This window comes from Sphingomonas kyeonggiensis, assembly GCF_030812785.1.
Taxonomy (GTDB): domain Bacteria; phylum Pseudomonadota; class Alphaproteobacteria; order Sphingomonadales; family Sphingomonadaceae; genus Sphingomonas; species Sphingomonas kyeonggiensis_B.
On sequence record NZ_JAUSTJ010000001.1, the window covers coordinates 1,106,543 to 1,162,372 of the forward strand.

At 68.6% G+C, this 55,830-nt stretch carries 52 protein-coding genes (2 of these 52 only partly in view); 16 read left to right on the forward strand and 36 right to left on the reverse strand.

All coding sequences use genetic code 11. The features are described from left to right. Positions 1–510: the end of an AI-2E family transporter gene (locus tag J2W22_RS05500; RefSeq protein WP_307117247.1), read on the forward strand. The gene continues 558 nt to the left of window position 1, outside the view; the window shows 510 of its 1,068 coding nt (coding positions 559–1,068); its start codon lies beyond the left edge, outside the window; its stop codon occupies positions 508–510. A gap of 137 nt (positions 511–647) precedes the next feature. Here J2W22_RS05500 and J2W22_RS05505 read toward each other — a convergent pair whose 3' ends face one another. The 4 genes from J2W22_RS05505 to hflK form a co-directional block, all read right to left on the reverse strand. Next, positions 648–2,315 carry a helicase HerA-like domain-containing protein gene (locus J2W22_RS05505; protein WP_307117248.1) on the reverse strand — a complete coding sequence of 556 codons (1,668 nt, stop codon included), beginning with the start codon at positions 2,313–2,315 and terminating at the stop codon, positions 648–650. Positions 2,316–2,562: 247 nt separating this feature from the next. Next, on the reverse strand, positions 2,563–4,059 hold the full coding sequence (locus J2W22_RS05510; RefSeq protein WP_373422941.1) for a Do family serine endopeptidase: 1,497 nt from the start codon (positions 4,057–4,059) through the stop codon (positions 2,563–2,565). A gap of 94 nt (positions 4,060–4,153) precedes the next feature. Continuing rightward, positions 4,154–5,005 carry a protease modulator HflC gene (hflC, locus tag J2W22_RS05515; RefSeq protein ID WP_307117249.1) on the reverse strand — a complete coding sequence of 284 codons (852 nt, stop codon included), beginning with the start codon at positions 5,003–5,005 and terminating at the stop codon, positions 4,154–4,156. Then, positions 5,002–6,120, reverse strand: a complete 1,119-nt coding sequence (hflK, locus tag J2W22_RS05520) for a protease modulator HflK (RefSeq protein WP_307117250.1) — start codon at positions 6,118–6,120, stop codon at positions 5,002–5,004. Before hflK ends, hflC begins: the two co-directional genes overlap by 4 nt. A 70-nt stretch (positions 6,121–6,190) precedes the next feature. Between hflK and J2W22_RS05525 the strand changes: the two genes are divergently transcribed. Both J2W22_RS05525 and J2W22_RS05530 read left to right on the forward strand, forming a co-directional pair. After that, positions 6,191–7,147 carry a P-loop NTPase gene (locus J2W22_RS05525; protein WP_307117251.1) on the forward strand — a complete coding sequence of 319 codons (957 nt, stop codon included), beginning with the start codon at positions 6,191–6,193 and terminating at the stop codon, positions 7,145–7,147. Between the two features lie 3 nt (positions 7,148–7,150). Beyond that, positions 7,151–7,579: a CoA-binding protein gene (locus J2W22_RS05530; protein WP_307117252.1), complete on the forward strand. Its 429-nt coding sequence runs from the start codon at positions 7,151–7,153 to the stop codon at positions 7,577–7,579. A gap of 146 nt (positions 7,580–7,725) precedes the next feature. Here the strand turns inward: J2W22_RS05530 and J2W22_RS05535 are convergent, their stop codons facing one another. After that, on the reverse strand, positions 7,726–9,312 hold the full coding sequence (locus J2W22_RS05535) for a winged helix-turn-helix domain-containing protein (RefSeq protein WP_307117253.1): 1,587 nt from the start codon (positions 9,310–9,312) through the stop codon (positions 7,726–7,728). Between the two features lie 143 nt (positions 9,313–9,455). On the opposite strand from J2W22_RS05535, the gene J2W22_RS05540 reads away from it, so the two are divergent. Continuing rightward, positions 9,456–9,740, forward strand: coding sequence for a UrcA family protein (locus tag J2W22_RS05540; protein WP_307117254.1), 285 nt, complete (start codon positions 9,456–9,458; stop codon positions 9,738–9,740). Positions 9,741–9,788: 48 nt separating this feature from the next. Here the strand turns inward: J2W22_RS05540 and J2W22_RS05545 are convergent, their stop codons facing one another. The 4 genes from J2W22_RS05545 to J2W22_RS05560 form a co-directional block, all read right to left on the reverse strand. Continuing rightward, positions 9,789–10,898: an aminotransferase class V-fold PLP-dependent enzyme gene (locus J2W22_RS05545; RefSeq protein WP_307117255.1), complete on the reverse strand. Its 1,110-nt coding sequence runs from the start codon at positions 10,896–10,898 to the stop codon at positions 9,789–9,791. Further along, the gene (locus J2W22_RS05550) at positions 10,895–11,659 is read right to left on the reverse strand and encodes a tryptophan 2,3-dioxygenase (RefSeq protein ID WP_307117256.1); all 765 of its coding nucleotides are present in this window, start codon (positions 11,657–11,659) and stop codon (positions 10,895–10,897) included. The genes J2W22_RS05545 and J2W22_RS05550 overlap by 4 nt, the downstream gene beginning before the upstream one ends. A 179-nt stretch (positions 11,660–11,838) precedes the next feature. Further along, the gene (gene dapD / locus J2W22_RS05555; protein WP_307117257.1) at positions 11,839–12,657 is read right to left on the reverse strand and encodes a 2,3,4,5-tetrahydropyridine-2,6-dicarboxylate N-succinyltransferase; all 819 of its coding nucleotides are present in this window, start codon (positions 12,655–12,657) and stop codon (positions 11,839–11,841) included. Next, positions 12,654–13,325, reverse strand: coding sequence for a pyrimidine 5'-nucleotidase (locus tag J2W22_RS05560; protein ID WP_307117258.1), 672 nt, complete (start codon positions 13,323–13,325; stop codon positions 12,654–12,656). Before J2W22_RS05560 ends, dapD begins: the two co-directional genes overlap by 4 nt. Before the next feature lie 113 nt (positions 13,326–13,438). Here J2W22_RS05560 and J2W22_RS05565 point away from each other — a divergent pair, with 113 nt between their 5' ends. Beyond that, a complete protein-coding gene (locus J2W22_RS05565) occupies positions 13,439–14,428 on the forward strand; it encodes an LLM class flavin-dependent oxidoreductase (RefSeq protein WP_307117259.1) in 990 nt (329 codons plus the stop codon). Between the two features lie 13 nt (positions 14,429–14,441). Here the strand turns inward: J2W22_RS05565 and J2W22_RS05570 are convergent, their stop codons facing one another. From J2W22_RS05570 to J2W22_RS05585, 4 genes are all read right to left on the reverse strand, one after another. Continuing rightward, positions 14,442–14,918: a hypothetical protein gene (locus J2W22_RS05570; RefSeq protein ID WP_307117260.1), complete on the reverse strand. Its 477-nt coding sequence runs from the start codon at positions 14,916–14,918 to the stop codon at positions 14,442–14,444. Positions 14,919–15,138: 220 nt separating this feature from the next. After that, complete coding sequence (locus tag J2W22_RS05575) at positions 15,139–16,509, reverse strand: sensor histidine kinase (RefSeq protein WP_373422961.1); 1,371 nt, start codon at positions 16,507–16,509, stop codon at positions 15,139–15,141. A gap of 79 nt (positions 16,510–16,588) precedes the next feature. Next, positions 16,589–17,257 (reverse strand): response regulator transcription factor, encoded by a 669-nt coding sequence (locus tag J2W22_RS05580; RefSeq protein WP_183999584.1) that lies wholly within the window; start codon positions 17,255–17,257, stop codon positions 16,589–16,591. Between the two features lie 20 nt (positions 17,258–17,277). Further along, positions 17,278–17,583, reverse strand: a complete 306-nt coding sequence (locus J2W22_RS05585) for a hypothetical protein (RefSeq protein WP_307117997.1) — start codon at positions 17,581–17,583, stop codon at positions 17,278–17,280. A gap of 209 nt (positions 17,584–17,792) precedes the next feature. Here J2W22_RS05585 and J2W22_RS05590 point away from each other — a divergent pair, with 209 nt between their 5' ends. Then, positions 17,793–19,571, forward strand: coding sequence for an ABC-F family ATP-binding cassette domain-containing protein (locus J2W22_RS05590; RefSeq protein ID WP_307117261.1), 1,779 nt, complete (start codon positions 17,793–17,795; stop codon positions 19,569–19,571). A gap of 124 nt (positions 19,572–19,695) precedes the next feature. Here the strand turns inward: J2W22_RS05590 and J2W22_RS05595 are convergent, their stop codons facing one another. The 4 genes from J2W22_RS05595 to J2W22_RS05610 all read right to left on the reverse strand — a co-directional run bounded on the left by J2W22_RS05595 (position 19,696) and on the right by J2W22_RS05610 (position 22,889). Beyond that, complete coding sequence (locus J2W22_RS05595) at positions 19,696–20,712, reverse strand: sensor histidine kinase (protein WP_307117262.1); 1,017 nt, start codon at positions 20,710–20,712, stop codon at positions 19,696–19,698. Positions 20,713–20,845: 133 nt separating this feature from the next. Further along, complete coding sequence (locus J2W22_RS05600; RefSeq protein ID WP_307117263.1) at positions 20,846–21,196, reverse strand: DUF3060 domain-containing protein; 351 nt, start codon at positions 21,194–21,196, stop codon at positions 20,846–20,848. Positions 21,197–21,262: 66 nt separating this feature from the next. Then, positions 21,263–22,075 (reverse strand): ATP-binding protein, encoded by an 813-nt coding sequence (locus J2W22_RS05605; protein WP_307117264.1) that lies wholly within the window; start codon positions 22,073–22,075, stop codon positions 21,263–21,265. A gap of 73 nt (positions 22,076–22,148) precedes the next feature. Beyond that, positions 22,149–22,889 (reverse strand): SDR family NAD(P)-dependent oxidoreductase, encoded by a 741-nt coding sequence (locus J2W22_RS05610; protein WP_307117265.1) that lies wholly within the window; start codon positions 22,887–22,889, stop codon positions 22,149–22,151. A gap of 87 nt (positions 22,890–22,976) precedes the next feature. Between J2W22_RS05610 and J2W22_RS05615 the strand changes: the two genes are divergently transcribed. Beyond that, positions 22,977–23,612, forward strand: coding sequence for a TetR/AcrR family transcriptional regulator (locus J2W22_RS05615; protein ID WP_307117266.1), 636 nt, complete (start codon positions 22,977–22,979; stop codon positions 23,610–23,612). Here the strand turns inward: J2W22_RS05615 and J2W22_RS05620 are convergent. The 4 genes from J2W22_RS05620 to J2W22_RS05635 are packed head-to-tail and all read right to left on the reverse strand — an operon-like array spanning position 23,609 to position 30,475. Continuing rightward, positions 23,609–25,690, reverse strand: a complete 2,082-nt coding sequence (locus J2W22_RS05620; protein WP_307117267.1) for a tetratricopeptide repeat protein — start codon at positions 25,688–25,690, stop codon at positions 23,609–23,611. The genes J2W22_RS05615 and J2W22_RS05620 overlap by 4 nt on opposite strands. Further along, the gene (prsR, locus tag J2W22_RS05625; protein WP_307117268.1) at positions 25,674–27,032 is read right to left on the reverse strand and encodes a PEP-CTERM-box response regulator transcription factor; all 1,359 of its coding nucleotides are present in this window, start codon (positions 27,030–27,032) and stop codon (positions 25,674–25,676) included. The genes J2W22_RS05620 and prsR overlap by 17 nt, the downstream gene beginning before the upstream one ends. Further along, on the reverse strand, positions 27,029–29,086 hold the full coding sequence (prsK, locus tag J2W22_RS05630) for an XrtA/PEP-CTERM system histidine kinase PrsK (RefSeq protein ID WP_307117269.1): 2,058 nt from the start codon (positions 29,084–29,086) through the stop codon (positions 27,029–27,031). The genes prsR and prsK overlap by 4 nt, the downstream gene beginning before the upstream one ends. Continuing rightward, positions 29,087–30,475, reverse strand: coding sequence for a TIGR03013 family XrtA/PEP-CTERM system glycosyltransferase (locus J2W22_RS05635; protein ID WP_307117270.1), 1,389 nt, complete (start codon positions 30,473–30,475; stop codon positions 29,087–29,089). It abuts the gene before it with no gap. Positions 30,476–30,637: 162 nt separating this feature from the next. Here J2W22_RS05635 and J2W22_RS05640 point away from each other — a divergent pair, with 162 nt between their 5' ends. After that, positions 30,638–31,699, forward strand: a complete 1,062-nt coding sequence (locus J2W22_RS05640; protein WP_307117271.1) for a mannose-1-phosphate guanylyltransferase/mannose-6-phosphate isomerase — start codon at positions 30,638–30,640, stop codon at positions 31,697–31,699. Between the two features lie 5 nt (positions 31,700–31,704). Here J2W22_RS05640 and J2W22_RS05645 read toward each other — a convergent pair whose 3' ends face one another. After that, positions 31,705–32,865: a sulfotransferase family protein gene (locus J2W22_RS05645; protein ID WP_307117272.1), complete on the reverse strand. Its 1,161-nt coding sequence runs from the start codon at positions 32,863–32,865 to the stop codon at positions 31,705–31,707. A 45-nt stretch (positions 32,866–32,910) separates the two neighbouring features. Between J2W22_RS05645 and J2W22_RS05650 the strand changes: the two genes are divergently transcribed. Together J2W22_RS05650 and J2W22_RS05655 are read left to right on the forward strand one after the other, a co-directional pair. Next, complete coding sequence (locus J2W22_RS05650) at positions 32,911–33,498, forward strand: aspartyl/asparaginyl beta-hydroxylase domain-containing protein (protein WP_307117273.1); 588 nt, start codon at positions 32,911–32,913, stop codon at positions 33,496–33,498. A gap of 35 nt (positions 33,499–33,533) precedes the next feature. Continuing rightward, positions 33,534–33,827, forward strand: a complete 294-nt coding sequence (locus J2W22_RS05655; RefSeq protein ID WP_307117998.1) for an HNH endonuclease — start codon at positions 33,534–33,536, stop codon at positions 33,825–33,827. A 90-nt stretch (positions 33,828–33,917) separates the two neighbouring features. Here the strand turns inward: J2W22_RS05655 and pepF are convergent, their stop codons facing one another. The 4 genes from pepF to groES form a co-directional block, all read right to left on the reverse strand. Continuing rightward, entirely contained in the window at positions 33,918–35,783 is a 1,866-nt protein-coding gene (pepF, locus tag J2W22_RS05660; protein ID WP_307117274.1) for an oligoendopeptidase F, read from the reverse strand. A gap of 115 nt (positions 35,784–35,898) precedes the next feature. Next, the gene (locus tag J2W22_RS05665; protein WP_307117275.1) at positions 35,899–37,335 is read right to left on the reverse strand and encodes a hypothetical protein; all 1,437 of its coding nucleotides are present in this window, start codon (positions 37,333–37,335) and stop codon (positions 35,899–35,901) included. Between the two features lie 103 nt (positions 37,336–37,438). Then, positions 37,439–39,076 carry a chaperonin GroEL gene (groL, locus tag J2W22_RS05670; RefSeq protein ID WP_307117276.1) on the reverse strand — a complete coding sequence of 546 codons (1,638 nt, stop codon included), beginning with the start codon at positions 39,074–39,076 and terminating at the stop codon, positions 37,439–37,441. A gap of 75 nt (positions 39,077–39,151) precedes the next feature. Further along, positions 39,152–39,439 carry a co-chaperone GroES gene (groES, locus tag J2W22_RS05675; protein ID WP_307117277.1) on the reverse strand — a complete coding sequence of 96 codons (288 nt, stop codon included), beginning with the start codon at positions 39,437–39,439 and terminating at the stop codon, positions 39,152–39,154. Between the two features lie 266 nt (positions 39,440–39,705). Between groES and J2W22_RS05680 the strand changes: the two genes are divergently transcribed. From J2W22_RS05680 to J2W22_RS05700, 5 genes are all read left to right on the forward strand, one after another. Further along, entirely contained in the window at positions 39,706–40,623 is a 918-nt protein-coding gene (locus tag J2W22_RS05680) for a hypothetical protein (protein WP_307117278.1), read from the forward strand. Between the two features lie 72 nt (positions 40,624–40,695). Then, positions 40,696–42,276 carry a ShlB/FhaC/HecB family hemolysin secretion/activation protein gene (locus J2W22_RS05685; protein WP_307117279.1) on the forward strand — a complete coding sequence of 527 codons (1,581 nt, stop codon included), beginning with the start codon at positions 40,696–40,698 and terminating at the stop codon, positions 42,274–42,276. Between the two features lie 107 nt (positions 42,277–42,383). Further along, complete coding sequence (gene sppA, locus J2W22_RS05690) at positions 42,384–44,276, forward strand: signal peptide peptidase SppA (protein ID WP_307117280.1); 1,893 nt, start codon at positions 42,384–42,386, stop codon at positions 44,274–44,276. After that, on the forward strand, positions 44,273–44,836 hold the full coding sequence (locus tag J2W22_RS05695; RefSeq protein ID WP_307117281.1) for a GNAT family N-acetyltransferase: 564 nt from the start codon (positions 44,273–44,275) through the stop codon (positions 44,834–44,836). The genes sppA and J2W22_RS05695 overlap by 4 nt, the downstream gene beginning before the upstream one ends. Before the next feature lie 58 nt (positions 44,837–44,894). Then, positions 44,895–45,281 (forward strand): STAS/SEC14 domain-containing protein, encoded by a 387-nt coding sequence (locus J2W22_RS05700; protein WP_307117282.1) that lies wholly within the window; start codon positions 44,895–44,897, stop codon positions 45,279–45,281. Positions 45,282–45,288: 7 nt separating this feature from the next. Here the strand turns inward: J2W22_RS05700 and J2W22_RS05705 are convergent, their stop codons facing one another. From J2W22_RS05705 to J2W22_RS05715, 3 genes are read right to left on the reverse strand one after another with little or no spacing between them, the layout of a single operon-like run. Then, a complete protein-coding gene (locus tag J2W22_RS05705; protein ID WP_307117283.1) occupies positions 45,289–45,843 on the reverse strand; it encodes a tetratricopeptide repeat protein in 555 nt (184 codons plus the stop codon). A gap of 46 nt (positions 45,844–45,889) precedes the next feature. After that, positions 45,890–46,267 carry a hypothetical protein gene (locus J2W22_RS05710; RefSeq protein ID WP_307117284.1) on the reverse strand — a complete coding sequence of 126 codons (378 nt, stop codon included), beginning with the start codon at positions 46,265–46,267 and terminating at the stop codon, positions 45,890–45,892. Then, positions 46,264–46,899, reverse strand: a complete 636-nt coding sequence (locus J2W22_RS05715) for a trimeric intracellular cation channel family protein (RefSeq protein ID WP_307117285.1) — start codon at positions 46,897–46,899, stop codon at positions 46,264–46,266. Before J2W22_RS05715 ends, J2W22_RS05710 begins: the two co-directional genes overlap by 4 nt. Positions 46,900–46,948: 49 nt before the next feature. Here J2W22_RS05715 and J2W22_RS05720 point away from each other — a divergent pair, with 49 nt between their 5' ends. Continuing rightward, positions 46,949–47,626 (forward strand): YoaK family protein, encoded by a 678-nt coding sequence (locus J2W22_RS05720; protein ID WP_307117286.1) that lies wholly within the window; start codon positions 46,949–46,951, stop codon positions 47,624–47,626. A gap of 182 nt (positions 47,627–47,808) precedes the next feature. Here the strand turns inward: J2W22_RS05720 and lpdA are convergent, their stop codons facing one another. The 7 genes from lpdA to mdh form a co-directional block, all read right to left on the reverse strand. Beyond that, positions 47,809–49,203 (reverse strand): dihydrolipoyl dehydrogenase, encoded by a 1,395-nt coding sequence (gene lpdA / locus J2W22_RS05725; protein WP_307117287.1) that lies wholly within the window; start codon positions 49,201–49,203, stop codon positions 47,809–47,811. A gap of 133 nt (positions 49,204–49,336) precedes the next feature. After that, positions 49,337–50,536 carry a 2-oxoglutarate dehydrogenase complex dihydrolipoyllysine-residue succinyltransferase gene (odhB, locus tag J2W22_RS05730; protein WP_307117288.1) on the reverse strand — a complete coding sequence of 400 codons (1,200 nt, stop codon included), beginning with the start codon at positions 50,534–50,536 and terminating at the stop codon, positions 49,337–49,339. A 25-nt stretch (positions 50,537–50,561) separates the two neighbouring features. Next, positions 50,562–53,498: a 2-oxoglutarate dehydrogenase E1 component gene (locus tag J2W22_RS05735; RefSeq protein WP_307117289.1), complete on the reverse strand. Its 2,937-nt coding sequence runs from the start codon at positions 53,496–53,498 to the stop codon at positions 50,562–50,564. Between the two features lie 65 nt (positions 53,499–53,563). Next, complete coding sequence (sucD, locus tag J2W22_RS05740; RefSeq protein ID WP_183999614.1) at positions 53,564–54,448, reverse strand: succinate--CoA ligase subunit alpha; 885 nt, start codon at positions 54,446–54,448, stop codon at positions 53,564–53,566. Between the two features lie 4 nt (positions 54,449–54,452). After that, positions 54,453–55,043: a hypothetical protein gene (locus J2W22_RS05745; RefSeq protein WP_307117290.1), complete on the reverse strand. Its 591-nt coding sequence runs from the start codon at positions 55,041–55,043 to the stop codon at positions 54,453–54,455. Beyond that, positions 55,040–55,546 (reverse strand): hypothetical protein, encoded by a 507-nt coding sequence (locus tag J2W22_RS05750; RefSeq protein WP_307117291.1) that lies wholly within the window; start codon positions 55,544–55,546, stop codon positions 55,040–55,042. The genes J2W22_RS05745 and J2W22_RS05750 overlap by 4 nt, the downstream gene beginning before the upstream one ends. Next, on the reverse strand, positions 55,543–55,830 hold the 3' portion of the coding sequence (mdh, locus tag J2W22_RS05755; RefSeq protein WP_307117292.1) for a malate dehydrogenase. Its footprint extends 675 nt past the window's final position; only the last 288 of its 963 coding nucleotides appear in the window; the start codon falls outside the window, past its right edge; its stop codon occupies positions 55,543–55,545. The genes J2W22_RS05750 and mdh overlap by 4 nt, the downstream gene beginning before the upstream one ends.

Consider the following 55,830-nt stretch of genomic DNA (forward strand, 5'->3'; position numbering starts at 1 on the left):
GGCCGGCGCGCGGTGCTCAAGCTGTTCGGCCCGGCGGGCGAGCGGGTGGGGACGCAGGCGATCCGATCGGTGCGTGGGACGATCGACGGTCTGGTGCTGGTCGGCCTGGGCGTCGGCGCGCTGATGGCGGTGGTCTACCTGGTCGCGGGCGTGCCGCATCCGCTGCTGCTCGGCGCGGCGACGGCGATCGCGGCGATGATCCCGTTCGGCGCGCCGCTGATCTTCGCGCTCGCCGCGGTGCTGCTGCTGCTCCAGGGATCGGTGGTGGGCGCCGTCGTGGTAGTGGCGATCGGCGCGGCGATCATCTTCGTCGCCGACCATTTCATCCGCCCGGCGATGATCGGCGGGGCGACCCAGCTGCCGTTCCTCTGGGTGCTGATCGGCATCCTGGGCGGGGTCGAGACGCTCGGCCTGCTCGGGCTGTTCATCGGGCCGGCGGTGATGGCGGTGCTGGTGATGCTGTGGCGGGAGTTTCTGGCGGTGACGGGGGCGGAGGTAGCGGCAAACTAAAAGCCCTCTCCCTTTGGGAGAGGGTTGGGTGAGGGCAGCTTCCAGCGAGCGTCGCGGTTTGAGGCGCGCCTACCCTCATCCTTCCCACCGCCTTCGGCGGCGGGCCCCTTCCTTCTCCCAATGGGAGAAGGAGATTCCTACCGCCCCTTGAACAACCCGCCGAGCACGCCGCGGACCAGTCCGCCGAGGATGCTCGCGCCGGCGCCGCTCTTCTTGCCGAACACCGCCTTGGAGACTTCGTTCGCCACGGCGCGGCCCGCCGCCGAGGAGGCGGAGCGGGTGGCCGAGGTGATCGCCCGGTTCCACGGGTTGTTCGCCGCCTCGCGTTCCGCTGCCTTCTGGGCCTGGGCATCGAGACGGGCCTGGCGATCGGCGTCGCGCTGGGCGGCGAGGCGCTGGCGCTCGGCTTCCTTGGCGAGGCGGGCATCCTCCTTGGCCTGGGCGGCGGCGGCCTTTTCGGCCTCGTCCTGCGCCTTGGCCTCGGCAGCGGCGGCGGATGCCTCGGCCGACTTGGCGGCGAGCAGCTCCTCGGCCGATTCGCGGTCGATCAGCGTGTCGTACTTCGAACCGATCGCATCGGTCTGGATCAGGATCTTGCGCTCGTCGGGCGTGACCGGGCCGACGCGCGACGCCGGCGGGCGGATCAGCGTGCGCTGCACCGGGCTCGGTGCACCATCGTCCTGCAGCACCGAGACCAAGGCCTCGCCGACCTTGAGCTCGGTGATCACCGTCTCGACATCAACATCGGGATTGGCGCGGAAGGTGGTCGCGGCCGCCTTCACTGCCTGCTGGTCGCGCGGGGTGAAGGCGCGCAGGGCATGCTGGACGCGGTTGCCGAGCTGGCCGGCGATCGTGTCGGGCACGTCGATCGGGTTCTGGGTGATGAAATAGACGCCGACGCCCTTGGAGCGGATCAGGCGCACGACCTGCTCGATCTTGTCGAGCAGCGCCTTGGGCGCATCGTCGAACAGCAGATGCGCCTCGTCGAAGAAGAAGGCGAGCTTGGGCTTGTCGGGATCGCCGACTTCGGGGAGCGATTCGAACAGGGCGGAGAGCAGCCAGAGCAGGAAGGTGGCGTAGAGCTTGGGCGACGCCATCAGCTTGTCGGCGGCGAGGATATTGACGACGCCGCGGCCCTTGTCGTCTAGCCCGAGGAAATCCTCCATCGACAGCGCCGGCTCGCCGAAGAAATTGGCGCCGCCCTGGCTGCGGAGCTGGAGCAGCGCGCGCTGGATCGCGCCGACCGACTGCTTCGAGACATTGCCATAGCTGGCGGTCAGCTCGTCGGCCCGCTCGGCGCAATGGGCGAGCATCGATTGCAGGTCGTCGAGGTCGAGGAGGAGGAGGCCGTCCTTGTCGGCGACGGTGAAGGCGATGGTCAGCACGCCTTCCTGCACTTCATTGAGGTCCATCAGCCGGGCGAGGAGCAGCGGGCCCATCTCCGAGATGGTGGTGCGGATCGGGTGGCCCTGCTCGCCGTACAGGTCCCAGAACTGCACGGGCGTGTCGGCATAGGCCCAGTCGGCGAGGCCGATCTCGGCGGCGCGGGCCTTGAAGATCTCGTGCGTCTTGGCGGTGGGGGAGCCGGCCATGGCGAGGCCGGACAGGTCGCCCTTCACGTCCGCCACGAAACAGGGGACGCCGGCACTCGACAGGCCCTCGATGATCCCCTGGATCGTCACCGTCTTGCCGGTGCCGGTGGCGCCGGCGATCAGCCCGTGGCGGTTGGCGCGCCGAAGGACCAGGGACTGCGGGTTGGCGCCGCCGGTGCCCGCGCCAATGAAGATGCCCGTTTCTCCCGCCATGTCCGATCTCCTGATTTGGGAGACCGGAATAGAGGAGAAACGGGCATTCGTCAGCCCGATTGGGCCGCCTTTTGAGGTTGGGAGCCAACCCTGACCCGGGGACCAACCCCGTCACCCCGGCCTTGTGCCGGGGTCCACCGGGAGGCGGGCGACAGGATAGAGGCTGTAGGCCAGCCGTCGAAGCACCGTGGACCCCGGCACAAGGCCGGGGTGACGCAGTATTTGACGGGCTCGCCCTGTACCGCCTTTAGTTGATGCCGACCGACACGAAGCGGCCGAGCGCGCGGCGCTGGACCCAGAGCAGGACGTTGGTCTTGCCCGCGGCCTTGGCGGCGCCGACCTGCTTGGCGACGTCCGCCGCGCTGGTGACGGGCTGGCGGTTCACCGTGGTGATCACGTCGCCGCGCGCCAGACCCTTGCCGGCCGCGTCGCTGGCCGGGCTGACCTGGAGCACGACCACACCGGTGGTGCCCGGGGTGACGCCGACGCTCTGGGCGATCTGCGGGGTGAGCGGAGTGACCTGCACGCCGAGCGAGGCCGCGGCCATCGTCTCGCTGTCGCCGCCCGGAGCCGGCGAATTCTCGTCGTTCGGATCGAACTGGGCGAGCTGCTCCTCGGGCGGTCGGGTGCCGACGACGAGGTTCAGGGTCATGCGCTTGCCGTCGCGGTAGAGCTCGAGCGGGATTCGGGTGCCCGGCTTCACGTTGGCGACGAGATAGGACAGCGTCTGGTCCGGCGTGACGTCGCGGCCGTCGACCTTGACGATCACGTCGCCCTGCTTGAGCCCGGCCTTCTCCGCCGGCTGGCCCGGCTCGATGCGGGCGACGACGGTGCCCTGGCCCTTGGGCACGCCCAGGCCGTCGGCGATGTCGTCGGTCAGGTCCTGCATGCCGATGCCGAGATAGCCGCGAGCGATCTTCTGGCCCTTCATCAGCGTGTCGATGACCGGCTTGGCCTCTTCGGCGGGGATCGCGAAGCCGATGCCGACATTGCCGCCGGTCGGCGACAGGATCTGCGAGTTGATGCCGATGACGTTGCCGTTCAGGTCGAACATCGGGCCGCCCGAATTGCCGCGGTTGATCGAGGCGTCGGTCTGGATGAAGCGGTCATAGGCGCCGCCCGAGCCGGTGACGCGGTGCACGGCCGAGACGATGCCGGCGGTGACCGAGCCGCCCAGGCCGAACGGGTTGCCAATCGCGACGACCCAGTCGCCGACGCGCGCCGCGGTCGAATCGCCGAACTTCACGAAGGGCAGGTTGGCGCCTTCGATCTTGAGCACGGCGAGGTCCGACTGCGCGTCGTTGCCGATCAGCTTGGCCTTGAACTCGCGCTTGTCGGGCAGGGTGACGGTGATCGATTCGACCGTGGCGCCGCGGGCGCCGGCCGAGATGACGTGGTTGTTGGTCACGACATAGCCGTCGGCCGAGATGATGAAGCCCGAGCCGAGCGATTCGGCCTGGCGGGTCACCGGCTGGTTGCCGCCGCCGAACGCCTCGAACGGGGTGCCGGCGAACGGATTGGCGTTCATCGTCACGCGCTGGGTGGTCGAGATGTTGACCACTGCCGGCTGCAGCCGGGCGACCATGTCGGCGAAGCTCATCGGCGCGCCGGCCTTGGGCGCGGTCGCCTGGATCGCGCCGGGCTCGTTCTGCGCGGTCTGCGCGCCGGCCGGCTGGTTGAGCGTCATCGTCGCGGCGGCGCCGCTCAGCAGGATGGCGGTAGTTAGGGCGTAGGCATAACGCACGTGAGTCGGTCCTCTCAGACGAAGGAAAAGCGTTCGAAACGGATTTTTGCGCCGAAATGCTGAACGGCGATTGAATATGAACGGATCGACAGCGTCATCGTTGCCCCATGAACTCCTTCAGATAGCTATTCTGCGGAGACAGGATGACCGAAGTCTCGCCCTTGGCGGGATCGTTGTTGAGGAACGTCGTCCGGTACGAACGCATCGCGCGCCAGAAATTGTAGAAGTCGGCATCCTTGTTGAACGCCTGGGCATAGATCTGGGCGGCCTGGGCATCGGCATTGGCGCGGATGATCTGCGCGTCCTTCAGGCCCTGCGCCTCGATCGTCTTGGCTTCCTGGTTGCGCGCGGTGCGCATCCGCTCGAGCGCGCTGTCGAGCGGCGAGCCCGAGGGGAGCTCGGTCTGCTTGATCCGCACGTCGACGATCGACACGCCATATTGCCCGGCGAGCTGCTGGAGCGAGTTCTGGATATTGTCCATCACCTGGCCGCGCTCCGGGCTGAGCAGGATCGCCGAGGGACGCTTGCCGAGCTCGTTGCGCAGCGCCGAGCGGAACAGCGGCTGGAGCTGGTCGCGCGCCCGGTCCTCGGTGCCGATCGAGACGACCATCTTGAGCGGATCGGTGACGCGGAAGCGCGCATAGGCGTCGATCTGCAGGCGGAGCTGGTCGGTCGACAGCACCGGCTCGTTGGGCAGGTCGACCGATAGCACGCGCTTGTCGACCCAGACGATCCGGTCGAAGAACGGAATCCGCACGATCGGGCCGGCATTGGTGCGGCCGAACTGCTCGCCCTCGTGCCACTGATTGACGGTACGATAGGGCTTTTCGAGCCGCAGGATCACCGCCTGCTTGGTCTCGGGCACGATCGCGACGGTGCTCATCACCACGATGAGCAGGATGATCACCGATACGGCGATGCCGATGGGGCTGCGCAGCCAGGTCATTTCTGGTCTCCCTGCTGGGCCTTGCCCGCATCGGGGCGAATCCCCGGCAGCGGCAGATAGGGGGTGACGCCGGGCGCCTCGACGATCGTCTTGTTGGTACGCGCGAGCACCTGTTCCATCGTCTCGTAATAGAGACGGCGGCGGGTGACTTCGGGCGCGGCCTTGTACTGTTCGTAGATCTTGTCGAACTCGGCGGCCTCGCCCTGCGCGACGGCGATCACCTGCTGGGCATAGCCATTGGCGTTGTTGCGGGCGCCCTGCGCGCCCTGCTGCGCGGCCTGGACCGCCTTGAAGGCGTCATCGACCTGCTCGGGCGCCGCGGCCTTGGTCAGCGCGACGCTCTGGATGCGGATGCCCGAATGATATTCGTCGAGGATCTTCTGCATTCCCGCCTGCACATCGGACGAGATGCGGCCCTGGCCCTCGCCGATCGCCTCGTTGAGCGTGGTCGTCGCGATCACCGCGCGCATCGCGCTCTCGGCGGTGTCCTTCACTGTCTCGGTCGGGTCCTTGATCTGGAAGGAATAGTCGGCGGCGTCCGCGATGTACCAGTTCACCGAATAGGAAAGATCGACGATGTTCTGATCGCCGGTGAGCATCAGATTGGCGCCGCTCTCGGGGAATTTCAGCGTCCGTACGCTGCCGACATCGACGACGTCGACGAGCTGGAACGGCGCCGGCAGCGTCGGCTGGATGCCCGAGCCGAGCGTGCCGCTGTAGCGGCCGAGCGTGGTCACCACGCCGCGCTCGCGCGGGCCGATCACGTGGAAGCTGGTGAAGATCACCCAGATGGCAAGCAGGCCGGCGATGACCAGCATCCACAGCCGGGCGCCGCCCGGGAAGGGCAGGCCGCCACCGCCGCCGACGCGCCGCAGCAGGTCGTCGAACGGACCGTTGCCGCCGCCATTACCACCGCCGCCTCCGCCACCGGGCCGGGGGCGCCGCCCCTCGGGCGGGAAAGACCAGGGGTTGCGGGGACCGGAGCCGCCGCCGGAGCCGCCCTTGCCATCGCCCGAGCCGCCGCCATTACCGCCGCTGCCCGAGCCCCAGGGGCTCTTGGGAGCCTCGTTATGCAAGTTGCCGGCGTTGTTCAGCCAGCCAAAGAGGTTTGCCATTCAGCCTTTATAAGGGCGCCTACGCGGATTTACAGTGGCGCGCGGCGATTGTGCGCCTATCTGGCACGCGATGACCGATACCGAAGCCCTGAGCGCCGCGCTCGCCCCCATCGCCGCCGGCCGCGCCACTGCCCGTCTCGAGGGATCGCGTGCCTCGATCGTGCTCGACGTGACCGGCCTGGCCGAGGGTACGCGCGAGGAGCTCGAGGCCGATATCCGCCGCGTGGCGGGAGCGCTGCCCGGGATCGAGGAAGTGCGCGTGCTGATGACCAGCGAGCGCCGCACCCGGCGGCTGATCGCGGTGGCGAGCGGCAAGGGTGGCGTGGGCAAGTCCACCGTCGCCGCGAATCTGGCGATCGCGCTCCAGCGCAGGGGCCGCAAGGTCGGGCTGGTCGACGCCGATATCTATGGCCCGTCCCAGCCGCGGCTGCTCGGGGTCGAAGGGGTGAAGCCCCAGGCGCGTGATAAAGTGTTGCTGCCGGTCCAGACCCGGTTCGGCGTGCCGATGCTGTCGATGGGCGGGCTGGTCGCCGAGGGGCAGGCGATCGCCTGGCGCGGGCCGATGGCGGGCGGTGCGCTCGGCCAGCTGGTCGATGCAGATTGGGGCGAGACCGACCTGCTCGTGCTCGACCTGCCGCCGGGCACCGGCGACGTGCAGCTGACGATGATCCAGAAGCACAAGCCGGCGGGCGCGGTGATCGTCTCGACCCCGCAGGATCTGGCGCTGATCGACGCGACGCGCGCGATCGACCTGTTCAACAAGGCCGGCATTCCGGTGATCGGCCTGATCGAGAACATGTCGGGCTATGCCTGCCCGCATTGCGGCGAAGTCTCCGACCCGTTCGGTGCGGGCGGCGCCGAGGCGGCGGCGGCGAAGCTCGGTATTCCGTTCCTCGGCCGCGTGCCGCTCGAGATGGCGATCCGCGTCGCGTCCGATGCCGGCGAGCCGCCCGCGGCAGGGAACGGGCCGGAGGGCGAAGTGTTTGCCGGACTGGCAGGACAGGTGGACGACTGGCTGAGGAGATAACCCATGCCGCTGACGCGTGACGAGGACATCAAGGCGCTGCTCGAAAGCGTGCGCACCATTGCGCTGGTCGGCGCATCCGACCGGCCGGACCGGCCGAGCTATGGCGTGATGGCCTTTCTCCAGCGGCAGGGATACCGGGTGATCCCGGTCAATCCGCAGATCACCGGCGAGCATGTGCACGGCGAGTTCGTGTTCCGCGAGCTTGCGCAGATCGGCGAGCAGATCGACCTGGTCGACATCTTCCGCCGTCCGATGGCGGCCGGGGAGGCGGTGGACGAGGCGATCGCCGCGGGCGCCAAGGCCGTGTGGATGCAGCTCGGCGTGATCAACGAGGAGGCTGCGGCGCGCGCCGAGGCGGCGGGGCTGAAGGTAGTGATGGACCGCTGCCCGGCGATCGAGATCCCGCGGCTGGGCGTGGCGGCGGTCGCTTAGGCCGACTTCCGTCAAATTCTCGTCACCCCGGCCTTGTGCCGGGGGCCACCAAGCCTTTAAGACTGCGATTGGGCTTCTTGTCTGGCCCTCGCCTCCCAGTGGACCCCGGCACAAGGCCGGGGTGACGGTTGGTAGGGCGGGGCGCTTTACCCCCGTCGATAATCCGGCACGGTCCCGCTCTCGCGCCAATAGCGTTCCAGTCCGATCTCCTGTGCCAGCTTCGCGAAGCGTGGATCCGCGCGCATTGCCGCCGTCGAGGGCAGGAACAGCATGTGCGTCCGCCGGGCGTTGCGCCGGGTATAGGTGCCTTGCTCGGTCGAGAAGCGCAGCTCGCCCGGATCGAAGCCGCGCGCGAAATAATAAGCGTCGGCCACCGCGAAGGCCTTGTCGACCTGGCCCAGCGCCGAGAGGAACTGCATGCCGTTCTCGGCAAAGCCCGCACCGCGACGCGCGCCTTCGAGCGATGCCGCCACGGCGGCGTCGATGTCGCGCGGCGCGCGGCTGAGCATGGCGCGGGCGACGATCAGCACCTGCTCGAAATTCCATTCGGGAATGCCGGTCGGGCGTGCCCCGCGATTCTCGCCGAGCGCGATCGCCTCGCGCACCCGGCCGGTGTACATCAGCAGGTAGAAGCGCGTGAACCACACGGCGAAATGGGTGGAGAACAGCGCGACCGCGTCGTCCATCGCCTTGTCGGCCTCGTCGAGCCTGCCCGCGGCCCACAGGGTCTGGACATGGGTATAGGCGAGCCCGGGGTTGGGCGGAACGCGCTTCCAGATCCCGTCGATCAGGCTTGCGGCTTCGGTGCAGCGGCCGACATTGATCATCAACCCGGCCAGCGAGCTGACCAGCATGTCGTTGCCGGGATGGCTGCTCAGGCTGGTGCGCAGCCCGCGCTCGGCGGCAAGCCAGTTGCCCAGTACCGGCCTGCCCAGCCCGTCCGCGGCGCGGGCATAGGCGTTGGCCGGGTCGAGCGCCAGCGCCCGGCGGCGCGCCTCGGCGGCACGGGCGCGCATGTCCGCTTCATATTGCTGGGGCCGGCCAACCGCCGCCGCCGAATAGGAAAGCGCGAGCAATCCCCAGCCATCGGCATAGTCGGGGCGCAGGGTCACCACCCGGCGGAGCAGCCCGATCGCCTGGTTGCCGCCTTCGACCGTACCCTGTGTCATCGCCATCTGTGCCTGGATCATCAGCGGCGCGATATCGGCAGGCGGCTTCTGCTCGCCCGCGGGCCCGGAGACCGCGCCGAAATGGCGCCAGGCGAGCAGCCCGCCGCCGACGCTCACTGCGGCCAGCCCCGATCCGGCCAGCATCGCGCGGCGATCGAGCCGCAGGCGATGCGCCTCGGCGCGGGCCTGGGCCAGCGGGCTGTCCGGCGCGGGGGCGGGCGTGCCGGTCTGGCCCTCGCGCAGCAGGCGATAGCCGACCTTGGTGATCGTCTCGATCCGGAAGGCGCCCTGGCCGATCCCCTCGGCCGCGCGGCGCAGGCGCGAGATGACGCGGTTGATCGCATCCTCGCCGACCACCCGGCCTTCCCAGCAGCTGCGGGTCAGGTCGTCGCGGCTGACGATCGCACCGTCCGCCCGGGCGAGCGCGACGAGCACCTGCATCACCCGCGGCTCGAGCACTTCCTCGCTGCCGTCGTCGCGGGCGAGCTGGCGCAGCGCCGGACGCACTTCGAGCGCGCCCAGCCGGAACGGCGCTTGATGCGCAAGATCGATGCGGCCCTCCACGCCTCTCCCATCCCCGGAAATCGCGCCCCGCGCCACCCTATCGGCGAATCATCGGCATTTCATCAGCTCTTCATCGGCTCCTCATCCTCCCGGTCGGGCGGCGTCCTGGCGATGCTGGAAGGGTCACAGGAAAGGAGTGCCCCATGTACAAGTGCATCATCGCCTTCGCCGCCGCCGGCCTGATCGCCACCCCGGCGCTGGCTGCACCCGAGTTCGAACACAGCGTGGTCGTCCGCCATGGCGATCTCGACCTGAAGAGCGCGGCCGGGCGTGCCGTGCTCGACCGCCGGATCGCCGCGGCGACCGAGCGGGTGTGCGGCTCCTATGCCGGCGCCGATGTGACCGAGGACCAGGAGATAAAGCGCTGCCGCGCGGTGGTGGCCCGCGACGTTGGGCGGCAGTTGCGCGTGCAGCTCGCGCGGCGCTGAGCTCCCTTACGGCCGGGCGCGGCGCGCATTGCGTGCCCGGCCGCTTTTTCAGCGCAGATACGAGAGCGCCTCGATCAGCCGCGTCACGTCACGGCTGTCCTGGTAGAGGCCGAAGCCGATGCGCAGCACATCGCCGCGGACATCGGTGATCACGTCCTCCGCCTCCAGCTCGGCCTTCCAGCGCTGGGCGTGAGGGGAGCGCAGCGCGAGGAAGCGCGCGGGGCTGCCCGGGTTGAGCAGCTCGGCTTCGATCGGCAGGCCGGCGAGCAGCTGCGCGCGCAGGCTGTCGACATGCGCCGCGATCGCCGCGGTAGTCAGGCCTTCCTGGCGCAGCATGTCGCGCACCGCGACGAAGCGGTAGATGCCCGAAGGATCGAAGGTCGCGCCGAGGAAGCGGCGTGCGTCGGGGGCGTAGCCGATGCTGCCCGGCGGCAGCGCCAGATCCTCGAACTCGGCATACCAGCCGGTGATCTCGGGACGGGCGCCGAAGCCGGGCGGGGCGTGGAGGAACGCGCAGCCTTCGCCGGCCATGGCGTATTTGTAGCCGCCCGCGAGGTAGAAGACGCGGTCCGCCACTGCCGACAGATCGACGTCCATCGCCATGAAGGCGTGATAGCCGTCGACCACCACCCAGGGACCTTCAGGCTTTGCGAGCGCGGCAAGCTCGGCGATGCTGTCGAACACATGGCCGGTGCCGAACTGGACCTGGCTGACGAAGATCAGGTCGTGCTCGCCCGACTTGGCGCGCTCGACGATCCGCTCCAGCGGCACGCGTTCCACGGTGGCGCTGCCCGCCTCTTCCCAGCGCATCGACTGGCGGCGGAAGCTGTGGAACTCGCCGTCGCTGGCGAGGATGCGCAGCGGGCGCTTCGGCAGGGCCGAGGCGATGCGGAGCAGCAACTCGTGCGTGTTGGGTGCGAAGACGATCGTGTCGGGATCGGGCAGCTTGAGCTCGGCGGCGACATGCGCCTGGGCGGCGGGCCAGATCTCGCCCATCACCCGCTCCCATTTCCGGTCGGCGAGGCGCACCCCGTCCTCCCAGGCGGCGATCTGGCCGACATAGGAGGCGTCGGGCCAGAGATGGTGCGAATGCGCCGCGAAGTGCAGCCGGTCGGGCGCCGCCGCCAGCGCGCGCTGGAACAGGTGCTTGTAGCTCACAGCTGCGTCCTGAGCGTCCACAGCTCGGGGAAGGCGCGCTTCGACAGGGTCGAGGCGAGATAGGGCACGCCCGGCGTGCCACCGGTGCCGGGCTTCATCCCGATCACCCGGCTGACGGTGAGGACATGCTTGTGCCGCCAGGTTGCCAGCGCATCGTCGATGTCGACCAGCTTCTCGGCGAGCTGGTACAGCTCCCAATAGCGATCGGTGTCGCGATAGACCTGCGCCCAGGCGTCCTCGACCGCCTGGCTCGGCGCATAGGGCTGGGCCCAGTCACGGTTCAGCATTTCGGGGGGCAGGTCGAAGCCGGCGCGGGCGAGCGCGGCATTGGCTTCGTCCCACAGGCTGGGGATCGCCGAGAATTCGGTGGTGAGCGGCCCCGGCACGCCGCCGCCGCGCACGCCCAGCAGCGTCTCCACCGCGCGGAACTGGTCCGACTGGAAGCCCGAGCTGGAACCGAGCACGTCGCGGAAGCGGGTATAGTCGCTCGGCGTCATCGTGGTCAGCACTTCCCAGCTCAGCGTCATCACCGCCTGGATGCGGCTGACCCGGGCCAGCGATTTGTACGCCTCCACCGGCTTGTCGGCGCGGACCAGATCGAGCGCGAGGCGGATCTCGGCGATCGCCTGCTTGAGCCACAGCTCCTTGGTCTGGTGGATGATGATGAACAGCAGCTCGTCATGCCGGTCCGACAGCGGATGCTGGGCAGCGAGAAGCTCTTCGAGCGCGAGATAGCGCCCATAGGTCATGGCATCGGTCATGCCCCGTCCCTACGCCATCTCGCCGCCCGGATGAAAGCGGTAACGATTGAAACTATCCCACCCCATCCGTCATCCCGCTCCAATCCGTCATCCCGGCGAAAGCCGGGATCTCAGGCGATGGCGCGGGGAAGGAGCCGCACGAGATCCCGCCCCGGATCAGGTCCGGGGCGGGATGACGATTAGTCCCTGAGCAGCTCGTTGATCCCGGTCTTGCTCCGGGTCTGCGCGTCCACCGTCTTGACGATGACGGCGCAATAGAGGCCCGGCTTGCCGGCCTCGCCCGGGATCGTGCCCGGCACGACCACCGAATAGGGCGGCACAGCCCCACGATGCACTTCGCCGGTGGCGCGGTCGATGATCTTGGTCGAGGCGCCGAGATAGACGCCCATCGAGAGCACCGCGCCCTCGCCGACGCGCACGCCCTCGGCCACCTCGGCGCGCGCGCCGATGAACGCGCCGTCGCCGATGATCACCGGATCGGCCTGGAGCGGCTCGAGCACGCCGCCGATGCCCACACCGCCCGACAGGTGGACGTTCTTGCCGATCTGCGCGCAGCTGCCGACGGTTGCCCAGGTGTCGACCATCGTGCCCTCCCCGACATAGGCGCCGATATTGACGAAGCTCGGCATCAGCACCGCGCCCTTGGCGACGTGCGCGCCGTGGCGGACGACCGATCCCGGGACCGCGCGGAAGCCGGCCTGGCGGAAGGCGTCCTCACCCCAATTGGCGAATTTCGACGGCACCTTGTCGAACCAGTTGGCACCGCCCGGGCCCTGGACCACGACATTGTCGTTGAGGCGGAACGAGAGAAGCACTGCCTTCTTCAGCCACTGGTTGACCTGCCAGCCGCCCTCGACGGGCTCGGCGACGCGCGCTTCGCCGCGGTCGAGCAGGTTGAGCGCCTCGGCCACGGCCTCGCGGACTGCACCTTCAGTGGAGAAGCCGAGATTGGCGCGGTCTTCCCAGGCGGCGTCGATGGTCGTCTGCAGGTCGGTCATTCGGAAGTCTCCAGGATACTGTGGAGCCAGGCTCCGAGGTCGGTGACGGTATAGTCGATGAAGCTGCGGTCGGCGTCGCCCGGCACTTGTTCGGAGCCGTTGTCGATCCACACCGTGGTCATGCCGATCGCCTTGGCCGGCGCAAGGTTGCGCGCCATGTCCTCGACGAACAGCGAAGCATGCGGATCGAGATCATAGGCGTCGCACAGGCCCTGATAGGCCTGGGGATCGGGCTTGGGGCGATACTGGGTCGCGTGGACGTCGTGGATCGCTTCGAAACTGGCGCCCAGGCCGAGCCTGTCGAGCACCTTGCTGGCATAGGGCGCATCGCCATTGGTGAAGACCAGCTTGCGGCCGGGCAGCTTCGCCAGCGCCTCGACCAGCGCTTCGTTCACTTCGAGCACGCTCATGTCGACGTCATGGACATCGGCCAGATAATGGTGCGGGTCGGTGCCGTGCTCGGCCATCAGCCCCGCGAGCGTGGTGCCATGCGCGTGGAAATAGCCCTTCTGCACCTTGTGCGCGGCGACGGGATCGAGGCCGAGCAGGTTCTGCACATATTGGCCGATGCGCGCATCGATCATCGCGAACAGGTTCGCGCTCACCGGGTAGAGCGTATTGTCCAGATCGAAGATCCAGTTGCGGACGTGCGACAGGGCAGGGTTCATGGCGGCGCGGTTAGGCCGGGGCGGCGCGGCTATCAAGCAACTGTTTCTTCGCTTGGGCACACACGACCAAAACTTTATGGCAGAGCGGGCGGCGCCTCCCCATCTGCCGCTCCATGACAGCCTATTCCCTGCTCGACCTCGTCCCCATCATCCAGGGCGGGACCGCTTCCCAGGCCCTCGCCAACGCCGCCGATCTGGCGAAGCATGTCGAGGGGCTCGGCTATACCCGCTATTGGGTCGCCGAGCATCACGGGATGGACGGGATTGCCAGCGCGGCCACCGCGGTGGTGATCGCGCATGTCGGCCAGGCGACCTCGACGATCCGGGTGGGCTCGGGCGGGATCATGCTGCCCAACCACTCGCCGCTCCAGGTCGCCGAACAGTTCGGCACGCTCGACGCGCTGTTCCCGGGCCGCGTCGACCTCGGCCTCGGCCGCGCGCCGGGATCGGACCAGCGCGTCTCCGCCGCGATCCGCCGCGGGCTCGACAGCGACGGCAACGAGTTCCCCCGCGACGTGCAGGAGCTGCAGAGCTATTTCGCCGACGACGGCCGCACCGGCATCCGCGCCACGCCGGGCGCCGGCGCCAAGGTCGATATCTGGATCCTCGGCTCCAGCCTGTTCGGCGCGCAGCTCGCGGCGATGCTGGGGCTGCCCTATGCCTTCGCCTCGCATTTCGCGCCGGGGCTGCTCGACGAGGCGATCGACATGTATCGCCGCAACTTCCGTCCGTCGGAGGCGCTGGACAAGCCGCACCTGATGCTCGGCTTCAACGTATTCGCCGCAGACACCGACGAGGAAGCCGAGCTGCTAGCCAGCTCGCAGCAACAGGCATTCGTCGCGATCCGCACCACCGGCAAGGGCATCCAGCTGCCGCCGCCGGTGCCCGGCTATCGCGCCAGCCTGGGCGGGCATGGCAATGCGATGCTCGATCAGGTGCTGTCGGCCAGCGCGATCGGCGGGCCGGCGAAGGTCCGCGAGCAGCTCGCAGCTTTCATCCAGCGCACCGGCGCCGACGAGCTGATGCTGACCAGCGCGATGTTCGATCACGAGGCGCGCAGGAAAAGCCTCACGCTGGCGGCGGAGGCGATGCGGGGTTTGTGATTCGGTAGGTCTCTCAGGCCCTGGTGTCGATCACCCAGCCGGTCGCCGAGCTGCCATTGCTGCTGGTCCCCGAATTGCTGCCATAGGTGATGGCGCCCGATGCCGCGGCGTTGCGCAGCTTGTCGAGAAACGCCGCCATCGCGTCTAGCTGGCGCGTTGCTGCTTCGCTGATCGGCCTGGTCGGCGAAGCGCTGGTCTGCGCCTCGGCCTTGCTCGGGGTCTCGCCGCCAATGCGCTGCGCGAAGAAGCTCCGCAGCTCGTTCGCCTGCTCGTCGCTCAGGGCGCCGCTTTCGGTCTGATTGTCGATCAGCTTGTCGAGCTTGGCCTGCATGTCCTCGGGTTCGCCGGGATCGGCGGACAGCGCAGTGTCGCCTGCATCCGGCTCCGCCTGCTGCGCGGCAGCAGCGCGCGCGTCCAATTCCACCGGCACGAGCCCCGCATCGATCGGTGCGCGCTCGGGATGCTGCGGGATCGCGGAAATGGAAGTCATGTCGATGCCTTTGTCGCTGCAATCCCAAGCAGCATTTTAGCACGGCTCTGCTAAAATATTGTAAAGGATGCGCAATCATTCGGCCGCGCGGTTTGGGCGGCGCTGGCCCCAGAACCAGCGCCGCCACGCGACCCGACGGATAAAAGAGGGCAATCCGCGAGCTCGCCGACGCTGATGCGTCCGGCACGTCACGGCAGAATTTCAGTTTGTTGCAGCTATGTCAGTTCGCGGCAGGCAGGCGCAGGCGGACGAGCAGCCCGCCCAGATCCTCGCTCTCCTCGAGGCTGACGGTGCCGTCATAGATCTCCGCCACGTCGCGGACGATGGCGAGGCCCAGGCCGGTGCCCGGCTTGCCGCTGTCGAGGCGGACGCCTCGGTCGAAGATGCGGATACGGTCCGCCTCGGGGATTCCGCGGCCATCGTCCTCCACGAGGATCTCGACGAAGCCCGAATCGACCCGGGCGGTGATGAACACGCTGCCCCCGCCGTACTTCGCGGCGTTCTCGACCAGGTTGCCGAGCAAATCGTCCAGATCCTGCCGCTCGATATGCGCGACCAGGTCCTTCTGCCCGTCGATGTCGATGCGGACATTGGGATAGAGCCGGGCGACGGCGCGCTCGACCGCCTCGATCGACGGCCAGACCTGGGCGCGGCTGTGCGCCGAGCCGCGCCGGCCGACCGCACGGGCGCGGGCGAGGTGGTGGTCGATCTGGCGGCGCATCGTCCGCGCCTCGCGGATCACCGCCTGGGCAAGGTCGGGCTGGCCCGCGGCGGCGGCGTTCATGATCACGCTCAGCGGGGTCTTGAGCGCATGGGCGAGGTTGCCGGCGTGGCGCCGTGCCTCCTCGGCCTGGCGGTCGTTATGCTCGACCAGCGCGTTGAGCTCCTCGACCATCGGCGCCACTTCGGCCGGCATCGCGCCTTCCACCCGGGTCGACTGGCCGGCGCGCAGCCGTGCGATCTCCTGGCGCACCCGGCGCAGCGGCAGCAGCCCGTACCAGGTCTGCAGCGCGACCATGATGATCAGCCCGAGCCCGAGCAGCACGAAGCTGCGCACCAAGGTACGGCGCAGCGTCGCGATCTGGCTGTCGAGCGTCGCGCGGCTCTGCGCCACCTGGAAACGCCAGCGCACCGTCGATCCCGGCAGCGTCGCGTCGCGCTCGGCGATGCGCAACAGCTGGCCGGGCAGCTGGCGGCTGTCATAGACATGGACGTTGGTGTCGTTGTGCTGCTGGTCGTCCTTCAGCCGCTGATCCCAGAGCGAGCGTGACGGAAACGCCTCGTGCCCCTTGCCGCTGATCTGCCAATAGGCACCCGAATTATATTCGAGGAAGCGCTGGTCGGCGAGCTCGCGGTTGAGCATCACCTCGCCATTCTGGTCGAGCTCGGCGGAGAAGATCATCGCCTTGAGCAGATAGTCGAGCTGCTCGTCGAAATTCTTGGTGACGGTGCTGACCAGCACCCGGTCGAGCGCCACGCCGCCGCCGACCAGCAGGATCATGATCCAGGCGGTGGCGACGAGCAGCATGCGCCGGCTCACCGATCCGGTCGAGCGGGTATAGTGGCGCGGCTGCGGCTCGCCGGGCGCCACCGGCTCCGGCTCGCTCAGCGAACGGCCGAACAGGCGATGGCGCAGCTCGCCTAGTTTCCGGGCGAGCGTGGCCATCGAATCAGGCGTCGGCCGGCTCTTCCAGGCTGTAGCCCAGGCCGCGGATGGTGGTGATCACGTCTGCGCCCAGCTTCTTGCGGATGCGCGTGACGAAGACTTCGATCGTGTTCGAATCGCGATCGAAATCCTGGTCGTAGATATGCTCGATCAGCTCGGTGCGGCTGACCACCTTGCCCTTGTGGTGGAGCAGGTAGGAGAGGAGCTTGTACTCCTGCGCGGTCAGCTTCACCGGCTCGCCGGCCTTGGTGACCTTGCCCGAGCGGGTGTCGAGGCGGATGTCGCCGGCGATCAGCTCGGCCGAGGCGTTGCCCGAGGCGCGGCGGATCAGCGCGCGCAGGCGGGCGATCAGCTCCTCGGTCTGGAACGGCTTGGCGACATAGTCGTCGGCACCGGCATCGAGGCCCGCCACCTTGTCCGACCAGCTGTCGCGCGCGGTGAGCACCAGCACCGGGGTGGTCTTGCCTTCCTTGCGCCAGCGGTCGAGCACGGTCAGCCCGTCGATCTCGGGCAGGCCGAGGTCGAGGATGATCGCGTCATATTGCTCGTTGGAGCCGAGATAGAGGCCTTCCTCGCCATCGGTGGCGAGGTCCACCGCATAGCCAGCGCCTTCGAGCGCGTTGCGGAGCTGCTGCCCCAGAGTCGGCTCATCCTCGACGATCAGAAGTCGCATGTGTTTCCCTTCGCCAGGCCCTAGCTGCCCGATTTGCGGACGATGTTGCCGCTGCGGGCATCCACGTCCACCCAGATCACCGATCCATTGCGCAGGAACTTCAGCGTGTAAACTTCCGACGCGGGATCATAGTCGAAACCGAGATATTGGGCGCCGGGCAGGCGCGGCACGACGCGGCGCTCGATCTCGCGGACCGAGAGCGGCGGCGCGGCCTGGCGCCGGGGCGCACGAGCGTCCGAATCCTGCTGCCAGGCGGGCTGCGCAGCGGCAGTCCCGGCGGGCGCGAACGCCGCCACACAGGCGCAAAGAAGGGGCGTCACCAACATCTTCATGCGAGATGGCATAGGGTCCGGGCATTGAATAGCCCCTGAACGCAGCCGTAAGCCGCGTGTAACCTTGCCGGGCGCCGCTGCCCCCCCTAGTTGGAGCCAATTCGACGGCACCGGCCCGCTCCCCCACCCGGCCACCCATATGATACTGCCGTTGGGTGGCCGGGTGGGGGAGCGGGCCGGTGCCGCAACCGATCAAAGGTCCCATGGCTGCACCCGTTCTTGCTTTCGAAAATCTCGGTCTCGTCCAGGGCCATGGCTGGCTGTTCCGCGGGCTCAACCTCTATATCGGCGAGCGCGACCGGTTGGCGCTGATCGGCCGCAATGGCGCGGGCAAGACCACCTTGCTCAAGCTGATCGCCGGCACGATCGAGGGGGACGAGGGCCGACGCACCATCGTGCCGGGCACCCATGTCGTGCTGCTCGAGCAGGAGCCGCGGATGGAAGGCTGCGCGACCCTGCTCGACTATGTGCTCTCCGGAAACGACGCGCCGCCGCAGCACGAGGCGGAAGCGATCGCCGATCAGCTCGGCATCGACCTGAGCCGCGAGGCGAAGACCGCATCGGGCGGCGAACGCCGCCGCGCCGCGATCGCCCGCGCGCTCGCGCAGAACCCGGACGTGCTGCTGCTCGACGAGCCGACCAACCATCTCGACCTCGCCGCGATCGAATGGCTGGAAGACTGGCTCAGCCGCTTCACCGGCGCCTTCATCGTGATCAGCCACGACCGTACCTTCCTCACCCGCCTGACCCGCTCGACCCTGTGGCTCGACCGCGGCGCGATCCGCCGTGCCGAAGTCGGTTTCGGCGGGTTCGAGGCCTGGACCGACCAGGTCTATGCCGAGGAGGAGCGCAACGCCCAGCGGCTCGACGCCAAGCTCAAGATCGAGGAGCATTGGCTCCAGCGCGGCGTCACCGGCCGGCGCCGGCGCAACCAGGGGCGGCTCGAAAAGCTCAAGGAGATGCGCGCCACCCGCGCCGCGATGATGGGGCCGCAGGGCGCCGCCAAGCTGGTCACCGCTGCCGACGACAGCAACACCAAGGTGGTGATCGACGTGAAGCACGTCACCAAGCGCTTCGGTGACCGCACGATCATCAAGGACCTGACCTTCCGCGTCACCAAGGGCGACCGGATCGGCATCGTCGGCGCCAATGGCGCGGGCAAGTCGACGCTGCTCAAGCTGCTCACCGGCGAGATCCAGCCCGACGAAGGCACGGTCAAGCTGTCGAACACGCTCAACGGCGTGATCATCGACCAGCAGCGCAGCCTGATGGACCCGGCCAAGACGGTGCGCGACGTGCTCGCCGATGGCGGCGACTGGATCGACGTGCTCGGCGTGCGCAAGCATGTCCATGGCTATCTCAAGGAGTTCCTGTTCGATCCGAGCATCGCGGAAGCCAAGATCGGCACGCTCTCGGGCGGCGAGCGCTCGCGCCTGCTGCTCGCCCGCGAGTTCGCCCGGCATTCGAACCTGCTGGTGCTCGACGAGCCGACCAACGATCTCGACCTCGAGACGCTCGACCTGCTCCAGGAAGTGATCGCTGACTATGAAGGCACGGTGCTGATCGTCAGCCACGACCGCGACTTCCTCGATCGCACCGTGACGGTGACGCTGGGCCTCGACGGCTCGGGTACGGTCGATGTCGTGGTCGGCGGCTATGCCGATTGGGAAGCCAAGCGCCGGCCCAAGGCGGATGCGAAGAAGGCTGCGCCCAAGGCTGTTGCTGCCGCCGAGGCGCCAAAGAAGGCGACCAAGCTCAGCTACAAGGACCAGCGCGACTACGACCTGCTGCCCAAGCGGATCGAGGAGATCGAGGCGCAGATCGCGAAGGACGAGGCGGCGATGGCCGATCCGGACCTCTATGCGAAGAACCCGGGCAAGTTCGCGACGCTGAGCGACGGCATCTCGAGGCTGCGCGACGAGAAGGACGCCGCCGAGATGCGCTGGCTGGAGCTGGCGGAGATGGTCGAGGCGCTGGGCTGAGGCCTGACGGCTCGGCCAATTACGTCATCCCGCCCCACAGCCGTCATCCCGGCGAAAGCCGGGATCTCGTGCGGCTCCGTCCCCGCGCCTTCGCCTGAGATCCCGGCTTTCGCCGGGATGACGGTTAGGCCTCCAGCGCCACCGTCACCTTCGTCCCCTCCGTCCCGGTCTCGACGTTCGCCTTGCCGCGGGCCTGGCGGACGAAGCCGTCGACCAGCTTCTGGCCCAGCCCGCCGTCCTTGCGGGCCCTGGGCGTCTCGGGCATGCCGACGCCGTCGTCGCGCACCACCAGCCGCCAGCCCGGCGATGCCGCCTCGAAGCGCACTTCGATCCGCCCGCCATGGCGCCCGGCAAAGGCGTGCTTGGCGGCGTTGGTGACCAGCTCGTTGACGATCAGCCCGATCGAGACGGCGCGGTCGCGCGGGATCGCGCCATGGTCGCAGAAACAGTCGAGCGTGATCGCTCCGCGCAGGAACAGGGCCTCGGCCAGCGCCGCGCACAGCTCCTCCAGATAGGTCGCCATGTCGACCTCGCCGCGCGTGGCCGCTCCGCCGCGATAGAGGTGGCGATGCGCGCGGGCGATGCTCTCGACCCGGTTGAGTGCGGAGGACAGCGCCTCCGCCGTCTCGCCTTCCTTTGCCCGGCGGCGCTGCATGTCGAGCAGGGCGGCGACCAGGGTGAAGTTGTTCTTCACCCGGTGGTCGAACTCCTCGAGGAACAGGTCGCGCTCGGCCAGCTCGCGGTCGCGCTCCGCGGTCGCCCGGCGCACCGCGCGGCGGAACAGCTCGGCGATCACCAGCACCGCGGCATAGTTGATCGTGGCGAGCACCAGCCGGCCGGTATCGTCCGGGGTCTTGAGCAGGAAGCTGTGCTGCACCGGCAGCACGAAATACCAGCTGTAGAGCAGGGTCAGCGTGCCGGTGAGCAGCCCCGCCTGCCACCTGCCGAACAGGGTGGCGATCAGCACGGCGGGGAAGCCCAGTGCGAAGGGGCCGGCGGCGGGCGAAATCCCGTCGATCACCGCGCGCAGCCCGATGGCCAGGCCGGTGATCAGCAGGCCGAAGCCCAGCTGCACGAGCAACGCGCCGCGCCCGCCAGGTGCCAGCCGGTCCGCAAGATCGGTTTCGCCTATTCGCCCCATGGAATGGAGTGAGCTATGACCTTGGCTTCCATGTCAAGCATCCGGGCCGGTCTTTTAACATCGATCAACCCGATTTGACGATTTCGCCCGGATATTGACGCCATATCAACCACATATCCGGTGTTTGCGACCGTCAGGGCCGGCGCGAGACCCGGTTGCCGGTGCCGGTGACGCTCAGCTTGGGCCGCGCCGCGCCGGGTGCGCTCCAGCGGATCTCGTTGTCGGCGCCCTCGACCCGGATCGCCGACTGGGCGGCGAGGTCGATGGTGATCCGGTTGCTCGCCCCGGCCACGCTGAGGTTCTTGCACGGGCCATGGATGGTCAGCGTGTTGTCAGCCCCTTCGACATGGACGCTGCCGCCGTCGCAATGGATATCGGAAGTCTCGCCGGCGCCGCTGAACTCGGTCTGGGCCTGGGCGGGAATCGCCCAGCCCGCCGCGATCGGGGCGAGGATCATCAGGGTGAGCTTCCGGACGTCGCGCATCGGCATTCCTTCATGGTTACGCAGTCGCAAGCAGACGCGCCGAAGGAAGCGAGGTTCCGCAGCCGGTCAGAGATTTCGCCCGGACCGTCCCGCCAGGTCGACGACATATTGCCAGGCGACGCGGCCCGAGCGGCTGCCGCGCCGCGTCGCCCAGCCGATCGCATCGACCGGATCGAAGCTCAGGCCATGCGCCTCGGCATAGCCGCGGACGATGTCGACATAGGTGTCCTGGTCGACGACATGGAAGCCCAGGCTCAGCCCGAACCGGTCGGCTAGCGCCAGCCCGTCGTCCGCCGAATCGCGCGGATTGATCGCGCTGGCCTGCTCGGCGATGTCGCGGGTGACGAGATGGCGGCGGTTCGAGGTGACGAGCAGCCGGGCATTGTTCGGCCGCGCCTCGGCCCCGCCCTGGAGCAGCGAGCGCAGCGCCCGGGCGTCGCCTACCCCGTCGAAGCCGAGATCGTCGAGGAAGATGGCGAAGGGCCGGTCGGTGGTGCCGAGCAGGCCGAACAGCTCGGGCAGGGTGGCGAGCTCGGTGGTCACTGCCTCGACCAGCGCAAGGCGACCGCCCTGCGCCTGGACGGCGGCCACCGCGCTCTTCACCAGCGCCGACTTGCCGGTGCCGCGCGCGCCCCACAGCAGCACGTCCTGCGCGGCATGGCCCTGGGAGAGGCGGGTGAGGTTGGCGACCAGCGCGTCGCGCTGGGCATCGACACCGCGCAGGATCTCGATCGGCAGCGGATCGAACGCCCGCGCCGGCGCCAGCCCGTGCCCGCGCCATACATAGGCCGGATGCGCCTCCAGGTCGGCGGGCGGGGGCGGCGGCGGGGCGAGCCGGTCGAGCGCATCGGCGATGCGGGCGAGGATCTCTTCGTTCATGGGGGTGGCTATAGCGAGGCGCTATCGCCGGCTCACCCCCAGTTTCGCTATCAGCGCCCTTGGGTGCCGCTTGTCAGGCGTTGAGCCCGCCATCGACGGTGACCACCGATCCGGTGACGAAGCGTGCCGCCGGGCTGGCGAGGAAGGCGACGACTGCCGCCACGTCCTCGGGCTTGCCGTAATGGCCGAGCGCGGTGTGGGCGCGCAGCGTGTCGGCGAAATCGCCATCGGCGGGGTTCATGTCGGTGTCGATCGGGCCGGGCTGGACCAGGTTGGCGGTGACTCCGGCCGGCCCCACGTCGCGGGCCAGGCCGCGGTTGAAGGCGAGCAGCGCCGACTTGGTCATCGAATAGAGCGTCGAACCGGCAAAGGGCACGCGCTCGGCCAGGCACGAACCGATGGTGATGATGCGGCCGCCTTCCTTGAGATGCGGGATCGCCGCGCCCGAGGCGATCACCGCCGAGCGGACATTGACGTTCAGCAGCGCGTCGATCTCCTCGAGGTTGAGGTCGGCGACCTGGCTGTAGCGGGCGATGCCGGCATTGTTGACGAGGATGTCGAGCCCGCCCAGCGCCTCGACGGCTTGTGCCACCGAGCGCTTAACCGCCTCGGGATCGGCGCTGTCGGCCTGGATGGCGATAGCGCGGCGGCCCTTGGCCTCGATCGCGCGGACCAGCTCGGCGGCGCGCTCGGCGGAGCGCTCATAGGTGATGGCGATATCGGCGCCCTTGTCCGCCAGCGCCAGCGCGATGCCGGCCCCGATGCCGCGCGAAGCACCCGTCACCAGTGCGCGTTTGCCCAGAAGCTCGCTCATGATCCTTGTCCCATATTTGTATAGTGATCGATACACAAATAGCTAGGAAGCTTGTCTGGGGCCGTCAAGGGAATTATGTAGCGATCGATGCAGAATTCTCCAACCGACGGAAAAACAAGGGCGCGGGGCCGGCCGCGGGCGTTCGATCGCGAGGCTGCGCTGGCGCGCGCGACGCGGCTGTTCTGGGAAAAGGGCTATGCCGCGACCTCGATCGCCGACCTGACCGAGGCGATGGAGATTGGTGCGCCGAGCCTCTACGCCGCCTTCGGCTCGAAGGAGGCGCTCTATGTCGAGGCGCTCGGCCATTATCGCGACACGACCGAGGACCTGGTCTGGGCTGACTTCCTCGCCGCGGATACGGCACGCGAGGCGGTGAAGGCGCTGCTGATGGATTCGGCGGCGGCGCTGACCGGCTGCCTTGCCGACATGCCCACCGGCTGCATGGTCACGCTCTCCGCCGCCGGCAGCGAAGGCAATGCCGAGCTCGGCGCGCTGGTCCGCGCGGCGCGGGCGGTGGGCTTCGAGCGGCTGCGCGATCGATTGGAGCGGGGCAGGGAAGAGGGCGAGATTCCGGCCTCGGTCGATCTCGATGCGCTCGCCCGCTTCGTCCAGACCCTCCAGAACGGCATGTCGATCCTTGCCCGCGACGGGGCCAGTCGGGCCGAGCTGGAAGGCGTGGCCGATGTCGCGATGCTGGGCTGGGACGCGCGGGTCGGCGTCTAGCCGTTCGCCATCGCCTGCGCCGCCGCCCGGTCGGTGAAGCCCGGGTCGGCGAGCGCGGCCTGGGCGTTCTGCCTGGCCTCCGCCTTGCGGCCGAGCGCGGCATAGACCTGGGCCAGGTGCCAGCGCAGCCCGGGATGCCGGGGCGCCAGGATCACCGCCTTCTGGAGCAGCTCGAGCGCGCCGTCCTTGTCGCCGCCCTTGAACAGCGCCCAGCCATAGGCGTCGACCACCGCGGGGTTGGCGGGGGCGAGGCCATAGGCTGCCTCGCCGAAATCGACCGCGGTGCCGGTCTCGCCCGCGCCGGCATAGGCGGCAGCGAGCTCGGCATCGAGCGCGGCGTCGCCGTCGCCGATCTGCGTGCGGATGTCCTCGAGCGTGTCGATCGCCGCGTCATAGTCGCCGGCGGCGAGCTGCCAGTGCGCCGAGAGGCGCTGCGCCGCGACGCTTACCGGGTTCTGCGAGAGGAACAGCGCCAGCGCGTTCGCCGCATCCTCGCGCTTGCCGCTGCGATCGAGCGCCTCGACCAGGCGGAGCAGGGTCGGCTCGTCGAAGCGCAGGTCGGCGGCGCGCTTATAGGCATTCGCGGCGTCGGCCGGCCGGTTGAGCAGCATCAGCATGTCGCCCAGCACCACCTGCGCGCCGGGGGCGCCCTGGTTCTTCGCGGCGATGTCCTGCGCCCGGGCGAGCGCCGCGCCCTTGTCGCCGCCGGCGATCAGGCTGCGGATCAGCGGGAGCGTCGCCTCGGGATCGTTCGGCCGCTGGGCAGCATCGGCGGCGAGCGTCGCGGTGCTGTCGTCGGCGCTGAACGCGGTGGACTCGCCGGTTGCCGGGAAGGCGGCACGGTCGAGGAAGCGCGACGCATTTTCCCGGTCTCCGATCCGCTCGAAGCCGCGCGCGACCAGGGTCAGTGCATAGCTGTCGGCATCGGCGCGGGCGACGACGGGGCGCAGCATGTCGATCGCGTTGCGGGCACGGTCGGTACGCAACAGGGCGACGGCGAGCAGCTTGCGCGCGGTGATGTTCATCGGCTGCATCGCGACCAGGCCGGTCAGCTTCTCGATCGCCTGCTCATATTCGCCGCTCTCGAGGTCGAGCGTGCCGCCGAGCAGCATCGCGCCGGGAAGCGAGTCGATCGCGCCGCCGGTCTTCTCCAGGATCGCGCGCGACAGGTCGAAATTGCCGGCGCGTGCGGCGATCACTGCCTGGAGATAGAGCGCCTGGGCGCTGCCGGGGCGGACGGCGAGGGCGCGGCGGGTGGCGGCGAGCGCATCGACGGTGCGGCCGGCATCGCCCAGCGTCGCGGCATATTCGATCAGCGCATTGTGGCGCGCCGGATCGCGCTTCAGCGCCTGCTCGAACCAGGGCAATGCGGCGACCAGGCCATATTGGCTGCGGACGATCTCGCCGCGCAGCACCAGTGCGTCGACGCTGCCCGGGGCCAGCTTGACGGCGCGGTCCGATGCCTCGGCGGCGCCGAGCAGGTCGCCCGCGGCGAAGCGGAAGCGGCCGAGATCGGTCCACACGCCGGCATCGTCCGGGGCGAGGCGCAGCGCTTCGTCGAGCGCATTCTGCGCCCCGGCATAGTCGCCGGTCGCGGTGAGCGCCCGGGCGCGGATGCGCAGGCCATAGGGGCGCAGCTTCTCCGGCGCCTTGTCGGCCTCGGCAGGGGCCTTGTCGGTCTTGCCCTGGAGCACCCAGGCCTCGGCGCGCCATTGCGGCACGGCCCTGGCGTCATAGCCGGCATCGACCGCGCGCTGGATCTCGCCCTCGGCACCGACGCCGTCCTGCAAGGCGAGCAGCGCGCGGGCGAGGACGATATGCGCGTTCTCATTGTCGGGATCGCCGCGCACCGCCTCTGCCGCCAGGTCGCGCGCGGCGGTGGCGTTGTCGGCCTTGAGCAGCGCCTCGGCGCGGGTGGTCGCCTCGGCGGCGTCGGCGGTGCTCATCTTGCCGGTGGTCAGCGTGAACCAGCCGATCAGAACGGCGAGCAGCACTGCGAGCGCGCCGCCGATGACGAGCACGCCGCGCACGCCGAAGCCCGAGGATCTGGCGCGGGCGCGCCTATGGCTGGAGGTCATAGGCCTTCATCAGATCATAGAGGGTGGGACGGCTGATGCCGAGCAGACGGGCGGTGCCGGAGATATTGCCTTCGGCGCGGGCGAGCGCGTGCCGGATCGCCTTGCGATCGGCCAGCTCGCGCGCGGCCTTGAGGTTGACCGGCTCGATCTCCGCCTGCGCCTCGAGGTCGAGATCGGCGGCGGCGACATGCTTGCCCTCGGCCATGATCGCCGCGCGCTTCACGCGGTTCTCGAGCTCGCGGACATTGCCGGGCCAACCCCAGGCGTCGATCGCGGCGAGCGCGTCAGGGGCGAAGCTGCGCGCCGTCGTGTTCATCTGCGCGGCATATTTCTGGAGGAAGTGCCGCGCGAGCAGCCCGGCATCGCCCGGCCGTTCGGCCAGGCTCGGGATGCGCACGACGATCTCGGCGAGGCGGTAGTAGAGGTCCTCGCGGAAGCGATTGTCGGCGACCATCGCGTCGATGTCCTGGTGCGTCGCGCAGACGATGCGGGTGTCGACCGCGATCGCCTGGCGCCCGCCGACGCGCTCGATCACGCGCTCCTGCAGGAAGCGCAGCAGCTTGACCTGGAGGGGAAGGGGGACGTCGCCGATCTCGTCGAGGAACAGCGTGCCGCCCTGGGCCAGCTCGATCTTGCCCTCGGTGGTCTTCACCGCACCGGTGAACGCGCCCTTCTCATGGCCGAACAGTTCCGATTCGAGCAACGTCTCGGGGATCGCCGCACAGTTGATCGCGACGAAGCGGCCCTTGCGCCCGCTCTTGTCGTGCAGGCCGCGGGCGAGCAGCTCCTTGCCGGTGCCGCTGGCGCCGAGCAGCATCACCGACACGTCAGCACTGGCGACGCGCTCGATCGTGCGGGTGACCTTGAGCATCTCGGGGGCGCCGGTGAGCATGCCGCCGAGCACCGCGCCGGCCTCGACCCGCTCGGCGAGGCGGCGATTCTCGGCCTCCAGCGCATGGACGTGGAAGGCACGCGCGACGATCAACCCCAGCGCGTCGATGTCGATCGGCTTCTGGTAGAAGTCCCAGGCACCCAGCGAGATCGCGCGCAGCATTGATTCATGCGCGCCGTGGCCCGAGGCGACGATCACCTTGGTGTCGGGGCGCAGCGACAGGATCGTCTCCAGCGTGGCGAAGCCTTCGGTGGTGCCGTCGGGATCGGGCGGCAGGCCGAGATCGAGCGTCACCACCGGCGGCTCCTCGGCGCGCAGCACGGTGATCGCTTCCTCGCGGGTGGAGGCAGTGAAGATCTCATAGCCGTCATAGGCCCAGCGCAGCTGGCGTTGGAGCCCGGCATCGTCCTCGACGATGAGCAGCTTGGGCAGGGCGCGGCTGTCGCTCATGCGGCGCGGCCCATTCCCAGGTCGGCGGGATGCGCGGCCTTGAGGATCACGCGGAAGCGCGTGCCCTTGCCTTCGCGCGACGTCACTTCGATGCGGCCCTCCATGGCATGCGCGAGCTGGCGGGCCTCGAAGGCGCCGATGCCGAACCCGCCTTCCTTCGACGAGACGAAGGGCTTGAACAATTTGTCGCGGATGAAGGCCGGGGACATGCCGCAGCCCTGGTCGATCACGTCGACCGCCACCCGCTCGCCATCGGCCGAGACCGACAGGGTCACCGGCTCGTGCGCCGGGCTCGCCTCGATCGCATTCTGGACGAGATGGCCGAGCAGCTGCTCGAGGCTGGCCGGATCGGCATGGGCGATGGCATTGCGCACGCCGCTGAGGACGACCGGGTGCTGGCCCTTGCGCTGGTTCACGACGCGCTCGACCAGCGCGACCACCTCGATCGCATGCGGCGCCTCGGCGCGGCCGCGATGATGCTGGGAGAGGCGGGCGAGCAGCGCGTTCATCCGCTCGGCGGAGTTCTGCAGCGTCGCGATCATGTCGGCGCGGAACTCGGGCTTGTCGGCATGGCGCTCGGCATTGCGGGCGGTGAGGGTCAGCTGGCTCACGAGATTCTTGATGTCGTGGAGGATGAAGGCGAAGCGGCGGTTGAACTCGTCGAAGCGCTGCGCCTCGGCCAGCGCGTCCTGCGCGCGCGCCTCGGCGAGATAGGAGGCGACCTGGCGGCCGGCGACCTTGAGCAGGTCGAAATCCTCCCAGTCGAGCGCGCGGTCGAGCGGGGGGCGGGCGAGCAGGATCGCGCCGCCCAGCTCGGCATGATGGGGAAGCGGCACGATCACCCAGGCCTCGGGCAGGTCGAGCATCCATTGCGGCACGGCGGCCGAATCGACATGGTCCTCGTTGCGGCGGACCGCGTCGAGCTCGATGATCCGGCCGGTCCGCTGGAGATGCTCGCCCAGCGCCGTGTCGCTCGCGACGGGAAGCGTCGCATGGTCCCAGTTCCAGCGCGCGCCGATGCCGAGCCCGCCGCCATCGGGCACCAGCAGCACGCCGGCCGGGCTTTCGGTGAGGTCGGCTACGGCCTTGACGATGCGCTCCTCGAGCGCGGCGCCGCCCTGGGGGGCACCCAGCGTCTCGGTGAAACGCATCCATTCGGTGCGATAATCATAGCGGTGGCGGAAAAGGTGCTTGGCCAGCTTCACCTTCAGCCAGGCGCGCAGCCAGCTGTTTGCGACGAGCGTGAGGATCGCCGCGGTCGAGCCGAGCACGAATGCGGTCTGCAGGATGCGCGCATTGGCACCGCCCACCGTGGCGATGGCGGAGGTGGCGAGCGCGAGCAGCGCGAAATAGGCGCCGACCGCGACGAGCGAGAGCGACTGGTAGGTGACCGCGCGGGAGACTTCGATCTTCCACTCGCCCTTGCGCTGGAGCGCGGCGCCGATCGCCAGCGCGATCGCCAGATAGGCCACCCCGCGTAGCACCACCGGCTCGATCCGCCACTCGGCGGCGAGATAGGCGAAGGTGTAGAGCGCGAACTCGGCGCACCACATGCCGGCGAGCGCCAGCGCGAGCGGGCGCAGCGGCCCGCCCGTGGCCGGGCTCAGCGCCGACCACAGCGCCTGGACCAGCACCAGCGCGGCCACCGCGACCAGCATGCGCAGCAGCACCGCGGCATTGGCGGTCTGGGCGGCGGCCTCGGGGACCGGCTGGGCATAGGCGACCAGAGTGAGCGCCAGCGCGGCGATCTGGACCAGCGCGACCACGCCATAGACCGTGCCGAGCGCGATCGGCGGGCGCGTCTGCGCGTCGCGGCGATGGAGGACCAGCATGAAGCCGAGCCAGGCCAAGTTGCGCAGCGTCTCGGCGAACCAGCTGGCGATGTCGGCGGATCCGATGCCGGCAATGGCGAGAGCCCAGAGCGCAGTGGCCGCCAGCGCGAAGGCCAGCGGGCGGCGCGGCAGCCCGGCGATGTCGCTGCGCCATGCCCAGAGCGCGAGCGCCCCGAACAGCAGCGCCGCCAGCGCGTGCAGCCAGAGCAGCAGCGCGCCCATTCAGCGCGCGCCTTCGGGGAACAGTACGACGCGGATGGTCTGGAGCAGGATCAGCACGTCGAGGAAGGGCGAATAATTCTTGGCGTAATAGAGATCGTATTCGAGCTTCTGGCGCGAATCCTCGATCGAGGCGCCATAGGGATAGTTGATCTGCGCCCAGCCGGTGATGCCCGGCTTCACCATGTGGCGCTCGGCATAATAAGGCAGCTTGGTCTCGAGATCCTCGACGAACTGCGGGCGTTCGGGGCGGGGACCGACAAAGCTCATCTCGCCCTTGAGCACGCTCCAGCATTGCGGCAGCTCGTCGATCCGCGTCTTGCGGATGATGCGGCCGATGCGGGTGATGCGCGGATCGTCCTTCTCGGCCCACACCGCCTGGCCGCCCACCTCGGCATCCTGGCGCATCGAGCGCAGCTTGATCACGTCGAAGCCGGTGCCGTAGAGGCCGACGCGGCGCTGGCGGTAGAAAGCCGGCCCCTTGCTCTCCAGCTTCACGGCGAGCGCGGTCAGCAGGATGATCGGCAGCATCAGCGAGAGCAGCAGCGCGCTGGCGCCGATGTCGAACAGCCGCTTGAACATGCTCGACAGCATGCGGCCCGAGGAGAAGCCGTCGGAGAAGATCAGCCAGCTCGGATTGACGCTGTCCAGATCGACACGGCCGGTCTCGCGCTCGAGGAAGGTCGAGATCTCGTTGACGTGCACGCCGGTGGTCTTGATCCGCAGCAGGTCCTTGAGCGGCAGCGCGTTGCGGCGCTCCTCCAGCGCGAGCACCACTTCGCTGGCGTTGAGCACCACGACATGGTCGGCGAGATTGTAGATCGCGTCGCGGGCGATCGCCTCTGGAATGACGCGGTTGGCTTCGCTCATCGCGACATAGCCGACCACGACGAAGCCGGCGCCGGGGGTCTTGGACAGGTCCTTGAGCCGCTGCGCGCGGGCGCCGGCGCCGAGCACGACGATGCGGCGCTTGAACGCCTGGCTGCCCAGCGCCTTGCCGAGCAGGATGCGCAGCGCGACCAGCGAGAGGATCGAGCAGCCCATCGCGTAGAGCAGGTTCGAGCGCCAGAAGCCGATCTCGGGGATCAGGAAATAGAGCACGCTCAGCCCGATCACGCCGAGCGAGATCGAGACGATCAGCCGTGCCATCGCATAGCGCAGCGACTGGAGCGCATCGGCGCCATAGACGCCGACCGAGATCATCGCGACTTCGAGGAACAGCGCATAGCTGACCAGCTGCGGCCAGCGCGTCTGCACCGGCGGTAGGGTGATGCCGATCTGGTGCGCGCGGAGCATCCAGCCGAGCTCGCCCGACACTGCCAGCAGCAGGATGTCGAGAAAGCCGAGCAGCAGCACGGCGTTGGGCACGTAATGCTTGAAGAGCCGGATCATGATCATCCGCTTTAAGGCGGAAGTGTAAACAAATCCGACATGACGGTGCGCGGGAGGGCGAGCGGAAAAATCCCGAGAGGATCCGAAACCGCGGCGCAATCCAAGTGTTTGACCGGCGCGGCAATTCGCCGCATTGCAATATCTTCAGGAGGTCCGAAGCACATGCCGGATTCGAATCCGATCGTCCCAGTCATCCTGTCGGGAGGATCAGGTACCCGACTCTGGCCGATGTCGCGGGCCGAGAAACCCAAGCAGCTGCTGTCGCTCACCGCCGAGGAGACGATGCTCCAGCTCACCGCGCGGCGCGCGGCGGGTGAGCGATTCGGGGCGCCGATCGTCGTCGCCAACGCGCATCATGCCGACATGGTCGAGGAACAGCTCGCCGCCGCGGACAGCACCGCGCGGGCGCTGGTGCTCGAGCCGATGGGGCGCAACACCGCGCCGGCGATCGCGCTCGCCGCCATCGCCGCGGGCGGCGGGGCCGAGCCGCTGCTGGTGATGCCGTCGGACCATGTCATCGCCGATGTCGATGCCTTCCACGCCGCGATCCAGGCGGCGTTGCCGCTGGTGCGCGACGGCTGGCTGGTCACCTTCGGCATCACCCCCGATTCGCCCGAGACCGGCTATGGCTGGATCAAGGTGGGCGATGCGATCAGCGAGGGCGTGCACCGGGTCGAACGCTTCGTCGAGAAGCCGCCGCGCGACCGGGCCGAGGAAATGCTCGCCCAGGGCGGGCACACCTGGAACGGCGGCATCTTCCTGTTCCGGGCGGACATCTATCTCGGTGCGCTGGCCAGTTATGCGCCCGAGATGCTCGCCGCCGCCCAGGCATCGATGGAGAAGGGCCGGCGCGAAGGCGCGCGGATCTGGCCCGATGCCGACAGCTTCGCCGCCAGCCCCTCGGACTCGATCGACTATGCGGTGATGGAAAAGGCGCCGCGCGTGGCGGTGGTGCCGGTGACGATGGGCTGGAGCGACGTCGGCAGCTGGGACGCGCTGCACGCGATCAGCCATGCCGATGCCGGCGGCAATGTCGTGCGCGGCGACGCGGTGGTGATCGAGAGCAGCAACTGCCTGGTCCGCGCCGAATCCGGCAAGCGCGTGGCGCTGGTCGGTGTCGAGGATCTGATCGTGGTCGCCTCGGGCGACGACATCCTCGTCCTGCCGCGCGGGCGCAGCCAGGAAGTGAAGAAGATCATCGAGGCGATGCAGAAGGACGGCTGAGACCGCTAGGCGGCCGCGCGCCGGGCCTCCAGCGCGGCGAAGACCGGGGCGAGATAGTGTTCGGCGGTGGCGCGCAGCCCGGCATCGGCCTCGCGCTGCTTAGTCCCAGCATCGGCCTGGAAGCGCGTGCCGGGTGCCTTGGAATGGCTCCCCGCCGCTTCTGCCATCGCGGCTCCTGCCGCTGCATTGGGCGTAATGCCGAAATGCGGCAGGATGCGGCTGAAGAAGGCCTCGGGCAGCTCGGCATAGTTGACCAGCAGCCCGTCTCCCCGGCCATGCTCGATCACCGCGCTGCAGGTCCGTTCGAGCACCCTGGCGATGAAATCACGTTCGGGGAGCTGCGCCTCGTCGGGGCGGAAGCCGAACCATTCGAGCGGGACGATGCCGGGCACCGTCTGCACTCCGCGCAGGCGCAGCTGCGAGACCAGCACCTCCACCGGATCGCGATAGAGGAAGATCCAGGGCGTCTCGGGAAAGGCACGGCGGAGCAGGGGCAGTGCGCGCGTGTGCCAGCTGTCGAGCTTGACGAACAGATGTTCGGCATCGCGGCCATAGGCATGGACAAGCCCGCGCAGCGCCTCGGCATGCGTCTCCGGATCGGCGAACTGATGCTGGATCAGCGCGTCGAGCGGCGGGGCTTCGGAGATCGAGACATGGCCGGGCGCGGCGCCGAGCATCTGCGAGACCAGCGTCGATCCGCAGCGCGACATGTGGAAGACGAAGCCGCTGGGTGCGCGCAGGTCCGTGTGCCCGAGAAAGCTGGCGATCGGCGTCGCGGTGCGGAACAGGCGGTTGAACGGCCGGCCCGATATCTCGCGCACCGCATCCTCGAAGAAGGGGCTGTTCGGCGAGACCCCGGCGAAATGGAGCCAGTGGATTGCGGGCTCCGGCTCTGCCGAAAAGCGCACCGGCAGCCAGCCCCGGGGTGGCCAGTCGGCCCGGACCAGTGGTGCCGGGGCGAAACGGTGGAGTCCGATCGGATCGACCCGGCTGCCCTCTGCCAGGTCGCTCGCGGCAAGCGCGATGCCGCGCGCCGCTGCCCAGGCGCGCGCGCGCGCCTCGAACTCCGCTGGATCATAGGGCTCGGCGAGATGCGCCTGCGCTTCGGCATCGGCCATCACGGCGGCGCGGAACAGCTCGAGCGGAGACGGCGGCGTTGCAATCATCGGGGGCTGGGATAGGCTCGCACGGGAAGGACATGACAGGCTAATATGGCGACAGCACCCACACAATCCGTCTGGCCCGATCGGGTGCGGCTGCCGCTGGCCTTTGATCCGGCGCCGCTCGCGGCGGATATCGCCGCGCTGGAGCGGGGTGACTGGACCGAGCATTTCGTGAGGCAGAATTACGAAGGCGAGTGGAGCGCGCTGCCGCTGCGCGCGCCCGCCACAGCCAAGCATCCGATCCAGATGATCTATCCCGCGCCCGGCGTCACCGAGTTCGTCGACACACCGTGGCGGACGCGCATGCCGGCGCTGTCGGCGGTGGTCGACGCCTTTCAGTGCGAGGTGCGCACCGTGCGGCTGATGCGGCTCGCGGCAGGCTCGGTGATCAAGGAGCATGAGGATCTCGACCTCGACGTCGCCCAGGGCTTTGCCCGGGTCCACGTGCCGATCGTCACCAGCCCCGATGTCGACTTCCGGCTGAACGGCGCACGCGTGACGATGGCGCCGGGCGAGGTCTGGTACCTGCGGCTCGCCGACCCGCACAGCGTTGCCAATCGCAGCGACATTGCCCGCATCCATCTGGTCATCGACCTGGTGGTGAACGACTGGCTGCTACGTCAGCTCGCGGGATGAGCGGGCGCGTCCGGCGCAAGCAGGTTGCCGCCGCGATGGAGGCGGCCGCAAGCGCCGCGCCGCCCGAGGCCTGCGCGCTTTGCGCCCGGGCGCTCGGCGCCAGGATCGAGTGGCACCATGTCGTGCCGAAGAGCGAGGGTGGCCGCGATACCGTGCCGCTCCACCCGATCTGCCACCGCACGATCCATGCTAGCGCGAGCAATGCCGAGCTTGCCCGGCTCTACCCCACGCTCGAGGCGCTGCTCGCGCGCGAGGACATCCGCCGCTTCGTCGCATGGATCGCGGACAAGCCGCCCGATTTCCATGCGCCGACGCGAAAGCGCATCTAGGCGGTGCCGGCCCGCTCCCCCGCCCGGCCTCCCACAGAATACTACCGCGGGGAGGCCGGGCGGGGGAGCGGGCCGGCACCGTTCACAGGCTTAGCCGACCAACGCCTCGGCCTGGTCGAGCACGTTCTTGAAGTCGGCGATCAGCGCCTGGTACGGGGCCGGGCTCGCCATATCGAGGCCGGCACGCTTCAGGATCTCGGTCGGATAGTCCGAACCGCCTGCCTTCAGCACCGACAGGTAATTGTCGCGCTCCTTCGGGCCGCCCTTCAGGATGGACTGGGCGAAGAAGGTCGCCGCCGAGATGCAGGTGGCATACTGGTAGACGTAGAAGCTGTTGTAGAAATGGGGGATATAGGCCCATTCATTGGCATATTCGGGCGCCAGGATCATGTTCGGCCCGTGATAGGTGCGCAGCAGCTCGCCATAGACCTTGGTGAACTTCTCGCCCGACAGGCCCTCGCCCGCTTCCGCCATGTCGTGTGCCTTGAGCTCGAACTCGGCGAACATGGTCTGGCGGTAGAAGGTGCCGCGATAATTCTCCATCTGCTGGCCGAGGTAGAAGAGCTTCTCCTCCCTGGTCTTCGCGTTCTTCATCAGATGGGCGAACAGCAGCTGCTCGTTCAGCGTCGAGGCGATCTCCGCCAGGAAGATCGGGTAATCGGCCTTGTCGTAGACCTGGGTCGAGTTGGCGAGCAGCGAGTGGAGCGCATGCCCCCATTCATGCGCATAGGTGCTCATCCCGTCATATTTGTCGCTGAGGTTGAGCAGCAGATAGGGATGCACGTCGAACGCGCCTGGGTTCATGTAGGCGCCCGGGCGCTTGCCCTCGCGGGGCCAGGGATCCATCCACTTGGCCGCCGTCGCCTTGGCGATGCGCGCCTGATAGTCGGCGCCGAGCGGCTTGACCGCCTCCAGCGTGGTGCTGCGCATCTGGTCGAGCGTGTAGCTGCGGTCCATCGAGACGAGCGGCGGATAGATGTCGTAATAGCCGATGTCCGGCAGCTTGAGCATCTTGCGGCGCAGCTCGAAATAGCGGTGGAGCTGGGGCAGGCCCTTGTTCGCCTCGGCCACCAGCGTGCGGTACACTGCTTCGGGCACGTTGTTGCCGGAGAGCGCGCGGGCCAGCGAGGTCGGATACTTGCGCGCCTTGGCGTAGAAGATGTCGCCGCGCACCTTGGCAGCATAGGTCGTGCCGAACGAGCTCTGGAACTTGCCATGCGCAGTCCAGAAGGCGTTGAACACCGCCTTGCGGTCCTCGCGGTTGGGCGCATCGCGGTTGAGCGAATAGCCCTGTGAATCGAGGCGGACCGCCTTGCCGGTCGACAGCGTGATCGTCGGCCACGGGATATCGGACGAGCGCAACTGGCCCGAGATCTCACCGGGTGCCGAAAGCGGCGAGCCGGCGCTGGCGAGGATCGACTCGCCTTCGGGCGAGAGTGTGTGCTCGGCCTGGCGCAGCGTGTCGGCCAGGGCGAAGTCGAAGCGGGTGCGCAGCGTCTGGCTGGCGGCGAGGAATGCCTCGATCTTGGCCTTGCCCAGGGTCAGCAGCTCGGGCGAGGTCCAGGACGTCGCCTCGCCGAACGCGGTGTAGAGATCGCGGGCCTGGGCCAGTTTCTCCTGGTTCGCCGAGATGCGGACGTCCTCGTCGCCCTTCAGGCTGGCATAGGTGTAGATGCGGCCGATCGTGCGGCCGAGATCAGACTGGAGCGACAGCGCTTCGGCGAGCACGTCGGCGCTGTCACCCAGCCGGCCCTTGTACTTGGTCACGCCGGGGATCGCGGCGAGCATCTGCTTGCGGGCGGCCTCCCAGGCGGCTTCGTTCGGATAGAGCTCGGTCAGGTCCCATTGCGCGCCGGCGGGCGCGGCGGCCTGGCGGGCCCATGCGGGCAGGGCGGCGGCAGCGCCGGCGAACGCAGCGGCGGCGGCCAGCGCCTCGCGGCGAGAAAGTTCGGTCATGTTCCAGTTTCCCCGAAGCGCACCTGTAGGCCGGCGCTGTTGTGAGGCGGCCAGTCTGTCGCGGTTTCCGCGGGAAGGGAAGTGGTTTGTCGGCTTAGCACGCCAACACGCTGCTTCAGCGATTTCCAGCTTCCATCGCCGCTTGCATCCGCCAGGGTTCCGTCACGGCGGAGCGGGTGCAGGGGCCAGGGCGGATCGCCAGGCACAGGCTGCCGTCGGCATCGCCGCGGCAGGCGAGGTTGCGATAGGCGGGCGGTGCCTGTCCGGGGGCGGCGATGATCGCGTCATAGGCGCTCGACCCCGCGGTCAGGCGGGCAAGCGTGTCGGAGGGGTCGCGGCCCTGGACATAATAGAGCGGCGCGCTGCCCAGATAGGTGTGGCCGCCGCTCTTCCAGTAGCTCCGGTCCGCCAGCGCCAGCCCGCAGGCCCCGTGCAGCCGGGCCTCCCGGGCGAGGCGGAAGCCGGATTCGAAGCGGCGCCAGCCGGGGTTCGAGGGCTCGGCAAGCGCGAGCGTAGCCGAGGCGAGGGCCCAGAGCGCGACAAGGCCGGCAAGCAGCCGGTCGCCATGCCGGCGTCCGTCCATCAGATCGGCCGTCCCGATCGCGGCGAGGAGGATCGCGATCTCGGTGGTCAGCAGGATGAAGCGATATTCCTTGTGGCCGATCAGCAGATGGACCGCGAGATTGACCAGCGCCGCGGCGGGGAGCGCCGGAAAGCGCCGCGCGCCCTTCGCCGCCAGCCAGAGGATCGGGACCAGCGCCACCGACCAGGCGAGCCAGACCATCTGGCCATAGGCTTCGATCCCGTAGCGGCCGAACTCCGATGCCTTGTCGGCCAGGATGTTCTGCGCGAAATTCCGGTAGATCCAGAGGAACGGGGCCTGGCCCATCGCCGCGTCGATCGCGCCGCTGGCGATCGCTATCGCTATGCCGCCGAGTGCCAGCCAGCCCCAGTCCCGCCACCGCATCCCCAGGCTGACCAGTGCGAAGGCGGCGATGGCGGGGAGATAATGGAAGCGGACCAGCGCGGCGAGGGCGAGTAGCGCGCCGGCGCCGATCAGCCGGGCGGGGCGGGCGTCGGGCTTGAGCAGGGCGGCGGCGCAGAAGAAGGCGGAGACGGCCAAGGTCTCGGTCAGCACATGGACCGAGAAATAGACGCTCTCGTACCACAGGCCGGTCACCGCTATCGCGGCCAGCCCGTGCCGCGGCGAGATGCGGCGGCCGATCGCATAGGCGGCGGGGACTATGGCGAAGGCGAGCAGCGCCGCGGTCAGCCGGGGCAGCACGACATAGGCGAGCGAGCCGGGCGCCAGCGCCTCGCCGAGCCGCATCGGCCCGGCGAGCAGCAGCGGCACCAGCCAGCTGCGCATGCCTTCCCGATATTCCCAGGGCACCAGGCCGGTGCCGAAGGCGAGGCGGTGGGCCTGCTCGATATACTGGATCGCCTCGTCGGGGTGGTGGACCGCAAAGGGCGAAAAGGCGAGCGCCCGGAGCAGCACCGCGACAAGCAGCACCAGCGGGACCAGGATGTGATGCTTGCCGAACCGGGCCATGGCCGGTTCCTGGCACGGCGGCGGCTAAGGCAGGGTTAAATCGCCGGAAAGCAAAAGGGCCGGGGATCGCTCCCCGGCCCTTCGCTTGTGCTTGCGCGGACTCTTAGAAGTCCATGCCGCCCATGCCGCCGCCCGGCATCGCCGGCATGGCGGGCTTGTCTTCCGGCAGCTCGCTCACCGCCGCTTCGGTGGTGATGAGCAGGCCGGCGACCGAGGCCGCATTCTGGAGCGCGGTGCGGACGACCTTGGTCGGGTCGATCACGCCGGCGGTCACCAGGTTCTCATAGGTGTCGGTCGAGGCGTTGAAGCCGATCGTGGCGTCGTTGCCGTCGAGCAGCTTGCCGGCGACCACGGCACCGTCATGGCCGGCGTTCTGGGCGATCTGGCGAACCAGGGCCGAGAGCGAACGGCGGACGATGTCCACGCCGCGGGTCTGGTCCTCATTGGCGCCGGTGACGCCGTCGAGAGCCTTCGACGCATAGAGCAGCGCCGTGCCGCCGCCGGGGACGATGCCCTCTTCGACTGCCGCGCGGGTAGCATGGAGAGCGTCGTCGACGCGGTCCTTGCGCTCCTTCACCTCGACCTCGGTCGCGCCGCCGACCTTGATCACGGCCACGCCGCCGGCGAGCTTGGCGAGACGCTCCTGGAGCTTCTCGCGGTCATAGTCGCTGGTGGTGACTTCGATCTGCTGGCGGATCGCCTCGGTGCGGCCCTTGATCGCATCGGCTTCACCGGCGCCATCGACGATGGTGGTGTTGTCCTTGTCGATCGTGACGCGCTTGGCGGTGCCGAGCATGCCCAGGGTGACGCTCTCGAGCTTGATGCCGAGGTCTTCCGAGACGACTTCGCCCTTGGTGAGGATCGCGATGTCCTCGAGCATCGCCTTGCGGCGATCGCCGAAGCCCGGCGCCTTGACGGCCGCGACCTTCAGGCCGCCGCGCAGCTTGTTGACGACCAGGGTGGCCAGCGCCTCGCCCTCGATGTCCTCGGCGATGATCAGCAGCGGGCGGCCCGACTGCACGACCGCCTCGAGGATCGGAAGCATCGACTGGAGGTTCGACAGCTTCTTCTCGTGGATCAGGATGTACGGGTCGTTGAGCTCGACCGTCATCTTCTCCGGGTTGGTGATGAAGTAGGGCGAGAGGTAGCCGCGGTCGAACTGCATGCCCTCGACGACGTCGAGCTCGAACTCGAGACCCTTCGCCTCTTCGACGGTGATCACGCCTTCCTTGCCGACCTTCTCCATCGCTTCCGCGATCTTCTGACCGACTTCGACGTCGCCATTGGCCGAGATGATGCCGACCTGCGCGACTTCCGACGAGCCCGAGACGGGCTTCGAGCGGGCCTTCACGTCCTCGACGACCTTGCCGACGGCGAGATCGATGCCGCGCTTCAGGTCCATCGGGTTCATGCCGGCGGCCACCGACTTCATGCCCTCGCGGACGATCGCCTGGGCGAGCACGGTCGCGGTGGTGGTGCCGTCACCGGCGATGTCGTTGGTCTTCGAGGCCACTTCGCGCACCATCTGGGCGCCCATGTTCTCGAACTTGTCCTTGAGCTCGATTTCCTTGGCGACGCTGACGCCGTCCTTGGTGATGCGCGGGGCGCCGAAGCTCTTCTCGATCACGACGTTGCGGCCCTTCGGGCCCAGGGTCACCTTCACCGCATCGGCGAGGATGTCGACGCCGCGCAGAATGCGCTCACGGGCGTCACGGCTGAATTTCACGTCCTTGGCTGCCATTTGGCTGACCTTTCCGTTTCAAAGTACACAAAGTACACGCCAGAAGCAGTTTCTGGCGCGCATGAATTGTCTGAGTTAACCGATGATCCCGAGGATATCGGATTCCTTCATGATCAGCAGGTCTTCGCCGTTGACCTTGACCTCGGTGCCCGACCACTTGCCGAACAGGATGCGGTCGCCGGCCTTGACGTCGAGCGGGGTGACCTCGCCCTTGTCGTTCTTGGCGCCCGAACCGGCGGCGACGACTTCGCCTTCCTGCGGCTTTTCCTGGGCGGTGTCCGGGATGATGATGCCGCCGGCGGTCTTCGCCTCGGCTTCGACGCGGCGAACGAGCACGCGGTCGTGCAACGGACGGAAGTTCATTGCGGGTTCCTCACTTGGGTTGATCTCTGGTTTGGCACTCAACGGAGTCGAGTGCCAGCGGCGGCGATATGCGAAGCCGATCCGCCCGCGTCAACCGGTGCGCGGTGGCCCGGTGCAAATTTAGGGGGCGCCGTCTTCCCGGCAAGGGTTGCCGGTTAAGTTTCGATCAACCACGAATCTGTGCAACCAATTGAAACAATATCCAAAGCAACAGATTGAAGCGCCACCAACAAGTAAAAGTAAGTATCCAACACAGGAGAGGTGGCATGATTACTAATCATGGCCGGCTGGCCGGACTTGCACTTGCGTCGATTGGAATGCTTTCTCTTGCGGCCTGCAACAGCTCCGGCAGCTATCGCGTCGCTTCGGTCGGAACTACCGCACCCGGCGATACGGCCGGCGACGGGTCGGGCGGTACTGGCGGAACCGGTGGCGGGACTGGCGGTGGTGGCGCGACCGGCGGCGGAACCGGAGCCGGCGGCACGGGAAGCGGCACTGGTTCCGGTACCGGAAGCGGCGCGATGGGCGGCAATCTGCTCGCGGCGTCCGGCAACGCCGTGATCGGCGTCGCCAATGCCCAGACCGGCCTCACCGCGGGGCTCGGCATCCCCGCGACCGGGGTGGTGACCGGCACGGTCAACCGCGTGCTCACCGCGACCGGCCAGACGCTGGTCGGGCTGGGCAATGGCAGCAGCCTGATCCTCGACGGCAAGGGCGGTGCGCTCGGCTCGCTGGTCTCGATCGATCTCGGCCAGGGCAAGGTGATCGGCGGGTCGAGCGGCGCTTCGCCGCTGATCGGCCTCAACGTGCTGGCGCGCAATCCCTCGACCGGCCAGCTCGCCACGGTGAGCGCGGCATCGGGCGGGAACCTGGTGAGCGTGACGGTGCCCAACGGGCAGGGCGGCAACCTGCTCAACGTCTCGGTGCCGGGCACGCTCGGCGGCGGCACGGGCAGCACCACCGGCGGGCTGCTGGGCGGCGTGACCGGGGCGACCAACGCGAACGCAAACGTCAACGGCACGCTGGGCACGACGCTCGGCACGGTCAACGCGACGGTGAACGGCGTGCTCAATCCGCAGGGCGCGAGCGCCGGCGCCAATGCCAACACCAACCTGCTGACCGGTGCCACCAACACCGTGGACGGCGTGGTCAACACGCTGCTGACGCCCACCAAGCCGCGCTGAGACGCGGGTCCGGGAAAGCCGCGCGCAACCGCCCTAGCGCGCGGCTCGCCTATCACATCAGGGAGAGGGACCATGCTGATCGCGCTCGTCGCGCTCGCCTGGCAGGATGCGGGCGTCATCGTCGACCGCAACCGGATCGACCGTGCCACGGCGCCGCGCGAGGCACCGCCAGCGCCGCACAGCACGCCCCGGCGCGATACCACCAATGTCGCCGCGACCGGCACCGATGTGCCGATCCGCGGCATCCGCTTCCAGGGAGCCCAGGCGCCCGGGCCGGTGGCCGATGCGGCGAAGCGCTTCATCGGCCGGCCGGGCAGCAAGGACACGCTGATCGAGCTCGCGGGCACTCTGTCCAAGGCCTATCAGCGCACCGATGTGGCGCTCTACACGGTGGCGATCCCTGAGCAGGATACCAGCGCGGGCACGGTGACCGTGCTGCTCACCGAAGGGCGGATCGCCAAAGCGAGCGTGAAGAGCGACAAGGGCGGCCACCGGCTGCTGCGCGCCCGCATGGCACCGATGCTCGACGAGACGCCGCTCCGCCGTGCGACCTTCGAGCGCCAGGTGACGCTGATGCGCGCGATTCCGGGCCTGACCTTCACCAGCGACTTCGCCGATCCGGCTGCCGATGGCGGGCTCGCGCTGACCGTGACGCCGAAGCAGAAGCGCAGCCGCTTCACCGCCGGCTTCTCCAATCGCGGGATCACCCAGCTGGGCGACGGCCAGTTCGACGCGAAGGCGGAGTTCTTCGGGCTGGGAATCGACGGTGACCAGCTCACCTTCGCGGCGTCGGCGGCGAGCGACCTCAAGCGCTATCGCTATCTGAGCGGCAGCTACGCCGTGCCGATCACCGCGAGCGGGCTGACGCTCACCACCAGCGGCGGCTATCTGGAGACCCGGCCCCGCGGCTATCCGGTGCGCGGCAAGGCCAAGCTGGCCGGCACCGCGCTCAGCTATCCGCTGGTCCGCGACTTCCATCGCAGTCTCGACCTGTCACTGGGCGTGGACGGGCTCAACAGCGACAATGCCGCGTTCGGCGCGCTGATCGCCACCGAGCGGACCCGGGCGCTGCGCGGCGGGGCGAGCTTCGCCAGCACACGCGAGCGGCGCAGCATCGCCATCGGCCTGTCCGCCTCGCAGGGGCTCGCGATCCTCGGCGCGCGCACCGACCCGCTCCAGGCCAGGCGACGCTTCCGCAAGCTCAACGGCTCGGCCTATCTTGCCCAGGCGATCGGCAAAAGCTTCGTCGCGCGGGTGCAGGCCGGCGGGCAATGGAGCGGCGACCGGCTGCCGGCGGCCGAGCGCTTCGCGGTGGGCGGCGACAATTACGGCCGCGCCTTCGACGTCAGCTTCGCCAGCGGCGATCGCGGCGCCGGCGCGCTCGGCGAGCTGGCGGTGCGCCCGCTCAAGGGCGGCAGGTTCGGCACCAGCGAGATCTACACTTTCATCGACCGCGCCTGGATCGGGATCGAGGGGCGGGGCGGCGTGACCGGCCGTAGCGACTATGCGCTGGCCTCGGCCGGATTCGGCACGCGGCTGCGCTGGGTGGACAAGGCCGAGATCGGGCTGGAGGCCGCGCATGTGATCGACGATCCCTATCCCGGCTATGCCGAGGACTGGCGCTTCTCGCTCGCCTGGCGACTCTCGCTCTGAGACGGATTCGGCGGCAATTGCTGTCTTGCTGCGATAATACAGGCATTTACGCGCCCGGTTCGATCCTCTAGCACGAGGGGCATATTCCTTCGCATTGGGAGCGGCACGTGAAGCTTGTTCGGGGCGCCTGGAAGATCCTGGTGGGGATCAAGGACTTTCTGGTCCTGGTCTTCATGCTGCTGTTCTTCACGATGCTGTTCGTGGCCTTGTCCGCCAAGCCCAATCCGGGCGCGATCCGCGACGGCGCGCTGCTCGTCTCGCTCGACGGCGCGCTGGTCGAGCAGCCGGAGGAAGCTGATCCCTTCGCCAAGCTCACCGGCGGCGACGTCGCCAAGCAGCAGCGGCTGCGCGACGTGCTGCGCGCGCTCGATGCGGCGAAGACCGACGATCATGTGAAGGCGGTGGTGCTCGATCTCGACCGCTTCATGGGCGGCTATCCCGCGGCGATCAGCCAGGTCGCCGAAGCGGTGGGCAAGGTGCGCGCCAGCGGCAAGCCGGTGCTCGCCTATGCGACCGCCTATACCGACGACAGCTATGCGCTGGCCGCCAATGCCAGCGAAGTCTGGGTGAACCCGCTGGGCGGCACGATGTTCGCCGGCCCGGGCGGCACACGCCTCTTCTACAAGGGCCTGCTCGACAAGCTGGGGGTCAACGCGCACATCTACCGCGTCGGCAAGTTCAAGTCGGCGGTCGAGCCGTACATGCGCAGCGACATGTCGCCCGAGGCCAAGGAAGCCGAGCTGGCGATCTACCAGCCGATCTTCCAGCAGTGGCAGCAGGAGATCGCCAAGGCGCGGCCCAAGGCGCGCATCGCCGACTATCTCGCCAAGCCCGCCGAAGTGATCACCGCCGCCAAGGGCGACATCGCCAAGACCAACCTGGCGCTGGGCATCGTCGACAAGCTAGGCGACCGCATGGCGTTCGGCAAGCGCGTGGCGGAGATCGCCGGCGTGGCGAGCGGCAAGCCGGTGGGCAATTTCAACCGGATCAAGCTGGCCGACTTCGTCGCCGCGCATCCGATGCCGACCGGCGGCGATGCGATCGGCGTGATCACCGTCGCCGGCGAGATCGTCGACGGCAAGGCCGGCCCGGGCCATGCCGGCGGCGACACGATCAGCGCGCAGTTGCTCAAGGGGCTGGCGACCAAGAACCTCAAGGCGCTGGTGGTGCGCGTCGATTCGCCGGGCGGCTCGGCGCTCGCCTCGGAGCAGATCCGCCAGGCGGTGCTCCAGGCCAAGGCCAAGGGGCTGCCGGTGGTGGTCTCGATGGGCAGCCTGGCGGCCAGCGGCGGCTATTGGGTGTCGACCGCGGGCGACACGATCTTCGCCGAGCCCAACACGATCACCGGCTCGATCGGCATCTTCGGCGTGATCCCGACCTTCGAGAAGACACTCGCCAAGATCGGCGTGGGCGCGGACGGCGTGAAGACCACCCCGCTCAGCGGCCAGCCGGACGTGTTCGGCGGCACCAATGCGGAGACCGATGCGCTGCTCCAGTCGGCGATCGAGGCGGGCTATGCGCGCTTCATCGGGCTGGTAGCGGGTGCCCGCAAGATGACGCCCGAGAAGGTCAACGAGATCGCCCAGGGCCGCGTATGGATCGGCGGCACCGCCCACCAGATCGGGCTGGTCGACCGGTTCGGCGGCGTGGACGACGCGATCGCCGAGGCGGCGCGGCGCGCCAAGCTGGATCCGGCCAAGGTCCATGCCGTCTATCTCGAGAAGGAGCCGTCGGGCTGGGCCAGGCTGATCGAGAGCTTCGCCGACGATTCGAACGACGAGGGCGACTGGGCCGACGAGCCGGCGGGGGCGGACATGTTCGCCCGCGTCGCGATCGAGCAGCGCGCGCTGTTCGCCCAGGCACTGGGCGATGCGACGCGGCTGGCGCGCGGCGGATCGGTGCAGGCACGCTGCCTCGAATGCGGCGCGCTCGGCCCGGCGACCGGCAGCATCGAGGACCGCACCCTGTTCGACGCGATCGCGGCGCGGCTCGGCCTGTGATCGCGATCCGTGCAGCGACGCCCGAGGATGCGGGCGCGATCGCGGCGATCTATGCGCCGCACGTCCTGACCGGCACCGCTTCGTTCGAGATCGAGCCGCCGGAAAAGGCGGAGATGCGCAAGCGGATGGCGGCAAGCGACGGGCTCTATCCCTGGCTGGTCGCCACCACCGGCGATTCGGAGGATGCCGGGGTGATCGGCTATGCCTATGCCAGCAGGTTCCGCGACCGGCCGGCCTATCGCTATGTCTGCGAGACCTCGATCTACCTGACCGACGCGTCGAGCGGCTCGGGCGTCGGGCGGCTGCTCTACAGCGCGCTGATCGACACGCTGCGGGCGCAGGGCTTCGTCCATGCGATCGGCACGATCACCCTGCCCAACGATCGCTCGATACGGCTGCACGAGGCAGTCGGCTTCCGCCGCCAGGGCGTCTATCGCGAGGTCGGCTACAAGCATGGCCAGTGGATTGATGTCGGCTTCTGGCAGGTCGAGCTGAACGAGCCGCGCGTGCCGCCGGTCGAGCCGCGCCGCTTTGCCGATATGGGGTTAGTGCGGGATTGAGCCCTGCGGGGGGCTGCGGCTATCGCTGGAGCCTGTCAGTAACGCGTGGTCCTGTCGCATGCCTCACAAGGTTTCCCACAGCATCGAAGTCGATCTGGAGCGCAAGCTGGTCGACCTGCGCATCGGCGGGCTGATCTCGCCCGAGGATGCGGCCTGGATCGGCGAGGAGCTGCGCGCGGCGATCCGTGCGCTCGGCCCCGATGTCGGCAAGCACGTGACGCTCTATGACGCCAGCGGCGTGCAGGTGGTGCCGCAGGACACGGTCGAGCTGATCAAGAACACGCTCGACAATGCCGCGGTGCGCGCGCTCTGGGCCCGCAAGATCGCCTTCGTGGTCAGCACCGCGCTTGCCCGGATGCAGGTCCAGCGGCTGCGCGAGGTGCGCGCCGATATCGGTGTGTTCGACGATCGCGAGAGCGCGATCGCCTGGCTGATGGAGCCCTGACCGGCGCCTATCCGAAGGCCGCGAGGCGCCGCTCGGCTTCGCGGGCGCCGGCATTGCCGCCCGGAAAATGCGCGTCGAGCGCGGAATAACGCTGGAGCGCATCCGTCCAATATCCCCGCGCCGCTTCGCGCTCGCCCAGCGCGGTCGCCAGCAGCGCGACGCTGCGTATCATATTGGCCATGGCCAGCGGCGGCGTGTCGATATCGGCGCGGTAGATGTCCAGCGCTTCGTGGAGACAGGCGACGGCATGGGGCAGGCGTTGCTGCTCCAGGAACATGTCGCCGGCATGGCGCAGCGCCTTGGCAAGGCCCAGCCCGTCGCCGGTGCGGCGATAGAGCGCGATGGCTTCGGTCTGGTCATGCAACGCCCAGTCGAGATCGCCGGCATCGCGGGCGATCTGCGACTGGCGGGTCAGCGCCAGTGCCTCGCCGGACAGGTCGCCGGCCCTGCGGAACACGAGCAGCGCCTCCGAAAAGGCGGCGCGTGCCGTTTCGGTGTCTCCGTCCCGCCGGGCGGTCTCGCCCGTGGACAGCAATTGCTGGCCGCGACTCGACTCTTCCATGAGGCGAGTATGTGGAGTGCAGGTTGGCGGTGCAATTGCACGGATGCTAACGGACCCGCACGAATTCCCGTCGCCGGTCGCCAGCGATCGTCGCATAGCCGCCCGGCGTCCGCACCCAGCGGCTCTTTCCGAAATCGAGGCCCTGGGCGGTCGGCGTCACCACGCCTTCGGATACCGGCCCCTTGTCGTTGCGATAGGCGAAGCGGATGCGCGTGCCGTCGGCGCGATAGTCGGTGTCGCCCTGATAGACTTTCGCACCCTGCACGCGGACCTCGTGATGGTCGCGCACGCCCGTGCCGGTCCGCGTGAAGCAATGCGTGTCGATGGTATCGGGTGCCAGCGTCGTCTGCCAGCAATGCCCCACCCAATAGTCGAGCGGGGCCAGCACGTCCTGGGCGGCGAGCAGCAGCGCGAGCGCGATCATCGCCGGCCCCGATAGGCGGGCAGGCCGAGTTTCCAGACGATCGCCGCGCCGCGCAGGCCGAAGCCGGCGCAGGCGGCGAGCAGGCCGGCGGCGAACACCGGCAGCCCGGCCAGGGTCAGCACCACCTGCAGCGCCGCGGTGAGCGCTGCGGCGGTGACGTAGAGCTCGGGCCGCATCAGGATCGAGGGCTCGCCGGCCAGCACGTCGCGGATGATCCCGCCCACGCAGGCGGTGACCACGCCCATCACCGCGGCGGGCACCGGCGGGATGCCGTAGCTCAGCGCCTTGGCCGCACCGAACGCGGCATAGGCGGCGAGCCCGAAGGCATCGAGCCAGGCGAGGGTGGTATCGCTCCACCAGCGCTGCGGGGTGATCCAGACGAGCAGGGCGACGCTCAGCACCAGCGCGGCGACGGTTGCGTCATGCACCCAGAACACCGGCGCGCCGATCAGCAGGTCGCGGATCGTGCCGCCACCGACGCCGGTAACCAGCGCGAAGAAGGCGGCGGTGACGAAGGTCTGGGCGCGATGCGCGGCGGCGAGCGCACCGGTGGCGGCGAACACGGCGATGCCGAACAGGTCCAGCCAGGGCAGGATCGGCCCGATGCGGGCGGCGGCGTCTACGGCTTCCATGACCAATGTTTCATGGCGTGACGGCTTGCTGTCAAATGCGCGGCTGGGCATGACTGCGGCCATGCAGCGTACCGAGTCTCCGCTAATCGTCATCGCCATCTGCCTCGCCGCGCTTGCCGGCTTCGTCGACGCGCTGGCCTTCACCAGCCTGGGCGGCTTCTTCGCCTCGTTCATGAGTGGCAACACCACCCGGCTGGGCGTGGGGCTGGGCGCCGACCTGCCCGGCGACGCGGCGGTGGCCGGCAGCCTGGTGATGAGCTTCGTCAGCGGCGTGATCCTGGCCAGCGTGGTGACGCGCTGGCGCCAGGCGCGATTCCGCGAGAGCCTGATGCTGGTGGTGACGGCGCTGCTCGTCGCCGCCGCGACGCTCGCCAGCCTGATGCCTGGGCCGATCGTGCTGATCTTCCTCGCCATGGCGATGGGCTGCGAGAACGGCATTCTCCACCGCGAGGGCGAAGTGACGGTGGGCGTGACCTATATGACCGGGTCGCTGGTCAAGATGGGCCAGAAGCTCGCCGGCGCGCTGATGGGCGATCCCGATCGCTGGGCGTGGACCGCCTATCTGTTCCTTTGGCTGGGCTTCATCGCCGGCGCGGTGATGGGCGCGGCCAGCCATGCCCGCTGGGGCTGGCAGGCGCTGTGGCTCGCGCCGATCGCCAGCGCGGTGCTCGCCTTCGCGCTGGTGCGGATGCGGCCGCGGCTGAGCGGGCCGGTGGTGGTGAACTAAATCCCTCTCCCATTGGGAGAGGGAAGGGGCCCGTTCGGCGAAGCCGAATGGGAAGGGTGAGGGTAGCGCTTTACCCTCGACCCTCACCCTTCCGCCGACTGCGTCGGCTCCCTCCCTCTCCCAGAGGGAGAGGGAATCTTGTCCTGGACAGCGCCGCGGCAAAGCCGCGTCGCCGGCTCGGCTCAGATGTGGATCGGCTTGCCCTGCACGGCCATCGCCGCTTCCTTGAACGCTTCCGAGTGGGTCGGGTGGGCGTGGCAGGTATAGGCGATGTCTTCCGAGGTCGCGCCGAACTCCATCGCCTGGGCAGCCTGGGCGATCATCGTGCCGGCGACCGAGGCGATCATCCACACGCCGAGCACGCGGTCCGACTTGGCGTCGGCGATCACCTTCACCCAGCCGTCCGGCTCGTGGTTGGTCTTGGCGCGGCTGTTGCCGACCATCGGGAACTTGCCGATCTTGACCTCGGTGCGCTCCCGGGCCTGCTCCTCGGTCAGGCCGACGCCCGAGATTTCGGGCCAAGTGTAGACGACCGACGGGATCACGTCATGGTTCACGATGCCGGTGAGGCCGGCGATGTTCTCGGCGACCGCGATGCCTTCATCCTCGGCCTTGTGCGCGAGCATCGGGCCGGGGACGACGTCGCCGATCGCCCAGATGCCGGGGACCGAGGTGCGGAAGTCGTGATCGATCTCGATCTGGCCGCGCTGGTTGGTTGAGAGGCCTGCAGCCTCGAGGCCGAGGCCCGAGGTGTTCGGGCGGCGGCCGATCGAGACCAGCACCGCATCCGCCTCGATCGTCTCGGCAGCGCCGCCGGCCGAGGGTTCGACCGTGAGCGTGGCCTTGTCGCCATTGACCTGCACGCCGGTGACCTTGGTGCTCAGCTTCAGGGTCATGCCCTGCTTCTTGAACAGCTTGCCGGCTTCCTTGCGGACTTCGCCGTCCATGCCGGGCAGCAGCTGGTCGAGGAACTCGACCACGGTGACCTTGGCGCCGACGCGGCGCCACACCGAGCCGAGCTCGAGGCCGATCACGCCGCCGCCGATGACGACGAGATGCTCGGGGACCTTGGGCAGCTCGAGCGCGCCGGTGCTGTCCACGACCACCTTCTGGTCGATCTCGACGCCCGGCAGCGGGGTGACCGAGGAGCCGGTGGCGATGACGATGTTCTTGGCGCGGACCTCACGGTCGCCGACCTTGACGCTGTCCTTGCCGGTGAAGGTGGCATGGCCCTTGAGCCACTCGACCTTGTTCTTCTTGAACAGGAACTCGATGCCGCCGGTCAGGCCCTTGACCGCGTCGATGCGCTGGGCGTGCATCGCTTCCAGGTCGAGCTCGACGGTCGGGGTCTTGATGCCGAGCTTGGCGAGCTTGCCGCTGGTGGCTTCCTCGAACAACTCGGAGGCATGGAGCAGCGCCTTGGAGGGGATGCAGCCGACATTGAGGCAGGTGCCGCCCAGCGTCTCGCGGCTCTCCGCGCACGCGGTCTTGAGGCCCAGCTGCGCCGCGCGGATCGCCGCGACATAGCCGCCGGGGCCCGAACCGATCACCAGGACGTCGAAATCATAGTCGGCCATTTTTCGTTCCCTTGTTCCCCGGCGAAGGCCGGGGCCCAGTTTCGAGACGGAATCTGGTGCGCGTCTCGCTTAGTTTCAAACGTCATCGCAACTGGACCCCGGCCTTCGCCGGGGAACAGTCGGTTTGCCTCGATCAGAGGTCGATCAGCAGGCGCGTCGGATCCTCGATCGCGTTCTTGAGCGCGACGAGGAAGGTGACCGCCTCGCGGCCGTCGACCAGGCGGTGATCGTACGACAGCGCGAGATACATCATCGGGCGGATGACGATCTGGCCGTCGCGGACGACCGGGCGGTCCTCGATGCGGTGCAGGCCGAGCACGGCCGACTGCGGCGGGTTGATGATCGGGGTCGACATCAGCGAGCCGAACACGCCGCCGTTCGAGATGGTGAAGGTACCGCCCTTCATTTCTTCCATCTTGAGCGTGCCGTCCTTGGCGCGCTTGCCGAAGTCGCCGATGGTCCGCTCGATGCCGGCGACCGACAGGGTCTCGGCGTCGCGGATCACGGGCACGACCAGGCCGTTCGGGGCCGAGACGGCGACCGAGATGTCGCAATAGTCGTGATAGACGATCTCATCGCCTTCGATCGAGCCGTTGACGCCCGGGATGTCCTTGAGCGCCATGCAGGCGGCCTTCACGAAGAAGCCCATGAAGCCCAGGCGAACGCCGTGCTTCTTCTCGAACAGGTCCTTGTACTTGGCGCGCGCCTCGATCACCGCGGTCATGTCCACGTCGTTGAACGTGGTGAGCATCGCGGCGGTGTTCTGCGCTTCCTTGAGGCGCTTGGCGACGGTCTGGCGCAGGCGCGTCATCTTGACGCGCTCTTCCTTGCGGCCGCCGGCCGACGAGGCGGCAGGGGCTGCAGCCGGAGCCGCGGCGGGGGCCGGAGCCGGCTTGTTCTGCGCGGCGGTCAGCACGTCGTCCTTGGTCAGGCGGCCGTCCTTGCCGGTGCCCTGCACGGTCGACGGATCGACACCGGTCTCGAGCACCGCGCGGCGGACCGACGGCGAGAGCGCGGCAGCTTCACCCGCGGGCGCAGCGGCAGGCGCCGGAGCGGCAGCGGCGGCCGGAGCCGGGCTCGGCGCAGCGGCGGCGGCACCACCTTCGGTCACCACGGCGATCACCGCACCGACCTCGACCGTGTCGCCGACCTTGACGAGCTGATCGCCCATCACGCCTGCGACCGGGCTGCCGACCTCGACCGAGACCTTGTCGGTCTCGAGGCTGGCGATCGGCTCGTCGAGCTGCACGGGATCACCCGGGTTCTTCAGCCATTCACCAAGCGTGGCTTCGGTGATCGATTCACCCAGCACCGGGACTTTAACGTCTGCCATTGTCTTTCCTCGTTCCCTGGGGATCTCAGTTGTTGCGGGTCCGGCGAATTTCTTCGCGGACATTGTGACCGAGCGCGTCGGCGATCAGCGCGCCCTGCTCGGCCTGGTGGCGCTTCATCAGGCCGGTGGCGACCGCTGCGGCCGGCGCGCGGCCGGCATAGCGCGGACGCTCGACCTTCGAGCCGGCTTCCTTCAGGCTCGCCTCGATGAACGGCTCGACAAAGGTCCAGTAGCCGTTGTTCTTCGGCTCTTCCTGCGCCCAGATCACTTCCTCGAGGTTGGTCATGCGCGCGATGCGTGCGGCCAGTGCCTCGCCGGGGAAGGGATAGAGCTGCTCGATGCGGACGATCGCGGTGTTCTTGTCACCGGCGGCGTCGCGGGCCTCGATCAGGTCATAGGCGACCTTGCCGGTGCACAGCACCAGGCGCTTGACGTCCTGGTCCGCCGGCGCCGACGGATCGCTGAGGATGCGGCGGAAGTGGCTGTCGCCCAGGAAGTCCTCGGCCTTCGACACCGCCATCTTGTGGCGGAGCAGCGACTTGGGCGTCATCTGCACCAGCGGCTTGCGGAAGGTGCGGTGCATCTGGCGGCGCAGCAGGTGGAAGTAGTTCGCCGGCGTCGTGATGTTGACGACCTGCATGTTGTCTTCCGCGCAGAGCTGGAGATAGCGCTCCGGACGCGCCGAGCTGTGCTCGGGGCCCTGGCCCTCATAGCCGTGCGGCAGCAGCATCACCAGGCCGTTGGCGCGCAGCCACTTGGCCTCGCCGGCGGCGATGAACTGGTCGATCATGATCTGCGCGCCATTGGCGAAGTCGCCGAACTGCGCTTCCCACAGCACCAGCGTCTTCGGATCGGCGAGCGCATAGCCATACTCGAAGCCGAGCACGCCGTACTCCGAGAGCGGCGAATCCAGCACTTCGAACGAACCGTGCGGGATCGTCTGGAGCGGGATGTAGCGATGCTCGTCCTTCTGATCGACCCAGACGGCGTGGCGCTGCGAGAAGGTGCCGCGGCCGACGTCCTGGCCGGACAGACGGACGCCATATCCTTCCGACAGCAGCGCGCCGAAGGCCAGCGCCTCGCCGGTCGCCCAGTCGAAATTCTCGCCGCTGGTGAACATCGCGCGCTTGGCATCGAGCACGCGGCCCAGCGTCTTGTGGATCTCCAGCCCTTCCGGAACTTCGGTCAGCGTGCGGCCCAGGCTGTCGAACAGCTTCTTCTCGATGCCGGTATCGACGCTGCGGCGGGCATTCTCGGCATCGGCCGGGGCCGACAGGCCCGACCAGCGGCCGCCGAACCAGTCCGCCTTGTTGGGCAGGTACGACTTGCCGGCCTCGAACTCGCCTTCGAGCAGCAGGTTGAACTGCTTCGTCTTCTCGTCGACGAAACCCTGGTCGATCGTGCCCTCGGCGATCAGCTTCTTGGCATAGACGACGCTGACCGACGGATGCTGGCGGATCGCCTTGTACATCAGCGGCTGGGTGAACGAGGGCTCGTCGCCTTCGTTATGGCCGAAGCGGCGGTAGCACCACATGTCGATCACGACGTCGCGCTTGAAGGTCTGGCGGAACTCGACCGCCATCTTGCAGGCGAAGGTGACCGCTTCGGGATCGTCGCCATTGACGTGGAAGATCGGCGCCTGGACGCCCTTGGCGACGTCCGACGGATAGGGCGAGGAGCGCGCGAACTGCGGGCTCGTCGTGAAGCCGATCTGGTTGTTGATGATGAAGTGCAGGCAGCCGCCGGTGTTGTAGCCGCGGATGCCCGAGAAGCCGAGGCACTCCCACACGATGCCCTGGCCAGCGAACGCGGCGTCGCCGTGCAGCAGCACGGGCAGCGAGCCGGTGTGCTGCTCGAGGTCGTTGGCGATCGTCTGGATCGCGCGGGTCTTGCCGAGCACGACCGGATCGGCCGCTTCGAGGTGCGAGGGGTTGGCGACCAGCGACATGTGGACGCTGATCCCGTCGAACTCACGGTCGGTGCTGGTGCCGAGGTGATACTTCACGTCGCCCGAGCCGCCGACATCGTCGGGGTTGGACGAGCCGCCCGAGAATTCGTGGAAGATCGCGCGGTACGGCTTCGACATCACGTTGGTCAGCATGTTCAGCCGGCCGCGATGCGCCATGCCGTACACGATCTCGCGCACGCCGAGCTGGCCGCCATATTTGATGATGGCTTCCATCGCCGGGATCATCGCTTCGCCGCCGTCGAGGCCGAAGCGCTTCGTGCCGACGTACTTCTTGCCGCAGAACTTCTCCCACTCCTCGGCCTCGATGACCTTGGAGAGAATGGCCTTCTTGCCGTCCACGGTGAACTGGATGGCCTTGTCCTTGCCCTCCATCCGCTCCTGGAGGAAGCGGCGCTCCTCGACGTCGGAGATGTGCATATATTCGAGGCCGACATTGCCGCAGTAATTGGCGCGCAGGATGTCGACGATCTCGCGCACCGTGGCCTTCTCCAGGCCGAGCGCGCCGCCGAGATAGACCGGGCGGTCGAGGTCGGCGGCGGTGAAGCCGTGATATTCCGGCGTCATGTCCGCCGGCAGGTCCTGACGGGCGAGGCCGAGCGGATCGAGCGTGGCGGCGAGGTGGCCGCGGACCCGGTAGGTGCGGATCAGCAGCATCGCGCGGATCGAATCGCCGGCGGCGCGGGCGATATCGGCTTCCGAGGCGGCCGGGCCGGCGGGCTTGGCCACAGGCGCGGCGCCGCCCTTGGCCGGCTTGGGCGCGGGCTCCATCTGGGTGGGATCGAGCCCGGCGGTGAGGGCATCGGTATCGGCGAGCGGCCAGCGCGGGTTCGCCCAGCTGGGGCCGGAGGCGGTGGTTTCGAGGCCTTCGAAGAACTGCTGCCACTGCGGCTCGATGCCGGTGGGATCCGCCTTGTAGCGGCGGTACAGCGTTTCAACGAAGGCGGGGCTCACCCCACCGGCAACTTGCTCGAAATCCAGGCCCTCATAGCCCATCGTCAATTCCAGTCCGTGTTAGCGCTCCCATTTCCCGAAGGAGATAGGAGCGCGCACCTTGAGTTTCAGCCCTTGAGCACTTCGACCAGCGTGGAGCCGAGCTCCGACGGGCTGGCGGCGACGCGGATGCCCGCCTCTTCCATCTTGGCGATCTTCTCTTCGGCGCCGCCCTGGCCGCCCGAGACGATCGCGCCGGCATGGCCCATGCGGCGGCCCGGAGGCGCCGTGCGGCCCGCGATGAAGCCGGCCATCGGCTTCTTGCGGCCACGCTTGGCCTCGTCGATCAGGAACTGCGCGGCTTCCTCTTCGGCCGAGCCGCCGATCTCGCCGATCATGATCATCGACTGGGTCGCGTCGTCGGCGAGGAACAGCTCGAGCACGTCGATGAAGTTGGTGCCGTTGACGGGGTCGCCGCCGATGCCCACCGCGGTGGTCTGGCCGAGGCCGGCATTGGTGGTCTGGAACACCGCCTCATAGGTGAGGGTGCCCGAGCGCGAGACGACGCCGACCGAGCCCTTCGAGAAGATCGAGCCCGGCATGATGCCGATCTTGCACTCGCCCGGGGTCAGCAGGCCGGGGCAGTTCGGGCCGATCAGGCGCGACTTCGAACCCGAAAGCGCGCGCTTCACCTTGACCATGTCGAGCACCGGAATGCCCTCGGTGATGCAGACGATCAGCGGAACCTCGGCGTCGATCGCCTCGAGGATCGAGTCGGCGGCGAAGGGCGGCGGGACATAGATGACCGAGGCGTCGGCACCGGTCTTGGTGACGGCTTCGGCGACGGTGTCGAACACGGGCAGGCCGATATGCTCGGTGCCGCCCTTGCCGGGGGTCACGCCGCCGACCATCTGCGTCCCATAGGCGAGCGCCTGCTGGGTGTGGAAGGTGCCGGTCTCACCGGTCATCCCCTGGGTGATGACCTTGGTGTTCTTGTTGATCAGGATGCTCATGCGTTCACTGGGCTCCAGGCGCTTTGGATTCGGTAAGGGAGGAGGAGCGCAGCACGACCCAGCCGCCATAGGCGGCGGCGGTCATGCGGACACTGTCTCCAGCGGAAGTGGCGACCGACGCGCCGACCGCGCTGGCGGTCGGGCGGGCGGTGAGCGGCACGGTCTCCTCGTTGGGAAGGACGAGCCTGCGTGCGGCGAAATAATCCTCGTCGGACAGCGCGTGCCACAGCACGATGCAGCTGTCCCCGATCGGGGTGTGGCTGGGCTGCGCGGTGGGCGGCACCAGATAGAGCTGCCCGCCGGCGATCCGGTAGATGATGTTGGGCGCCTGCGCCGCCGTCGGCGCGGGAAGCTTCTCGGCCTCGCCGCGCGTCGCCACGGTGCTGGCGCCGAGCGCACGCTGGGCGGCGGCAGGCAGCGCGGCGAAAGGCGTCGCCTCTGCGATGCTCTTGGTGAGCCGCACTGCGCCGCTGATGCAGGCCGCCTGGAACAGCGGCACCGGCTCCGCCGGGGCGGTGGGCGTGGCTTCCTGGGCCTGGGCAACCGACGGAAGCAGGGCAAGGCACAGTGTAAATGCGGAAGCGCGAAGCATCATGGGACTGCCTTCTCCTCCAGCAGATCGATCGCGATGATACCCATAGCGTTCCGGATTCCGCCAATCGATTTGCTGACCGCCACCAGGCGCCCACTGCGCGCTTCAGGCATCCAGACGGCGATGGTGTCCTCGCGCTTGCTGGGCGCGCGGGCCATCCGGACGGTCATGGCATCGACCGTCTCCGCGAACGCCGCGCCACTATATGATATGGCGCAGGCCGTATGCGGAGAGGCACTATAGGCGGTCTTGAAGCCGATGGTCAGGATCAGATCTGGCCCGGCAGGCGAGAAAAGCAGGGTATCGCGCAGCGCGGGAAGATCGGTGAGCACGCCGCTGATCCGATCATTCGACCACCCGGCGGCATGGGCCAACGCGACCGTACCGGGAAAGGCGTTGGCCTGGCTGAGGCACAGGCGCGCAAAATCGTCCGCCATCGCGGTCGCGCCGTCGAACGGGAGCGGTGACGCTCCCGCCAGCGCGGCGGCGATGGCGGCTTGGATCACGCCAGCGAGCCGTCGATCGCCTTGCAGGCGACCAGCAGTTCCTTCACCGCGTCGACCGAGACCGTCAGATTGGCCTTGGCTTCGTCGGTCAGGCTGATCTCGATGATCTTCTCGACGCCGTCCTTGCCGATGATGATCGGCACGCCGACGTACAGGTCGTCGACGCCATACTGGCCGGTCAGGTGCGCAGCGGCCGGCAGGACGCGCTTCTTGTCGTAGAGATAGCTCTCGGCCATCGCGATCGCCGAGGTGGCGGGCGCGTAGAAGGCCGAGCCGGTCTTGAG

Bases quoted from the DNA above. Each gene is read 5' to 3' on its own strand.
- J2W22_RS05530 (WP_307117252.1), top strand. From the start codon at position 7,151: ATGCCGCTGACGCGTGACGAGGACATCAAGGCGCTGCTCGAAAGCGTG.
- J2W22_RS05585 (WP_307117997.1), bottom strand. From the start codon at position 17,583: ATGTTGGTGACGCCCCTTCTTTGCGCCTGTGTGGCGGCGTTCGCGCCC.
- dapD (WP_307117257.1), bottom strand. From the start codon at position 12,657: ATGACCGACCTGCAGACGACCATCGACGCCGCCTGGGAAGACCGCGCC.
- J2W22_RS05570 (WP_307117260.1), bottom strand. From the start codon at position 14,918: ATGACTTCCATTTCCGCGATCCCGCAGCATCCCGAGCGCGCACCGATC.
- J2W22_RS05710 (WP_307117284.1), bottom strand. From the start codon at position 46,267: ATGATCGCGCTCGCGCTGCTGCTCGCCGCCCAGGACGTGCTGGCCCCG.
- J2W22_RS05685 (WP_307117279.1), top strand. From the start codon at position 40,696: ATGCTGATCGCGCTCGTCGCGCTCGCCTGGCAGGATGCGGGCGTCATC.
- J2W22_RS05635 (WP_307117270.1), bottom strand. From the start codon at position 30,475: ATGATCCGGCTCTTCAAGCATTACGTGCCCAACGCCGTGCTGCTGCTC.
- J2W22_RS05735 (WP_307117289.1), bottom strand. From the start codon at position 53,498: ATGGGCTATGAGGGCCTGGATTTCGAGCAAGTTGCCGGTGGGGTGAGC.
- J2W22_RS05715 (WP_307117285.1), bottom strand. From the start codon at position 46,899: ATGGAAGCCGTAGACGCCGCCGCCCGCATCGGGCCGATCCTGCCCTGG.
- J2W22_RS05700 (WP_307117282.1), top strand. From the start codon at position 44,895: ATGCCTCACAAGGTTTCCCACAGCATCGAAGTCGATCTGGAGCGCAAG.
- J2W22_RS05645 (WP_307117272.1), bottom strand. From the start codon at position 32,865: ATGATTGCAACGCCGCCGTCTCCGCTCGAGCTGTTCCGCGCCGCCGTG.
- J2W22_RS05650 (WP_307117273.1), top strand. From the start codon at position 32,911: ATGGCGACAGCACCCACACAATCCGTCTGGCCCGATCGGGTGCGGCTG.
- odhB (WP_307117288.1), bottom strand. From the start codon at position 50,536: ATGGCAGACGTTAAAGTCCCGGTGCTGGGTGAATCGATCACCGAAGCC.
- J2W22_RS05615 (WP_307117266.1), top strand. From the start codon at position 22,977: ATGCAGAATTCTCCAACCGACGGAAAAACAAGGGCGCGGGGCCGGCCG.
- groES (WP_307117277.1), bottom strand. From the start codon at position 39,439: ATGAACTTCCGTCCGTTGCACGACCGCGTGCTCGTTCGCCGCGTCGAA.
- J2W22_RS05745 (WP_307117290.1), bottom strand. From the start codon at position 55,043: ATGATGCTTCGCGCTTCCGCATTTACACTGTGCCTTGCCCTGCTTCCG.
- J2W22_RS05565 (WP_307117259.1), top strand. From the start codon at position 13,439: ATGACAGCCTATTCCCTGCTCGACCTCGTCCCCATCATCCAGGGCGGG.
- J2W22_RS05610 (WP_307117265.1), bottom strand. From the start codon at position 22,889: ATGAGCGAGCTTCTGGGCAAACGCGCACTGGTGACGGGTGCTTCGCGC.
- J2W22_RS05605 (WP_307117264.1), bottom strand. From the start codon at position 22,075: ATGAACGAAGAGATCCTCGCCCGCATCGCCGATGCGCTCGACCGGCTC.
- hflK (WP_307117250.1), bottom strand. From the start codon at position 6,120: ATGGCAAACCTCTTTGGCTGGCTGAACAACGCCGGCAACTTGCATAAC.
- J2W22_RS05525 (WP_307117251.1), top strand. From the start codon at position 6,191: ATGACCGATACCGAAGCCCTGAGCGCCGCGCTCGCCCCCATCGCCGCC.
- J2W22_RS05680 (WP_307117278.1), top strand. From the start codon at position 39,706: ATGATTACTAATCATGGCCGGCTGGCCGGACTTGCACTTGCGTCGATT.
- J2W22_RS05560 (WP_307117258.1), bottom strand. From the start codon at position 13,325: ATGAACCCTGCCCTGTCGCACGTCCGCAACTGGATCTTCGATCTGGAC.
- pepF (WP_307117274.1), bottom strand. From the start codon at position 35,783: ATGACCGAACTTTCTCGCCGCGAGGCGCTGGCCGCCGCCGCTGCGTTC.
- J2W22_RS05640 (WP_307117271.1), top strand. From the start codon at position 30,638: ATGCCGGATTCGAATCCGATCGTCCCAGTCATCCTGTCGGGAGGATCA.
- J2W22_RS05505 (WP_307117248.1), bottom strand. From the start codon at position 2,315: ATGGCGGGAGAAACGGGCATCTTCATTGGCGCGGGCACCGGCGGCGCC.
- J2W22_RS05705 (WP_307117283.1), bottom strand. From the start codon at position 45,843: ATGGAAGAGTCGAGTCGCGGCCAGCAATTGCTGTCCACGGGCGAGACC.
- J2W22_RS05550 (WP_307117256.1), bottom strand. From the start codon at position 11,659: ATGACCGATGCCATGACCTATGGGCGCTATCTCGCGCTCGAAGAGCTT.
- J2W22_RS05580 (WP_183999584.1), bottom strand. From the start codon at position 17,257: ATGCGACTTCTGATCGTCGAGGATGAGCCGACTCTGGGGCAGCAGCTC.
- lpdA (WP_307117287.1), bottom strand. From the start codon at position 49,203: ATGGCCGACTATGATTTCGACGTCCTGGTGATCGGTTCGGGCCCCGGC.
- prsK (WP_307117269.1), bottom strand. From the start codon at position 29,086: ATGGGCGCGCTGCTGCTCTGGCTGCACGCGCTGGCGGCGCTGCTGTTC.
- J2W22_RS05665 (WP_307117275.1), bottom strand. From the start codon at position 37,335: ATGGCCCGGTTCGGCAAGCATCACATCCTGGTCCCGCTGGTGCTGCTT.
- J2W22_RS05595 (WP_307117262.1), bottom strand. From the start codon at position 20,712: ATGGGGCGAATAGGCGAAACCGATCTTGCGGACCGGCTGGCACCTGGC.
- J2W22_RS05600 (WP_307117263.1), bottom strand. From the start codon at position 21,196: ATGCGCGACGTCCGGAAGCTCACCCTGATGATCCTCGCCCCGATCGCG.
- J2W22_RS05540 (WP_307117254.1), top strand. From the start codon at position 9,456: ATGTACAAGTGCATCATCGCCTTCGCCGCCGCCGGCCTGATCGCCACC.
- hflC (WP_307117249.1), bottom strand. From the start codon at position 5,005: ATGACCTGGCTGCGCAGCCCCATCGGCATCGCCGTATCGGTGATCATC.
- prsR (WP_307117268.1), bottom strand. From the start codon at position 27,032: ATGAGCGACAGCCGCGCCCTGCCCAAGCTGCTCATCGTCGAGGACGAT.
- J2W22_RS05590 (WP_307117261.1), top strand. From the start codon at position 17,793: ATGGCTGCACCCGTTCTTGCTTTCGAAAATCTCGGTCTCGTCCAGGGC.
- sucD (WP_183999614.1), bottom strand. From the start codon at position 54,448: ATGAGCATCCTGATCAACAAGAACACCAAGGTCATCACCCAGGGGATG.
- J2W22_RS05655 (WP_307117998.1), top strand. From the start codon at position 33,534: ATGGAGGCGGCCGCAAGCGCCGCGCCGCCCGAGGCCTGCGCGCTTTGC.
- groL (WP_307117276.1), bottom strand. From the start codon at position 39,076: ATGGCAGCCAAGGACGTGAAATTCAGCCGTGACGCCCGTGAGCGCATT.
- J2W22_RS05720 (WP_307117286.1), top strand. From the start codon at position 46,949: ATGACTGCGGCCATGCAGCGTACCGAGTCTCCGCTAATCGTCATCGCC.
- J2W22_RS05620 (WP_307117267.1), bottom strand. From the start codon at position 25,690: ATGACCTCCAGCCATAGGCGCGCCCGCGCCAGATCCTCGGGCTTCGGC.